The sequence below is a fragment of the Rosettibacter sp. KY25 genome, assembly GCF_057554405.1.
In genome coordinates, this window is sequence record NZ_BAAJAO010000015.1 from 1 (window position 1) to 52,500 (window position 52,500).

General features: G+C 30.6%; 50 protein-coding genes (1 of these 50 only partly in view). 34 read left to right on the top strand and 16 right to left on the bottom strand.

The annotated features are described in order from the left end of the window. Positions 1 to 704: SDR family oxidoreductase (locus AC27L2_RS09725; protein ID WP_487211574.1), on the top strand; the 704-nt coding region annotated here is incomplete at its 5' end. A 40-nt stretch (positions 705 to 744) separates the two neighbouring features. Here AC27L2_RS09725 and gatB read toward each other — a convergent pair. Beyond that, the gene (gene gatB, locus AC27L2_RS09730; RefSeq protein WP_487211575.1) at positions 745 to 2,190 is read right to left on the bottom strand and encodes an Asp-tRNA(Asn)/Glu-tRNA(Gln) amidotransferase subunit GatB; all 1,446 of its coding nucleotides are present in this window, start codon (positions 2,188 to 2,190) and stop codon (positions 745 to 747) included. 144 nt (positions 2,191 to 2,334) lie between these two features. Here gatB and bshB1 point away from each other — a divergent pair, with 144 nt between their 5' ends. The 5 genes from bshB1 (at position 2,335) to AC27L2_RS09755 (ending at position 6,123) form a co-directional block, all read left to right on the top strand. Further along, positions 2,335 to 3,066, top strand: coding sequence for a bacillithiol biosynthesis deacetylase BshB1 (bshB1, locus tag AC27L2_RS09735; RefSeq protein ID WP_487211576.1), 732 nt, complete (start codon positions 2,335 to 2,337; stop codon positions 3,064 to 3,066). After that, positions 3,063 to 3,920 (top strand): NAD(P)-dependent oxidoreductase, encoded by an 858-nt coding sequence (locus AC27L2_RS09740; RefSeq protein ID WP_487211577.1) that lies wholly within the window; start codon positions 3,063 to 3,065, stop codon positions 3,918 to 3,920. Before bshB1 ends, AC27L2_RS09740 begins: the two co-directional genes overlap by 4 nt. Positions 3,921 to 3,925: 5 nt before the next feature. After that, positions 3,926 to 5,395 (top strand): SLC13 family permease, encoded by a 1,470-nt coding sequence (locus tag AC27L2_RS09745; protein WP_487211578.1) that lies wholly within the window; start codon positions 3,926 to 3,928, stop codon positions 5,393 to 5,395. Positions 5,396 to 5,458: 63 nt separating this feature from the next. After that, complete coding sequence (locus tag AC27L2_RS09750) at positions 5,459 to 5,845, top strand: DUF302 domain-containing protein (RefSeq protein ID WP_487211579.1); 387 nt, start codon at positions 5,459 to 5,461, stop codon at positions 5,843 to 5,845. 74 nt (positions 5,846 to 5,919) lie between these two features. Further along, a complete protein-coding gene (locus AC27L2_RS09755) occupies positions 5,920 to 6,123 on the top strand; it encodes a CDGSH iron-sulfur domain-containing protein (protein ID WP_487211580.1) in 204 nt (67 codons plus the stop codon). Between the two features lie 67 nt (positions 6,124 to 6,190). On the opposite strand, the gene AC27L2_RS09760 is transcribed toward AC27L2_RS09755, so the two are convergent. From AC27L2_RS09760 to AC27L2_RS09780, 5 genes are read right to left on the bottom strand one after another with little or no spacing between them, the layout of a single operon-like run. Continuing rightward, positions 6,191 to 6,484, bottom strand: coding sequence for a PG0541 family transporter-associated protein (locus tag AC27L2_RS09760; protein ID WP_487211581.1), 294 nt, complete (start codon positions 6,482 to 6,484; stop codon positions 6,191 to 6,193). A 9-nt stretch (positions 6,485 to 6,493) separates the two neighbouring features. Beyond that, entirely contained in the window at positions 6,494 to 9,607 is a 3,114-nt protein-coding gene (locus AC27L2_RS09765) for an efflux RND transporter permease subunit (RefSeq protein ID WP_487211582.1), read from the bottom strand. Between the two features lie 12 nt (positions 9,608 to 9,619). Next, a complete protein-coding gene (locus tag AC27L2_RS09770) occupies positions 9,620 to 10,654 on the bottom strand; it encodes an efflux RND transporter periplasmic adaptor subunit (protein ID WP_487211583.1) in 1,035 nt (344 codons plus the stop codon). 29 nt (positions 10,655 to 10,683) lie between these two features. Continuing rightward, the gene (locus tag AC27L2_RS09775; RefSeq protein WP_487211584.1) at positions 10,684 to 12,012 is read right to left on the bottom strand and encodes a TolC family protein; all 1,329 of its coding nucleotides are present in this window, start codon (positions 12,010 to 12,012) and stop codon (positions 10,684 to 10,686) included. A gap of 17 nt (positions 12,013 to 12,029) precedes the next feature. After that, a complete protein-coding gene (locus tag AC27L2_RS09780; protein ID WP_487211585.1) occupies positions 12,030 to 12,644 on the bottom strand; it encodes a TetR/AcrR family transcriptional regulator in 615 nt (204 codons plus the stop codon). A gap of 174 nt (positions 12,645 to 12,818) precedes the next feature. On the opposite strand from AC27L2_RS09780, the gene AC27L2_RS09785 reads away from it, so the two are divergent. Both AC27L2_RS09785 and AC27L2_RS09790 read left to right on the top strand, forming a co-directional pair. After that, positions 12,819 to 13,823, top strand: a complete 1,005-nt coding sequence (locus AC27L2_RS09785) for a J domain-containing protein (protein ID WP_487211586.1) — start codon at positions 12,819 to 12,821, stop codon at positions 13,821 to 13,823. A gap of 109 nt (positions 13,824 to 13,932) precedes the next feature. Then, positions 13,933 to 15,462 (top strand): alpha-N-arabinofuranosidase, encoded by a 1,530-nt coding sequence (locus AC27L2_RS09790; RefSeq protein WP_487211587.1) that lies wholly within the window; start codon positions 13,933 to 13,935, stop codon positions 15,460 to 15,462. Positions 15,463 to 15,467: 5 nt separating this feature from the next. Here AC27L2_RS09790 and AC27L2_RS09795 read toward each other — a convergent pair whose 3' ends face one another. Then, positions 15,468 to 16,931 carry a RecQ family ATP-dependent DNA helicase gene (locus AC27L2_RS09795; protein WP_487211588.1) on the bottom strand — a complete coding sequence of 488 codons (1,464 nt, stop codon included), beginning with the start codon at positions 16,929 to 16,931 and terminating at the stop codon, positions 15,468 to 15,470. An 81-nt stretch (positions 16,932 to 17,012) separates the two neighbouring features. Here AC27L2_RS09795 and AC27L2_RS09800 point away from each other — a divergent pair, with 81 nt between their 5' ends. The 20 genes from AC27L2_RS09800 (at position 17,013) to lptB (ending at position 37,340) form a co-directional block, all read left to right on the top strand. Next, entirely contained in the window at positions 17,013 to 18,185 is a 1,173-nt protein-coding gene (locus AC27L2_RS09800; RefSeq protein WP_487211589.1) for a class I SAM-dependent rRNA methyltransferase, read from the top strand. A 122-nt stretch (positions 18,186 to 18,307) separates the two neighbouring features. Beyond that, positions 18,308 to 19,291 (top strand): AAA family ATPase, encoded by a 984-nt coding sequence (locus tag AC27L2_RS09805; RefSeq protein ID WP_487211590.1) that lies wholly within the window; start codon positions 18,308 to 18,310, stop codon positions 19,289 to 19,291. Between the two features lie 20 nt (positions 19,292 to 19,311). Beyond that, complete coding sequence (locus AC27L2_RS09810; protein WP_487211591.1) at positions 19,312 to 20,205, top strand: DUF58 domain-containing protein; 894 nt, start codon at positions 19,312 to 19,314, stop codon at positions 20,203 to 20,205. Between the two features lie 27 nt (positions 20,206 to 20,232). Further along, positions 20,233 to 21,192 carry a hypothetical protein gene (locus AC27L2_RS09815; RefSeq protein ID WP_487211592.1) on the top strand — a complete coding sequence of 320 codons (960 nt, stop codon included), beginning with the start codon at positions 20,233 to 20,235 and terminating at the stop codon, positions 21,190 to 21,192. Then, complete coding sequence (locus tag AC27L2_RS09820) at positions 21,185 to 22,180, top strand: vWA domain-containing protein (RefSeq protein ID WP_487211593.1); 996 nt, start codon at positions 21,185 to 21,187, stop codon at positions 22,178 to 22,180. Before AC27L2_RS09815 ends, AC27L2_RS09820 begins: the two co-directional genes overlap by 8 nt. Positions 22,181 to 22,199: 19 nt before the next feature. Beyond that, the gene (locus AC27L2_RS09825; RefSeq protein ID WP_487211594.1) at positions 22,200 to 23,243 is read left to right on the top strand and encodes a VWA domain-containing protein; all 1,044 of its coding nucleotides are present in this window, start codon (positions 22,200 to 22,202) and stop codon (positions 23,241 to 23,243) included. After that, positions 23,240 to 23,941: a tetratricopeptide repeat protein gene (locus AC27L2_RS09830; RefSeq protein ID WP_487211595.1), complete on the top strand. Its 702-nt coding sequence runs from the start codon at positions 23,240 to 23,242 to the stop codon at positions 23,939 to 23,941. Before AC27L2_RS09825 ends, AC27L2_RS09830 begins: the two co-directional genes overlap by 4 nt. Positions 23,942 to 23,982: 41 nt before the next feature. After that, positions 23,983 to 26,595: a BatD family protein gene (locus tag AC27L2_RS09835; protein ID WP_487211596.1), complete on the top strand. Its 2,613-nt coding sequence runs from the start codon at positions 23,983 to 23,985 to the stop codon at positions 26,593 to 26,595. Positions 26,596 to 26,597: 2 nt separating this feature from the next. Then, complete coding sequence (locus AC27L2_RS09840) at positions 26,598 to 27,704, top strand: M48 family metallopeptidase (protein WP_487211597.1); 1,107 nt, start codon at positions 26,598 to 26,600, stop codon at positions 27,702 to 27,704. A 105-nt stretch (positions 27,705 to 27,809) separates the two neighbouring features. Next, entirely contained in the window at positions 27,810 to 29,075 is a 1,266-nt protein-coding gene (locus AC27L2_RS09845; protein WP_487211598.1) for a VWA domain-containing protein, read from the top strand. A gap of 11 nt (positions 29,076 to 29,086) precedes the next feature. After that, on the top strand, positions 29,087 to 29,377 hold the full coding sequence (gatC, locus tag AC27L2_RS09850; protein ID WP_487211599.1) for an Asp-tRNA(Asn)/Glu-tRNA(Gln) amidotransferase subunit GatC: 291 nt from the start codon (positions 29,087 to 29,089) through the stop codon (positions 29,375 to 29,377). A 3-nt stretch (positions 29,378 to 29,380) separates the two neighbouring features. Further along, positions 29,381 to 30,151 carry a 3-deoxy-manno-octulosonate cytidylyltransferase gene (kdsB, locus tag AC27L2_RS09855; protein WP_487211636.1) on the top strand — a complete coding sequence of 257 codons (771 nt, stop codon included), beginning with the start codon at positions 29,381 to 29,383 and terminating at the stop codon, positions 30,149 to 30,151. Positions 30,152 to 30,249: 98 nt separating this feature from the next. Continuing rightward, positions 30,250 to 31,350 carry a heparan-alpha-glucosaminide N-acetyltransferase domain-containing protein gene (locus tag AC27L2_RS09860; protein WP_487211600.1) on the top strand — a complete coding sequence of 367 codons (1,101 nt, stop codon included), beginning with the start codon at positions 30,250 to 30,252 and terminating at the stop codon, positions 31,348 to 31,350. A 13-nt stretch (positions 31,351 to 31,363) separates the two neighbouring features. Next, a complete protein-coding gene (gene ruvB, locus AC27L2_RS09865; protein WP_487211601.1) occupies positions 31,364 to 32,395 on the top strand; it encodes a Holliday junction branch migration DNA helicase RuvB in 1,032 nt (343 codons plus the stop codon). Between the two features lie 5 nt (positions 32,396 to 32,400). Further along, positions 32,401 to 33,225, top strand: coding sequence for a 3-deoxy-8-phosphooctulonate synthase (gene kdsA, locus AC27L2_RS09870; protein ID WP_487211602.1), 825 nt, complete (start codon positions 32,401 to 32,403; stop codon positions 33,223 to 33,225). Further along, a complete protein-coding gene (locus AC27L2_RS09875; RefSeq protein ID WP_487211603.1) occupies positions 33,191 to 33,691 on the top strand; it encodes an HAD hydrolase family protein in 501 nt (166 codons plus the stop codon). Before kdsA ends, AC27L2_RS09875 begins: the two co-directional genes overlap by 35 nt. Positions 33,692 to 33,708: 17 nt before the next feature. Then, positions 33,709 to 34,686: a KpsF/GutQ family sugar-phosphate isomerase gene (locus AC27L2_RS09880; RefSeq protein ID WP_487211604.1), complete on the top strand. Its 978-nt coding sequence runs from the start codon at positions 33,709 to 33,711 to the stop codon at positions 34,684 to 34,686. A gap of 8 nt (positions 34,687 to 34,694) precedes the next feature. Continuing rightward, positions 34,695 to 35,225, top strand: coding sequence for an LPS export ABC transporter periplasmic protein LptC (gene lptC / locus AC27L2_RS09885; RefSeq protein WP_487211605.1), 531 nt, complete (start codon positions 34,695 to 34,697; stop codon positions 35,223 to 35,225). Beyond that, positions 35,222 to 36,607 carry an OstA-like protein gene (locus AC27L2_RS09890; RefSeq protein ID WP_487211606.1) on the top strand — a complete coding sequence of 462 codons (1,386 nt, stop codon included), beginning with the start codon at positions 35,222 to 35,224 and terminating at the stop codon, positions 36,605 to 36,607. The genes lptC and AC27L2_RS09890 overlap by 4 nt, the downstream gene beginning before the upstream one ends. Then, positions 36,597 to 37,340 (top strand): LPS export ABC transporter ATP-binding protein, encoded by a 744-nt coding sequence (gene lptB, locus AC27L2_RS09895; protein ID WP_487211607.1) that lies wholly within the window; start codon positions 36,597 to 36,599, stop codon positions 37,338 to 37,340. The genes AC27L2_RS09890 and lptB overlap by 11 nt, the downstream gene beginning before the upstream one ends. Here lptB and AC27L2_RS09900 read toward each other — a convergent pair. From AC27L2_RS09900 to AC27L2_RS09930, 7 genes are all read right to left on the bottom strand, one after another. Further along, complete coding sequence (locus tag AC27L2_RS09900; protein ID WP_487211608.1) at positions 37,337 to 37,516, bottom strand: hypothetical protein; 180 nt, start codon at positions 37,514 to 37,516, stop codon at positions 37,337 to 37,339. The genes lptB and AC27L2_RS09900 overlap by 4 nt on opposite strands. A gap of 46 nt (positions 37,517 to 37,562) precedes the next feature. Continuing rightward, on the bottom strand, positions 37,563 to 39,146 hold the full coding sequence (locus AC27L2_RS09905; RefSeq protein ID WP_487211609.1) for an acetaldehyde dehydrogenase (acetylating): 1,584 nt from the start codon (positions 39,144 to 39,146) through the stop codon (positions 37,563 to 37,565). A gap of 117 nt (positions 39,147 to 39,263) precedes the next feature. Continuing rightward, positions 39,264 to 40,013, bottom strand: coding sequence for a LytR/AlgR family response regulator transcription factor (locus AC27L2_RS09910; RefSeq protein ID WP_487211610.1), 750 nt, complete (start codon positions 40,011 to 40,013; stop codon positions 39,264 to 39,266). 2 nt (positions 40,014 to 40,015) lie between these two features. Next, a complete protein-coding gene (locus AC27L2_RS09915; RefSeq protein WP_487211611.1) occupies positions 40,016 to 41,062 on the bottom strand; it encodes a sensor histidine kinase in 1,047 nt (348 codons plus the stop codon). A gap of 6 nt (positions 41,063 to 41,068) precedes the next feature. Further along, positions 41,069 to 41,800, bottom strand: a complete 732-nt coding sequence (locus AC27L2_RS09920) for a LiaF transmembrane domain-containing protein (protein ID WP_487211612.1) — start codon at positions 41,798 to 41,800, stop codon at positions 41,069 to 41,071. A gap of 8 nt (positions 41,801 to 41,808) precedes the next feature. Further along, on the bottom strand, positions 41,809 to 42,519 hold the full coding sequence (locus AC27L2_RS09925) for a LiaF transmembrane domain-containing protein (RefSeq protein ID WP_487211613.1): 711 nt from the start codon (positions 42,517 to 42,519) through the stop codon (positions 41,809 to 41,811). A gap of 95 nt (positions 42,520 to 42,614) precedes the next feature. Further along, a complete protein-coding gene (locus AC27L2_RS09930) occupies positions 42,615 to 43,901 on the bottom strand; it encodes a DNA recombination protein RmuC (RefSeq protein WP_487211614.1) in 1,287 nt (428 codons plus the stop codon). Between the two features lie 116 nt (positions 43,902 to 44,017). Here AC27L2_RS09930 and AC27L2_RS09935 point away from each other — a divergent pair, with 116 nt between their 5' ends. From AC27L2_RS09935 to AC27L2_RS09960, 6 genes are all read left to right on the top strand, one after another. After that, complete coding sequence (locus tag AC27L2_RS09935; protein ID WP_487211615.1) at positions 44,018 to 46,486, top strand: penicillin acylase family protein; 2,469 nt, start codon at positions 44,018 to 44,020, stop codon at positions 46,484 to 46,486. Positions 46,487 to 46,539: 53 nt separating this feature from the next. Beyond that, positions 46,540 to 47,493 carry a methylenetetrahydrofolate reductase gene (locus tag AC27L2_RS09940; protein ID WP_487211616.1) on the top strand — a complete coding sequence of 318 codons (954 nt, stop codon included), beginning with the start codon at positions 46,540 to 46,542 and terminating at the stop codon, positions 47,491 to 47,493. 1 nt (position 47,494) lies between these two features. Then, positions 47,495 to 48,520 (top strand): Gfo/Idh/MocA family protein, encoded by a 1,026-nt coding sequence (locus AC27L2_RS09945; protein WP_487211617.1) that lies wholly within the window; start codon positions 47,495 to 47,497, stop codon positions 48,518 to 48,520. Positions 48,521 to 48,651: 131 nt separating this feature from the next. After that, positions 48,652 to 49,656, top strand: coding sequence for a D-alanine--D-alanine ligase family protein (locus tag AC27L2_RS09950; RefSeq protein ID WP_487211618.1), 1,005 nt, complete (start codon positions 48,652 to 48,654; stop codon positions 49,654 to 49,656). Then, the gene (locus AC27L2_RS09955; protein WP_487211619.1) at positions 49,653 to 49,940 is read left to right on the top strand and encodes an FtsB family cell division protein; all 288 of its coding nucleotides are present in this window, start codon (positions 49,653 to 49,655) and stop codon (positions 49,938 to 49,940) included. The genes AC27L2_RS09950 and AC27L2_RS09955 overlap by 4 nt, the downstream gene beginning before the upstream one ends. Position 49,941: 1 nt before the next feature. Beyond that, on the top strand, positions 49,942 to 51,237 hold the full coding sequence (locus tag AC27L2_RS09960; RefSeq protein WP_487211620.1) for a replication-associated recombination protein A: 1,296 nt from the start codon (positions 49,942 to 49,944) through the stop codon (positions 51,235 to 51,237). Here AC27L2_RS09960 and dprA read toward each other — a convergent pair. Continuing rightward, positions 51,234 to 52,355, bottom strand: coding sequence for a DNA-processing protein DprA (gene dprA, locus AC27L2_RS09965; protein ID WP_487211621.1), 1,122 nt, complete (start codon positions 52,353 to 52,355; stop codon positions 51,234 to 51,236). The genes AC27L2_RS09960 and dprA overlap by 4 nt on opposite strands. A gap of 6 nt (positions 52,356 to 52,361) precedes the next feature. Further along, positions 52,362 to 52,500, bottom strand: the end of a protein-coding gene (locus AC27L2_RS09970) for a EutN/CcmL family microcompartment protein (protein ID WP_487211622.1). 143 nt of this gene lie beyond the right edge of the window; the window shows 139 of its 282 coding nt (coding positions 144–282); the start codon falls outside the window, past its right edge; its stop codon occupies positions 52,362 to 52,364.

The following is a 52,500-nucleotide window of genomic DNA, read 5'->3' on the forward strand; positions in this document are numbered from 1 at the left end:
CGGATGTTGTTATTCATACAGCTGCTGTTTCAAATGCAGAAAGAGCAGAACAATACCCTACATCTTATGTTTATGAAGTGAATGTGAATGCAACAAAAAAGATTGCAGAAATATGTGATAGTATAAAATCAAAATTAATTTATATTTCGACTGACCTTGTTTATGCAGGCTATCGTGGTTCTTTGTTAAAAGAAGATTCTAAATTAATTCCAATTTCTCTTTATGCAGAAACAAAATTGATGGGCGAAGTCAAGATTCAGGAAACTTTTGATAATTATATAATTTTGCGGCAAGCTTTATTGATTGGTTTTGGATTAAACCATTCAAGAAATTTTTTCCACTTTATGTATGAAAATCTCAAATTAAATAAACAAATAAAATTATTTACAAACCAATATCGTTCTCCACTTGAATTAAATGATGCTGCACGAATGATAGCAGAATTAGTTGAGAAAGAAGTAAAAATCGAAATTGTAAATTTTGGTGGAGCAGAAAGATTATCTCGCTATGATTTAGGTTTATTACTTTGTGAAGAAGCAGGCTTTGATAAAAATTTATTAGTTCCTGTTACAATGGAAGAAGAAAATTATCCTTACATTGTTCACGATGTATCGATGAATATTGATAAATTACTTTCATTAGGGATTGAACCTGAGAATTTAAGAAAAGCAATTAGAGAATTAATAAAAAATAATTTCAAATAAGCAAAGAAAATTTTTGAATAATTTTTCCTGAATTTACTTTTTATTTCTTTAACTCTTCCAATTTTTTCTTAAGCAGTTCATTTACAATTTGTGGATTGGCTTTACCTTTAGTTTCACGCATGATTTGCCCAACAAAGAAAGCCCAAACTTTATCTTTTCCACTTAAATATTCTTCAACCTGTTTTTGATTTTGTGATAAGATTTTATCAATCACATTTTCAATTTCGGATGTATCTGTAATCTGAATTAAATTCTTTTCTTTAACAATTTCTTCAGGGTCTTTATTTGATTTTAACATCTCAGGGAAAACTTCTTTTGCAATTTTTCCGCTAATTACATTTTTATTTATTAGTTCTATTAATTTGCCAAGATTTTCTGCACTCACAGGAAATTCATTTATAGAAATTTTTTCTTCATTAATTACTTTTAATACTTCAGTCATTACCCAATTGCTTGCAGCTTTATAATCATTTGTAACAGTTAAAATTCTTTCATAGTAATCTGCAAGTTCTCTTGAAGATGTAAGTATCTCAGCATCATATTTAGGAAGATTGTATTGATTAATAAATCTTTCTTTTTTAGCATCAGGTAATTCAGGCATTTTAGATAGTATTTCATCTTTCCATTCGTTTGTTACAACTACTGGCATTAAGTCAGGTTCGGGGAAGTAACGATAATCGTGTGCTTCTTCTTTGCTTCGCATTGGATAAGCAATGTTTGCATCAGCATCCCATAATAATGTTTGTTGAACTACTTCTTTCCCATCTTCGAGCAAATCAATTTGTCTTTCAATTTCATATTCAAGTGCTCTTTCAACATTACGGAAAGAGTTCATGTTTTTTACTTCTGTTTTTGTCCCAAATTTTGTTTCACCTTTTAATCTCACCGAAACATTTGCATCGCATCTTAATGAACCTTCTTCCATGTTACCATCGCAAATGTTAAGGTAAGTAAGTATTTGTTTTAATTTGGTTAGATATAAATATGCTTCTTCAGGAGTTCTTATATCAGGTTCGCTTACAATTTCTAACAAAGGTGTGCCGGTTCTATTCAAATCGATCAAAGTATCAAAGCCCTGGTCATGAATTGATTTTCCAGCATCTTCTTCCATATGAATTCTTGTTATCCCAATTTTCTTTTTTGTGCCGTCTTTCAATTCTATTGTGATAAATCCATGTTCACAGATTGGTTCTTCATACTGAGATATTTGAAAATTTTTTGGAAGGTCAGGATAAAAATAATGTTTCCTTGCAAATATTGATTTTTCATTGATTCTGCAGTTTGTAGCAAGTCCCATCAATACAGCAAATTCTACAACTTTTTTGTTCAGGACTGGAAGAACACCGGGATGTCCAAGGCAAACTGGACAAACATTAGTATTTGGAGCAGCACCAAATTTTGTTGAGCAGCCGCAGAATATTTTTGAATCTGTTAATAATTGTGCATGAACTTCTAATCCAATAACAGCTTCGTATTTGGGATTCATATCAAATCTTTAATTTTATTTTTGCGAATATAATTATTTCTATTAAGAATTTTTTTGCATAATTCGAAAAAGAAATTTTTTTCAAGAATTTACTTTCTAAAAAATTATATTCATATTATAAATTAAATTTTATAAGAGGAGTGAATGAAGCTTGATATACTAATATTTGCAGCACATCCCGACGATGCTGAACTTTCAATGGGCGGAACAATTGCTAAATTAATAAACGGAGGCTTAAAAGTTGGGATTGTAGATTTAACAAAAGGGGAACTTGGCACCAGAGGTTCTGCAGAAATCAGAATGAAAGAAGCTCAAAAAGCCTCTGAAATTCTTAAAATTAATCACAGAGAAAATCTTGGTTTTAAGGATGGCTCAATCAAAGTGAAAGAAGAATATTTAATAAAAGTAATATCTAAAATCAGAAAATATCAGCCAGAAATAATTTTTGCACCATATTTTAATGACCGTCATCCCGACCATGTCGGCTGCGGATTTTTGATTAAAGAAGCAATGTTTTTTTCAGGACTTCCTAAAATTGTTACTGAGGACAATGAACAAATTCAAAGTCCATATAGACCTAAAAAATTATTTTACTATATACAAACTTATGAGACTAAGCCCTCGTTTATTATTGATATAAGTGATACATTTGAATTGAAGATGCAAGCAATTAAAGCTTATGAATCACAATTCCATAACCCAAACAGCAACGAACCTGAAACTTTTATTAGTCAACCAAATTTTTTAAAATACATTGAAGCAAGAGCAAAAGTATATGGTTTCAAAATCGGAAAAGATTATGGTGAACCATTCTTTTGCGAAGAAGAAATTGAATATGATTTAATTAGTTTAATCAAGAACGGAGAAAAAAAATGAAAATAGCTTTTCTTGGAACAGGATTAATGGGCGAACCAATGGCATTTCGCTTATTAAAAGCCAATTATTCTTTACATGTGTTCAATCGTACAATTTCAAAAACAGAAAGATTAAAAAAACATCAGGCGAAAGTTTTTACTTCGCCAGAAGAAGCTGTTAAAGAACCTCCTGTTATTATTACGATGTTAACAGATTATAATGCAATTACAGAAGTATTATTTAAGAATAAAAATAATTTTAAAGGCAAAACTCTAATTCAAATGAGCACGATTTCTCCACATGAAAGTTTATTGCTGAAAGAAAGATTTGAAAATGCAGGTGGAGTTTATATAGAAGCTCCTGTTTTGGGAAGTACTCAACAAGCAGAAGCTGGCGAATTAATTGTAATGGTTGGATGTGATTCGGAAAATTTTAGTCAAGTTAAAAAGATTCTGAAAAATTTTGGTTCAACTGTTCTGCATGTTGGAGAGCCTGGTAAGGCATCTGCATTAAAATTAGCATTAAATCAATTAATTCCATCATTACTCTCAGCATTTGGTATGTCGTTGGCTTATGTATTAAGTAAAGGAATTGATGTGAATATCTTTATGGAAATATTAAGAAAGAGTGCACTCTATGCACCTACATTCGACAAAAAATTACCAAATATGTTAAAACGCGATTTTGATAAAGCAAATTTCCCACTCAAGCACATGTTAAAAGATGTTAATTTGATTTATCAGGAATTTCAAAACAGCGGCATTAATACAGAGATTGTTGAAAGTGTCAGAAAAATATTGATTAATTCAATGGATGCAAATTTATCGGATAAAGATTATTCGGCACTTTATAATATTATTCATCCTTCAAAATAATTTAGATGAAGAAAAAAATTATAATAAAATTATTTTGGATAATTCTAAGCATATTAATTTCTCTAACAGCTTATTTAATTTTTGATTTTGGTGATGAATATAAAAATGCCGAAATAGTTGCATCAATCGCAATACTCATGTCAATCCTTTGGGTAACAGAAGCAATCCCGCTTTCTGTTACTTCACTTATTCCTTTGATACTTTTCCCATTAACAGGAGCAATTTCCTCAAAAGATACTTCACAGGCTTATATTAATTCTACAATCTTTCTTTTCCTTGGCGGATTTATAATTGCCATTGCTATGGAACGTTGGCAGCTTCACAAGAGAATTGCATTAAATGTAATTAACTTAGTTGGAAATTCTTCATCCAAAATAATTTTTGGTTTTATGATTTCATCAGCATTTATTTCAATGTGGATTTCTAACACTGCAACTGCAGTAATGCTTTTGCCAATTGGACTTGCAATTATTAATAAATTAAGTGAAGAACTTGGAGAAGAAAATATTTCTCGCTTTGCAATTGCATTAATGCTTGGAATTGCTTACTCCTGCTCTATTGGTGGTATTGCTACACCAATTGGGACCCCGCCGAATTTAGTTTTTCAAAGAATTTATAAAATTAATTTTCCGAATAATCCGGAAATTTATTTTGGCGAATGGATGAAATTTGCAGTACCAATTGCCTTTGTAATGATTTTGTTTGTCTGGTTTTTTTTAACAAAAATTTTATATAAAAATGATTCTCTTGTTATTAATGACATTGTTGTTAAAAATGAAAAAAATAAATTAGGAAGAATTAGTTACGAAGAAAAAGTGGTTCTTATTGTTTTCATAATTACTTCTTTGTTGTGGATTTTCAGAGCAGAACTTGACCTTGGTGTAATGAAAATTCCTGGCTGGTCAAAAATATTTCCAAAAGCAGATTTTATTGATGATGGAACAGTCGCAATTGCAATGGCTTTGGTTTTATTTATGATTCCTGTTAAGAATAAAAACAGCAACTATAATTTTATTCTTGACCATACTGCAATAAATAAAATTCCTTGGGATATAATTTTATTGTTTGGTGGAGGTTTTGCTCTTGCAGAAGGTTTTGTTGACAGCAAATTGTCAAATTTAATTGGGCATCAATTCGCAATGCTTAAAAATGTCAATGTTGTTTTATTGATAGCTTCTGTGTGTTTTGTATTAACTTTTTTGACAGAACTTACTTCAAACACTGCAACTGCACAAATTTTATTGCCAATACTTGCATCTTTGTCAATTGAACTTCAGATAAATCCACTATTGCTTATGATTCCGGCAACAATCTCCTCTTCATTTGCATTTATGCTGCCTGTAGCAACACCTCCAAATGCAATTGTTTTTAGCAGCAGAAGATTAAAAATTATTGATATGGCAAAGACTGGATTTCTGATTAATTTATATGGAATAATTGTAGTAACATTTTTTGTTTGGTTATTTTTTGCTTGATAAAATTATGAAACCTATAACATGTCATATCATCATATCAAAGTAAAAATAGGAGGGAATACAATGGCATATTATAATTCAAAAATTGTCAATTATACTTTCGAAGAAGCAATTTCAAAATTATTAGAAGAATTGACTAAAGAAGGATTTGGAGTTTTAACGCAAATTGATGTTCAGGAAACTCTAAAGAAAAAATTAAATGTAGATTTTAGAAGATATAAAATATTTGGTGCATGCAACCCGCCTTTAGCTTACAAGGCTTTATCAAAAGAAGAAAACATTGGAGTTCTTCTACCTTGTAACATTATTGTTCAAGAAAAAGAAAGCGGAGAAGTTCAAGTCAGCACTGTTAATCCAATGGAATCAATGCAGGCAGTAGGTAATAGAGAATTGGAAGAAGTTGCAAGTGAAGTTTCAGCAAAACTCAAAAGAGTACTTGAAAGCTTATAAATTTATTTTTTTTGAAAGATTCTAATAATAAAATTGGAATGAACTAATAAATTTATAAGAAAGGAGGAAATAATATGAAAATAAAAGCTGCAGAAAATGGTCCATACTTAATTGAAGTAAATGAAGCAAAAGTCATTAGAAACGGGAAAGAAGAAGTTCTTTCACAAAAAACAATTGCACTATGCAGATGCGGGCAATCTTCCAACAAACCTTTTTGCGACGGCACTCATAAAAAATGTGAATTCAAAGGGGAAGTTGTAGAAATAGAAGTAAAATAAATTTATGGGGCTGACCGATAATATTAATTCATCATTATCATAATTATCAGCCAGCCCCAATTTTTTATCATATCATTTTTTCAATATTCCACACAAATGCATGAATACCCTGTTCTTCTGCATCTTTATTTATTTCTTCTACTTTTTTAAGTAATGGCTCAACCAAATCGTCTTTAATTATTGTTAATACAACTGCATTTTGGCTGGGCCAAATGTGAGTTCCTAAATGTGGTTCACCTTTTACACTTCCTTGTCCATGAACATTTAAGAACCGCGTGTATCCTCTGATATTCAAACTCTGAAGAGCTTCATCAACTTCTTCAGTAATTCCATGATTATAAACTATCATTACAGCTTTCATTTTATCTCCTTAATCAATTTCTTTTTTCTGTTTGATTTTTGTTTCAAAAATTGAATAGAGAACAGGCACGATTATAAGCGTTATAACAGTAGAAAAGAATAAGCCGCCAATAGTTGAGATTCCAAGAGGCTGCCATGTTTCTGAACCTTCACCTTTACTGATTGCAAGCGGAATTAATCCAAGCAGTGTTGTTAATGCTGTCATTAGCACGGGACGTAATCTGTTTCTGCCAGCATGAATAATTGCATCTCTAAGTTCATATCCTCGAGCTCTTGTAATATTTGTGTAATCAACAAGCACAATTGCATTCTTTACAACAATTCCAATAAGCATGATACTTCCTAAGAAAGCAATTACGCTGAATGGAGTATTTGTTATAAATAATGCAATGAAAACACCCGAGAATGAGAAAGGAACTGAGAACATAATTATAAATGGGTCAAGCAACGATTCAAATTGTGATGCCATAACCATGTAAACCAAAATTATACTTAGAATCAATAAGAGTGATAAATCTTTAAATGTATCTGATTGCTGTTCAATTTGTCCTGCATATTCAATCGATACATTTGGAGGAAGCTGTAATTTGTTAACATAATTTTGAATGTCTTTTGTAACTTCACCAAGTGAACGACCTTCAACATCAGATAATACTGCAACTACTCGTTCCTGTTCTTTTCTATGAATTTCTGGAGGTGAATATTGCTGAGTAACACTTCCAATATCTTTTAATCTTACAGTTGTTCCAGCCATAGTTTTTATTGGAAGATTTTCAATATCTGCTAATGAATTTTTCTTCTCAGGCGGCAGACTTATGAAAATGTCGTATTCATCTCCAAGTTCACGGTATTTTGTTGGTGTAAGTCCATAGTAATAATTTCTTAAAGTAGAAGCAACCAAAGCTGTATTAAGTCCATTGAGTGCCATTTTGTCTCTTTGAAGTGTAATTTGAAGTTCCGGTCTTGGATCTCCAATGTCGATTCTTACATCACGAGTTCCTTCAACTTTGGTCATATATTCTTTGATTCGAGTTGCTAATTGATAAGTATCATCTAAGTTTGGGCCAATAATATCAACTTCAATAGGAGCGCTTGAACCGCCAGTTAACATTGCCATGGAACCACTTGTATTAATTGTAAAGCTCTTGATGCCTGGAATTACTTCAAGTTTTTTACGGAGTTCGTCAGCCATTTCAAAAATTGTTCTCTTACGTTGACTTTTTGGAACAGTTCTTACCTGAATTGAAGAAATGTTTGCAGCTTCTCTTTGTCCAAATAATATTGCTGAAAAGCCCTGATCATTCACACCTGAACGACCTGATATGAATACAATTTCAGGAAAATCTTTTCGAATTATATCTTCTACTTTTTTGACATATTCAACAGTTTCTTCCAATCTAATTCCTGGCTGCAATTCTAATGTTAACTGAAAGTTTCCTGAATCAGAACGAGGGAAAAATTCTGTTCCAACAATTGGAATTAATGCTAATGAACCAACAAAAATAAAAATTGCTCCTACTATTACTGTCTTCTTGTGGTCTAATGCCCAATTTAATACACCTTTATAAAAGTCATCAATTTTGTCAAGAAAGTTTGCAAGTGATGAATCAATCTTTTTGAGATAAAGATTTTGAATTGGCTTTTCTTCCTTCTTTGATTTTAAAAGTTTAGCAGATAACATGGGGATTAATGTTAATGCTGCTAAAAGTGAAACAAGAATCATTACAGTAACCAAAAAACCCAATTGATTAAATAATATTCCTGCAATACCAGAAATAAATACTAATGGGAAAAATACAGCAACAATTGTAAATGTTGATGCTGTAACAGCCAATCCAACTTCTGATGAACCAAAAATTGCAGCTTCTCTTGGTCTTGCACCTCGTTCTACATGGTGAGTAATATTTTCAAGAATAACAATTGCATCGTCAACTACCATACCTACTGCAATTGAGAGTGAAGAAAGAGAAATGATATTGATAGTATTTCCAGTAAAATAGAGATAGATAAAAGCGCCAATTAAAGAAACAGGCAAAGTCAATAAAATAATTAATGTAGCACGCCATTTTCTTAAGAATAAAAGAATAACAATTGATACAAAGACTGCACCAAGTAGAACTGCTTCTGCAAGATTGTTGATTGAATTTACAATATATTCAGATGTATCAACAATTACATCAATCTTAACATCAGAAGGGAGATTCTTTTTTATTTGTTCTATTTTAGCTTTTACATTTCTTGCAACTTCTACAGTATTTGCGCCAGATTGTTTTTGCACAATGATTTGTAAACCACGACCGCCGTTTAGTCTAACATTAATTGTTCTATCTTTTAAACTATCTTTAACATTTGCAACGTCTTTTAAGTAAACAATTCTTCCGCCTTGTTGACTAACCACCAAATTTTTTATTTCGTTGATATCAGAAAATTCTCCTGGAACTCTTAAGTTATATTCCATATTTCCCATTTTGATTGTTCCAGAAGGAAGATTGATATTTTCTGATTGAAGTGCTTGACCAATTTGTTGAATGGAAATGTTATAAGCTTCTAATCTCTTGGGGTCAACTTGAACTAAGATTTGTCTAATTGGTCCGCCAAAAGCTTGAACAGTTCCTACTCCATTGACTCTTTTTAATGGGTCTACAATTTCCTGCTCAGCAAGTTTATTTAAGCCAATGTAACTTTCATCTGCAGTAACAGCAAGAAATACAACAGGAAAAATGTTTGTGCTGAATTTGAATATGAATGGGTCAAGTGCATCTTCTGGCAAGTTTCTTTTTGTAAATTCAAGAGCAGAACGAATATCATTAGAAGCTTCATCTAAGTTTGTTCCATATTCAAATTCTAAAACAACAACAGAAATGTTGTCAATAGAAGTAGACCTGATTTTTTTCAAATTAGTAATAGAACTTAAACCACTCTCAATTTTTTTTGTAACATTTATTTCAACGTCCTGAGCACTTGCACCAGGATATTGTGTAAGAACACTAATCATTGGTGGTTCAATTTCTGGCAATAAATCTATAGGCAATCTTTGAAAGGATACAAGTCCAATTATAATGATTGCCACAAACAACATTATAGTTGTTATAGGTCTTCGAACAGATATTTCTGGTAATTTCATTGCAAATCTCCTTTACTCTGCTTTTGCTTTTATTTCAACTTGATTTCCGTTTTTCAAAACACCTTGACCATTAGTAACTAAATAATCTCCTTCAGATAAACCACTTGTAATTTCAACTACGCTGTCAAATTCTTTTCCGATTGTTACATCAACTCTTTTGGCAATATTGTTTTTAATAATAAAAGCATAATGAGCAGAAGTGCCAATTTGTTTAAGAATAGCAGCTCTGTTCACAAGTATTCCATCCGTTTTGCCTAATAAAATTTTTGCACGAACAAACATACCTGGTCTTAATTTCTCTTGAGGATTTGGAATTTTAACTTCAACTTCAAAAGTTCTTGTTAATGCATTAATGGTTGGATTAATTCTGCTAATATTTCCTTTGAAAATTTCATTTGGGAAAATATCAGATTGTATTTCAACAGTTTGACCAATTTTAATATCCTTAAAATTATTTTCACTTACATTCAGCAATAATTTTAATGGATTAATTTGCATTAATGTTACAATTGTTGGAGCTCCACCTGTAGGTGCAAGTAAAAATACTTCACCATCATTTAATTTTTTTGCAGTAATTATTCCTGAGAAGGGGGCTCTAAATTGTGTGTTTGTTAAAAGGAGATTATAATTTTTTTCTGCAGTTTCATAAGCAGCTTTAATCTGGTCATACTGTGATTGAGAAATGGAACCGGTTTCATAAAGCGGTTTCATGCGTTCATAATTATCTTTAGCAATTTGATATTGAATTTTTGCTTGAGCAAGTTGAGTATCATCCATTTCAAAAAGTAAATCACCTTCTTTAACTCTCGAACCTTCTTCAACATAAATTTTTTGAATTCTTCCAGAAGTTTGAGCTCCAAGATTTGCTTCTTTCCACGCATTCAAAGTTCCAACAAGTTTAATATCTCTGTCGATGCTTGATTTTTTTACAACAGTAACTTCAACTGGAATTACTTTTTGAGTTTCATTATTAATTTCTTTCTTTGAACATCCTGATAAGATTATTAAAGAAATAAAAATGACCGATGTGATTTTTGTAATGTTCATTTATTTATCTCCTGATTTTTATTCTAAACTTAATTTTTACCAAGCACTGTATTTAATTCTGCTTCTGCTACTTTAAGGTCATAAATTGCTTGGAGTCTGTTAATTCTTGCTTGACGAAGTGCAAGTTCTGCATCATTAACTTCTAATTGAGTAGCAAGCCCGTTTTCAAGTCTTCTTTTTGCAATGTTATAACCTTCTTCTGCCTGTTTTACAGTTTTTGTTTGACCTTCAATTCTCTTTAATGCCTGTTGTAATCTGTAAAGAATACTTAATGCTTGAGTTTTGATTGCTTCGGTTAAATTTCTTTTTTGTTCTTTAGCTTGACTTAAACTAATTTCTGCTTGACTTACTCTTGATTGTGTTTTAAATCCATTGAAAACAGGAAGTTGAATTTGGAGTCCGACTACAAAAGTTTTAACCCATCTATATTCAGAAAAATTAAAATCATTTGCTTGAGTTTGATATTGATAACTTCCAAATCCTGCTAAAGTTGGCAGGTAAGAAGATTTCTCAAGAGAAACCATTTTTTCATAAAGTTTAACTTGCTGTTCAAGAATTGAAAGCTGCGGATTAGTTTTTATGAGTTCATTGATAATTTCATCTTCTGATGGCAGCTGATAAGGTTCTTCAAAATTAAGTTCACCAACAACTTCAATTTCTTCACTTGCATCTAATCCAATTGCTACTTTCAAGGCTTCGAGTGATAGCTTATAATTATTTTCCATTTGAAGAACAGTCGGTTTTAAATTTTCTACTTGAACTTCTGCTCTAAGAACATCATAGTCTGAAAGTGTTCCTGCTTTATTAAGTCTTTTAATATTTTCAAAATTATCCTCTGCATTTTTCAAACTTAATTCCATAAGATTTTTCATTTCTCTGGAAAGCAATACAGCAAGGAATGATTTTTTGACATTTCCAATTATCTGAACTTTTGTATTTCGATAGCTTTCTGTTGATAAGTCCAATGAGTTTGAAGCAACACCAATGCTTTCATAAAGCGACCATGCGAACAATGGAACAGAAAGTGAAGCCGAACCATTGTAAGAATTATCCGAACCAATTTCCAAAATGCCGGGTTTATTTCCTGGACTGAATGGTGTTCCAGGCGGCAAAAAGATTACGGGTTTTTTGATGTAACGCTGATATTGTGCACTTAAGTCGAGCTTTGGATATAATCCGCTTAATGCTTCGCGCAGTTTTTCTTTTGATTTTTCAACTTCCATTTGAGCTACTTTTATATCACTGTTTTTGTCAAGTGCAAATTCAATAGCTCTGTTAAGGTCTAATACTATTTTCTCTCTTGGTTGAGCAGAGAGAATTATAGTAAAAGAGAAGAGAAATAAAATTAACTTTTTCACTTATATACCTCCGGATTTTATTTTATTAATAAACCCTCAAATATTAATTTGACTGCAAAAATCATATCGTCGTGAGCTTTTGAGAAATCAATTTGTTGGTCAACAGTAAATGAAGCAAAATAATATTCACGATGACGAAGCGCCTCAGAAATTGTAAGTAATAAACATGCTATTCGTTCTGTATCACATTTTTTTATTTCTTTTTTCTTGATTGCTTCATTTAAAACCTTTGATAAAATCTCAATCTCTTTTTGATTGATTTCCTTAATAAGTTTATAAATTTTATTCTTGATTTCATAAAATACATTTAGGGTAACATCTTGAAGTTTCATTACCGAAGTGACATACTCGAATTTTTTATTTTCATAATTGATTATTTTTTCTAAGATGGTATTTCCACTGCTTAGTGCATCATTAATTAATGAAAAATACTTATCACGTTCATTGTTGATTACATCTTCAAGCAAAGCTTCTTTGCTTTGATAATAATAATATAGAGAAGATTTTTTCATGCCAAGTGCATTTGCAATGTCGTCAAGTGTGGTCTTGGCATAACCGTTCTTAGCAAGAATTTGTCTTGCCGTATTGAGTATTAAATCTTTTTTTGATTGAATAGATTCATTATCTATCATAGTATTTATCAAACTTTTTAATAGAATGTTCGAAACTTATAAAAAATTATTTTTAGCCGCAAAAAATTCTTATTAAGAAAATATTAATTTGTTTTTGTTATGAACGATAATTAATTAGCAATAAAAATTTTTAACCATAATCATCATAAAAACGTATTTACTATGAATTACAGAATGAATATAGCTAAAATGAGAAGTGCAGCTGATTACCTGTTTGAACATGGGAAATATGAAGATGCTTATTATGTTTATGACGAAATTTATAACAGAATATGGACAGCAATTGGATTTGTTTATAATGGGATATCAAATTTTTCTCAGCAGTACTTAACAAGTTATAAATCTAATTATGAATTAAGAACTCAATTTTTTAATCATGCAGCTGAAACAGTTTTTAAAAAATGGTTTAATTTAGACATTGACCAAACATTAAATGAATTTATCTTTACAACTCACGGACATCTTCAATGCATAAGTTATTCTCCAGAAATTAATTCTACTTTATCTTCTGAAGCGGTTCTAAATGAATATTTGATTCTTCACACATTGATACTTGAAATCGGGAATGACTGGATTAATTCTATTTTGAAGATTGCTACTCCTGTATTTGAAGAACAATTACTCAAAAAAATTAGACCCGCCAACAAATTAGATACCGTTAAAAAATTACTTATTGAAAATGCAGAAAAAATTAAAAATACAGATTGGTTCAATGTGAATGTCTATTTCCTCGATTATCTATTCAATGTTGGAGATAACAGTTCAGAATTGTTTACTTCCGTTCATAAAATTGTTGGATTTTACTATCGTCAAAAAACTCATCGAAAATCAACTGATGACAAAGATAATAAGCAAAAGTATACTCAATATGAACAATATGAAAAATACGAGAAATACGAACGATACGAGAGATATGAAAAGAGAACTGTTAAGGATGAAGATGAATTTGATCCAACAACTGCTACTGAATATGAAAAAGCAAAATATTATGGGAAAATTCTCGGCTTAAGCGGCAGAGTTACTAAATCTCAAATTAGAAAGAAATATCTTGAACTAATTGCTAAATATCATCCTGATAGAGTTAGTGATTTAGGTGAAGAATTGAAAATTCTTGCCGAGAAAAAAACTAAGCAGCTTAATGCTGCTTATGAATGGATGAAGAAAAAATATAATCTTTAGTTTAACACCCCTTAAAGCATTCCACAATTTTTATTGGTTTGAAATATTTTTGATTTTATATTTATGATGTTTCCAAAAATTATTTCTTTTCATTAATAACAGGTGGGCTATGAAAAAGTTATTAATCGTTTTCTTTATTGCAACATCATTAATCTTTTCACAAAACAGAATTGTTATTAATGCTGATTTAGGAAAAGATACAATCAGCCGAAATATTTATGGACATTTCTCGGAGCACCTGGGCAGATGCATTTATGATGGAATTTATGTTGGTGATACTAATAAGATAATTCCCAATACCAGAGGAATTCGCAACGACATTATAGCTGCATTGAAAAAAATGAAAGTGCCTGTTTTAAGATGGCCTGGCGGATGTTTTGCAGATACTTATCACTGGAAAGATGGAATTGGTCCAAAATCAAAAAGACCTACAATTGTTAACATGTGGTGGGGCGGTGTAACAGAGAACAATAGTTTTGGCACTCATGAATTTATGGATTTGTGTGAATTATTAGGTGCTGAACCTTATATTTCAGCAAATGTAGGAAGTGGAACACCTCAAGAATTGGCTGAGTGGGTTCAATACATGAATTTTGATGGAATAAGTCCAATGACAACTTTACGAAAAGAGAATGGAAGAGATAAACCATGGAATGTTAAATATTGGGGAATAGGAAATGAAACATGGGGATGCGGTGGACATATGCGTCCTGAATATTATGCAGATTTGTATCGTCAATATGCAACTTATATGACTGGTTACTCCAGAACTAAACTTTTTAGAATTGCTTCAGGTGCACCAAGTGATGATTATAATTGGACTGAAGTATTACTGAAAAATATTCCACGCCATCTTATTGAAGGTGTTAGTTTACATCATTATTCTGTAATTGATTGGAACAAGAAAGGTTCTGCAACTGATTTCACAGAAGAACAATACTTTCAAACAATGCAGCAAGCTCTGAGAATGGATGAGCTGATTAGAAGACATGTAAATATTATGGATAAATATGATCCACAAAAGAAAATTGCACTTGTTGTTGATGAATGGGGTGGCTGGTATGATGTTGAACCCGGAACAAATCCAGCTTTCCTATATCAACAAAATACAATGAGAGATGCAATTTTAGCTGGTGCAACCTTAAATATTTTTAACAATCATTGTGACAGAGTTAAAATGGCAAATCTGGCACAAATTGTTAATGTTCTTCAGGCAGTAATTTTAACTGATAAAGAAAAAATTATTTTGACTCCTACTTATCATGTTATGGAAATGTATAATGTTCATCATGATGCATTAATGCTGCCGGTTAATGTCACAAGCAATAAATATACTGTTAATAATCAAAGTCTTGATGCAATTTCTTGTTCTGCATCTAAAGATAAGAACGGACTCATTCATATTTCTTTGGTTAATGTTGATATAAAAAATGAACAAAAAGTTACTATCGATTTAAGAGGAACAAAAGTATCTTCTGTTAAAGGAAGAATACTTACCTCAGAAAAAGTTCAGGACCATAATACATTTGAACAACCGGATAAAGTATCACCAAAAGTTTTTAATGATGCACAGCTGAGTAATAATATATTGAATGTTAAATTGCCGCCTTGTTCAGTTGTAGTGCTTGAATTAAAATAATATCATCATTCTTTTTTATCAAAAAAATTGTTCTTTGTACATATATCACAGTTTCCACAGGGAGGTTCACCGGGGAAACCAAAATAATCTGAGATAAAAATTCTTCTGCATTTTTCAGTTCGGAAGTAATTGACTACAGAAAGAAGTTTTTTATTATCATTCAGAAGTTTTGATTTCAAGTAATTTACATCTTCAAGTTGCGGTGGCAATTCATCTATGACTCTTAGATTTTTTTCCTCGAGTGAACCTTCTGTTACTCCATATCTTTCAAGAATTCCTAATGCTGTTTCAACTCTAAAATCATTTTTATCTTTATAACTCAGTTGCTCTCTTATGAAATCAATTCCGTATGAATTCACTTCATCAATTCGAGTTATTAAAAGATTGTATAATCTTTCGTAATAATCTGCATCTGGATTTGCCCATTTGATAAATTCCATCTGAGTATACAAATCATTTTGATTGTAAATGAGAAGACAAAGAGAATCTTTGCCATCTCTTCCAGCTCTTCCAATTTCCTGATAATATGATTCAATTGATGACGGAACTTCTGCATGAATTACAAAGCGAATATCTGGTTTATCAATGCCCATTCCAAAAGCATTTGTTGCAAGTATTAATTTTTGACTGCCTGTTAAAAAATCTCTTTGTTTTTGTTTGCGCTCCTTAGGTGTTAATTTACCATGATAAATTTCGTGACCAAAACCTTTATCCTTTAATATTTGTGAATATCTTTCAAGTGTTTTTATCAATGTGAAATATATAATTCCAGAACCTTTATATTTTTTTAATACTTTTATAATAATTTCTATACTTTCTTTTTCATCATATACCTCAACTGCTTCAAGACGAAGATTTGGTCTTTGAATTCCTTCATGAAAAATTTTTATTTCGTTTTTATTAATACCAAGTTTTGATATAATATCATTTTGAACATCTAAAGTTGCTGTTGCTGTAAGTGCAATTGTTAAAGGATTTTTTATGATTTTTCGGAACTCACCAATTCTTGAATAATCGGGACGAAAATCGTGTCCCCATTCTGAAATACAATGGGCTTCATCAACGGCAAGCAAAGAAATGTTTGCTTTTTGAATAGCATCTATAAATTCTTTTTTCTTAAATCTCTCAGGAGTAACATAAAGTAATTTTATTTCTCCTTTCAAAAATTTATTAAGTCTTTCTGCCCTTTGTTCACTGCTTATAGTTGAATTAATAAAATCAGCAGGAATATTTTTTTTCTTTAATGCATCAACCTGGTCCTGCATCAAAGCTATCAATGGACTTATAACAAGAGTACCGCCATCAAATATCATTGCAGGCAGCTGATAGCATAATGATTTTCCTCCACCTGTAGGCATAATCAGAAGACAATGACCTTTTTCATTAACCAATCTGTTGATAACATCTTTCTGCATTCCTCGGAATGATTCAAAACCAAAATATTGCTTAAGATATTTTTCTAAATTCATTTTTTAATTATTTATTTTTAGTGTTCAGAAAATTAAGAAAGTTTTGCTTAAGTAATTAATTATCAGAGCAAGAAAAACAAAATGGCAGAAGTAATACTTAAAAAGAATGAGGATAAAAGAATTAAGCAGGGTCATCTCTGGATTTTTAGCAATGAGATTCAAAGCGTTGAAGGTAATCCTGAAAATGGTGATTTAGTTAAAGTATATGATTCTCAAAAAAATTTTTTAGCTCAGGGATTTTATAACAAAAATTCATTGATATCTGTAAGAATTATATCAAGAGAAAAAGAAATTGATATTAAACAACTATTTAAACAAAGATTAATATCTGCATATAATTTTAGAAAAATAGTTTATCCTAACCGTGAATCTTTTAGAATGGTTTTTAGCGAAAGTGATTTTATGCCAGGATTAATAATTGATAAATATAACGACACATATGTTTTACAAATTTATTCTGTTGGTATGGAGAAGAATATTGAAGCTGTAATAGAAGTTCTTCAAAATGAATTTTCAGCAAAAAATATTTTTACAAAGAATGAAGAATACTTTCGTCAGCTTGAAGGTTTGAAAGCAGAGGATAAAATTTATGTAGGAGAAATTCCAACAGAAATTATTTCTGATGGTGAAGTTAAATATAAAATCGATTTTATCACCTCTCACAAAACCGGTTTTTATTTTGACCAATGTGATAATCGAATTTTTACAGGTAAATTATGCAGAGATAAAAATATTCTTGATTGTTTTTGTAATGCAGGGGGATTTGGATTAAATGCAGCAAAATGTGGAGCAAAATCAGTTACATTTGTTGATTCATCAAAAAAAGAAATAGAGAATGCGAAGTTTAATTTTCAGTTAAACAATTTTTCGTGTGAGAATGAATTTGTAGTTTCTGATGTATTTGATTATTTAGAAGAATGTATAAATCAAAATAAAAAATATGATGTAGTAATAATTGACCCGCCGGCTTTTGCAAAAAATAAAAAGAGTTTACCTACTGCATTAAAAGGATATGAAAAATTAAATCGACTTGCGATGAATGTATTAAAAGACGATGGACTTTTATTTACATCTTCATGTTCTCATCATTTGAAAGAGGATATGTTTATTGAGGTGATTAATAAGGCAGCTCAAAAAGCGGATAAGAAAATTCAACTTTTTTATTTTAACAATGCATCATTAGACCATCCAATTCTGCCCTCAATGGAAGAAACAGTTTATTTGAAATTTGCTGGAGTGAGAGTATGTAAATAAACATATTCTGGGATCGCAATTTTGTATATTTGTTTCTCGAAATTAATATTTATTTCAAAGAAACTTTTATAAAATCCCTTTTGTAAAAGCAAACAGTTTTTCAAACTATAGAGGAGAGCAAATTGGATATTGCAGCACTAAACGAAAAAATTCGTCGTGAAAGTGAGTTCATTGACATTCTTTTTAATGAAATAAGCAAAGTCATTGTAGGACAAAAGCAAATGCTGGAACGCCTTGTAATTGGACTCCTAAGCAATGGCCATATATTACTTGAAGGTGTTCCGGGTCTTGCAAAAACTTTAGCTATTAAGTCACTTGCAGCTTCAATGAAAGCAAAGTTCCAAAGAATTCAATTCACACCTGATTTATTACCCGCAGATTTAATTGGTACTCTTATCTATAACCAAAAAGATGGAAACTTTACAATTAAGAAAGGACCTATTTTTGCTAATTTTATTCTTGCTGATGAAATTAACCGTGCACCTGCAAAAGTTCAAAGTGCTTTACTCGAAGCAATGCAGGAAAGACAAGTTACAATCAGCGATACAACTTTTAAATTGGAAGAACCATTTTTAGTTCTTGCTACTCAAAATCCAATTGAACAGGAAGGAACTTATCCACTCCCCGAAGCTCAGGTTGACCGCTTTATGTTGAAAGTTAAAATTACTTATCCTTCACGGGAAGAAGAACTAAAAATAATGAAATTAAATTCTACTGATGGATTGCCTGAACTCAAACCTGTAATTTCTCCAGAAGATATTCTTCGTGCAAGAAAATTGGTTAACGAAATTTATATGGATGAAAAAATTGAAAAATATATACTTGATATTGTGTTTGCTACTCGTAATCCAAAAGAATATGGATTAAATGAATTAACAGATTTAATTAGTTATGGTGCATCACCTCGCGCAACAATTAATCTTGCACTTGGAGCTCGTGCAATGGCATTCATTAGAAGACGCGGCTATGTAATTCCCGAAGATGTTCGTTCAATTTGTGCTGATGTATTAAGACATAGAATTGCAGTTACTTACGAGGCAGAAGCTGAGGATATTACTTCCGAAACAATTATTTCAAAAATATTAAATACAATTGAAGTACCTTAATAAAATTTCTTAAATAATTTATGCTGACAAAAGATTTACTTAAGCAAGTAAAACAAATTGAAATTCGCACAAGAGGATTAGTTAACGAAGTATTTTCTGGAGAGTATCATTCTGTCTTTAAAGGAAGAGGAATGGAATTTTCTGAAGTGCGTGAATATCAAATCGGTGATGATATAAGAACTATTGACTGGAATGTAACTGCTCGTTTTGGACATCCTTATGTAAAGATTTTTGAAGAAGAACGAGAACTTACTGTTATGCTTCTTGTTGATATGAGTGGTTCTTTAATGTTTGGAACAACCGATAAAACTAAACAGCAAATTGCGGCAGAATTGAGTGCTATTCTTGCTTTTTCCGCATTAAAAAATAATGATAAAGTTGGTTTGATTTTATTTACAGACAAAATTGAAAAATTTATTCCACCTAAAAAAGGAAAAACACATGCTCTTAGAATAATTCGAGAAGTTCTTTCAATTGATATCCCTGAGAATACAGAATCATTAAGAAAACAAACTAATTTGCGACAAGCATTAGAATATTTTAATCATGCAATTAAAAAAAGAGCAATAGCTTTTGTAATATCAGATTTTCTTGATGTAGGTTATGAAAAGATATTAAGAATTGTTGGTAAAAAACATGATTTGATTGGAGTAATAATTAAAGACAGACGAGAAAATGAACTTGAAGATTTTGGATTAATCAAATTTGTTGATGCTGAAACTGGTGAATATCGCTACATCGATACTAACGATAAAGATTTTAAAATTAATTTTAACGAAACATTAAAAACCATTGAAGAATATAGAAAATCTATTTTTGTGTCTTCGAGATTGGATTCGATAGAAATTCAAACTGGTAAATCTTATGTAAAACCTCTTGTTGACTTTTTTAGAATGCGTGAAAGAAGATATTAATTTTATCACTTAAAATGATTTAATCCAATGCTAAAAACATTTATAAAAAATATTTTGGTTTTATTTACTTTTATTGCTGCTTATTCAGCTGAGCTTCATGCTCAAAATATTTCTGTGAGTGCTTCAACAGATTCTACTGAATACATTGTTGGAGATTACATAAAGTATAATCTTGAACTTTCATACTCGAAAAATATAAAAGTGTTTTTCCCATCAGTTAAAGACAGCATAAAAAATCTTGAGTTTATTCAAGAATTAAATCCAATTAAGGAAGAAAAAGACAATAAAATAATTGAAAAGCATATTTATATTTTTTCGAGATATGATTCTGCAGTTGTTACTATTCCTTCATACAAAATTTATTATCAAGAAGGGAACGATACTAACAAACAATTTATTGCTGTAAATCCTCTTACAATTACAGTAAAGACATTACATGTGGAACCGCAAAAAGATATTCGTGATGTTAAAGAACCTGTTAAAGTGCCGTTAAATTTGTTGCTTGTTGCTTTATTAATTCTTGTTCTAATTCTAATATTGGTTTCTGCTTATTTCATATATAAATACATTAAGAAAAAGAAAGAAAGCAAAATTGAATTAGTTCCTGAGAAAAAAATTCCACCTCATGAAATTGCATTGAATTCATTAAGAGAACTTGAAGAAAAGAAATTATGGCAGCAGGGATTAATTAAAGAGTATCATTCAGAAATAACAGAAATCATAAGAAAATATTTTGAAGATAGATTTAATTTCCGCGCACTTGAAATGACATCATCAGAAATTTTAGCATGCTTAAGTTATCTTGAAGAAGGTAAGAGCATAGTTGATTTAGCTAATGAATTTTTTAATAATGCTGATATGGTTAAGTTTGCAAAATTTCAGCCAATGCCTATAATAAATGAAGAAATGATGAAACAGGCTTATAAAATTGTAAATGATACTATCCCAAAGGTTGAGCAGCTAAAGGAAGAGGTAAGCAATGTTTGATAATATTGAATTTGCTAACTCATGGGCGTTATACTTTTTACTGCTTTTGCCGTTTATGTATTATTGGTATGTTAAAAAGAATCAACAAATTACACCTTCTGCTGTTTATTCTTCACTGAAATTATTTGAAGCTGTTCCTAAAAGTTTGAAAGAAAAATTAGTTAATGTTCCAATACTATTAAGAATTTTATCGATAGCTTTATTGATTATTGCATTTGCACGCCCGCAAAGTTTTTCATCTGGAGAAAATATTTATACCGAAGGAATTGATATTGCAATGGTTCTTGATATTTCAGGAAGTATGCTCGCAGAAGACTTCAAACCAAATCGTCTTGAAGCTGCAAAAAAAGTAATTGATGAGTTTATTAAAGGCAGAACCTCTGATAGAATTGGACTTGTTATTTTTTCTGGTGAAAGTTTTACTCAATGTCCGTTAACAGTTGATTATTCTGTTTTAAGAAATTTACTTTCTGAAATTTACAGTGGTATGATAGAAGATGGAACTGCAATTGGTAATGCAATTGCAAATGGAGTCAATAGATTGAAGGACAGCCAATCAAAAAGTAAAGTTATGATTCTTTTAACTGACGGTGTTAATAATGCAGGAGAAATCGACCCGATAACTGCAGCGCAGATAGCTCAAAAATTTGGAATAAGAATTTACACAGTTGGTGTTGGTACAATGGGCGAAGCTCCTTATCCATTTCAAACTCCTTTTGGTAAAAGATATCAAATGGTGCCTGTAGAAATTGATGAAAATTTATTGAAACAAATAGCAAACATTACAGGCGGCAAATATTTTAGAGCAACTAACAACAGAAAACTTGTGGAAATATATGATGAGATTGATAAGCTTGAAAAAACAAGAGTGGAAGTAACTTCATATCGACATGCTAAGGAGCTTTATTTTGGATGGGCATTAAGTGGATTAATTTTGTTGTTCGTAGAATTCGGTTTATCAAAATTTTATTTGAGAAAATTACCTTAATTAAAAATGAGGAATTGAATTGATAAGATTTGCTCACATAGAATTTCTTTATGCATTAATAATTATTCCTTTCTTAATTGTCATTTATATTTATCTTCAAAAAAATCATAATAATATTTTAGAAAGATTTGCCGACAGCAAACTTCATAATATTTTATTTCCGTTGAGAAGTAATGCTAAGTCTAATCTTAAATTTGCATTATATACTTTTTCATTGATGCTGATTTTAATTGCTCTTGCTAATCCTCAGGTAGGAACTAAAATTGAAGAAGTAAAACAAATTGGGATTGATGTTTACATTTTACTTGATGTTTCAAAAAGTATGCTTGCTGAAGATATAAAACCAAGCAGACTCGAAAAAGCCAAATATGAAATTTCAAAATTAATTCAGAGACTCAAAGGTGATAGAATAGGTTTAATTGTTTTTGCCGGCGAAGCTTATGTTCAAATACCATTGACTTCAGATTACTCAGCAGCAAATTTGTTCTTAAATGCAGTTGATGTAAATTCTGTTCCACAGCCAGGCACTGCAATTGGCCCTGCAATAGAATTAGCATTGAAATCATTCAAATATGATGATGGCACAAAAAAAGCAATTGTTATTATTACTGATGGCGAAGACCATCAAGGAAATTTAGAAAGCGTTCTTGATGAAGCAAATTCAAAAGATGTTGCTATTTATGCAATTGGATTTGGTTCACCTGCTGGAGTTCCAATCCCAATTTATAATGAAACAGGTGTGCAGATTGGTTATAAAAAGGATAATCAAGGAAATATAGTTTTGACAAAACTGAACGAAGATATTCTTAAACAAATCACTTCAAAATGTAATGGCAAATATTATCGCGGAACAAACACAGAAGATGAACTCGAAGCAATTTATAACGACCTTGCTAAAATTGAACAAAGTGAATATGGTTCAAAAAGAATTACAGAATATGAAGATAGATTTTATTATTTCATATTTCCAGCAATATTGCTGCTAGTTATTGATTTCTTTATTTCATCAAACAAATCTCCATGGCTTGCAAGGATTGAAAAATTGAGAGGTGAAACGAAATGAAATTTGTTGCCATATTATTTTTGATTTTTTCTACAACAATATTTGCTCAAAGTTATAGAAGTCTTATCAACGATGGGGTTGATTTATACAAAAAAGGAAAATTTGCCGATGCAGAAGTAAATTTCAAAAAAGGCTTGGAGAAAAAATCAGATTTGTTTCAAGGACATTTTAATCTTGGTGATGCTTATTACAAGCAGGGCAGATATGATGAAGCAATTCAATCTTATAAAAATGCACTTTCATTCACGGAGGATAAATTTAATAAAGCCAAAGTTTTTCATAACATTGGAAATGCTTTGCTAAAATCTCAAAAGTATCAGGAAAGTATTGAAGCTTATAAAAATGCGTTGAAGCTAAATCCTGATGATGAAGAAACAAAGTATAATCTTTCTTATGCCTTGAATATGTTAAAACAAAAACAAAATCAAAACAAAAACCAAAACCAAAAGAATCAGGATAAGAATCAAAATAAACAGAATGAGGATAAGAAGGATAATCAGAATAAAAATAATCAAGATAATAAAAACCAACAGAATAAAGAGCAAGATAAACAGAATCAACAGCAGCAACAGAAAAATCAAATAACAAAAGAAGATGCTCAAAGAATTCTTGAAGCATTGAAAAACAATGAGCAGGATTTACAAAAGAAACTCAGAAAAATAAAAGGCAGAGCAGTGGTAGTTGACAAAGACTGGTAAAATGAAAAATTAATCTTGGTTAATATCTGGAGATATGTTTTATGAAAGATTATAAAAAATTTATTTTGATATTAATTTTATTTATAACAGGATTATTTATTAATTCTTTTGCACAGGATTTTAATGCAACAGTTGATAAAACTACTGTTGGTCAGTACGAACATTTTCAGGTCTATTTTACATTTAATGGTTCTGATATCAATGGAGTAAGCAATTTTCGACCACCATCTTTTCAAGGTTTTAAAGTATTAAGCGGACCAAATCAATCCACAAGCATGCAAATTATAAATAATAAAGTCTCAGGCTCACTTACATTTTCCTATATATTAATGCCAACAAGTATTGGAGAATTTACAATTGGTTCGGCTTTAGTTGAATATAATGGAAAAACTTATAGAACAGCTCCTTTGAAAATAACTGTAGTTAAAGGGACACCTCAACAGCAAAAAGAAAGTAGTGGAATAAGTTCAGATGAGTTATCAAAAAATGTCTTTATTGTTGCAGAAGCAAGTAAAACTCGCGCATATCTTGGTGAACAAATTACAGTTACCTATAAACTTTACACCAAATTGAATATTGCATCACCACAAATAACTAAGTTGCCGCAGTATCAAGGATTCTGGGCAGAAGAAATTGAACCATCACAAACAATTTCTTTTGATATTGAGATGTATAAAGGGGAAAGATATCGCGTTGCTACTATTAAACGTGTTGCTCTTTTTCCAACTAAAACTGGAACATTAAATGTTACTCCATTTGAACTGAACATTCCTGTAATTGTAAAAAGAAAAAGAACAAGCAATGATATCTTCGATGAATTTTTTAATGATTCATTTTTTGGGAATACACAAACAATCGAATATCTGGCTAAATCAAACACATTAAAAATTGAAGTCGAACCATTGCCGTCTACAAATGTTCCAGCTTCATTTAATGGGGCTGTTGGCAATTTTAATTTTAAAGTCGAAGTTGATAAAAACAAAGTAAAAACAAATGAAAGCATCACACTTAGAATGACTGTTTCAGGATCAGGCAATATCAAATTATTAAAACTTCCCGAAGTTCAACTGCCAGCTGGATTTGAAAAATATGAACCAAAAATTTATGACAATGTTAATAAAGGGTCTATAATATCGGGACAAAAAATTGTAGAATATTTGATTGTTCCGCGAACACCTGGTGAAAAAGAAATTCCACCAATTGAATTTTCATATTTTAATCCAGCTGCAAGAAAATATGTGACATTAACTTCTCCTGCTTTTAAGATAAATGTTATGAAAGGCGAAGGACAGTATGAACCAATTGCAGGAAATTTTTCTAAAGAAGATATAAAATTACTTAGTGAGGATATTCGTTACATTAAAACTTCTGATTATAAATTCGAGAAGAAAAAGGAAAGAGCATTGCTTCAATCTTGGTTCTGGATTTCGATGACACTTCCATTAATTGCACTTTTAGCAGCAATTGGAATAAGAAAAAAACAAGAAAAACTTTACAGCAATGTTCAGCTGTTGAAATATCAAAAAGCTGAAAAAGCTGCCAAAAAGCGTTTGAAAATTGCAAAACAGGCTCTCGATAAAAATAATCTCTCAGAATTTTATTCTGAATTATCGCTGGCTTTGTATGGTTATCTTGAAGATAAGCTAAGTTTACAAAAATCAGAGTTTACAATTGAAAAAGCTCTCGAAATACTTTCTCAAAAAAATATCCCCGAAGATTTAATTGCAAGAATAAAAAATGTTTCAGATAAATGTGAGTTTGTTCGCTTTGCACCTTCGGGATTGAATTCTGCATCTGCAGGTGAAATTTATGAAGAAGCTGTAAATATCATTGTTAATCTTGATGCAAGTCTTGAAGCTAATAAATCATTTAGTAAAAAATTAACTGGCAGAATGAATTTGTTCTCAATAATAATTTTTGTGATAATATTAATGCTTAGCAATAATTTATATTCTCAGTCACCAGAGCAATTAATGAATTTGGGAAATAAATATTATCAAGAACAGAAGTATGAAGAAGCAGTGCAAACATATCAAAAAATTATTGCTCAAGGTTATGAAAGTGCAGCTCTTTATTATAACATTGGAAATTCATACTTCCGTTTAGATAAGCTTGGTTATGCAATTTTATATTATGAAAAAGCACTTAAGTTAGCTCCAGGTGATGAAGATATTTCATACAATTTAAAAGTTGCAAATGCACGAACTGTTGATCGAATTACTGAATTGCCAAAATTATTCATAGTTCAGTGGTGGGAAATATTGATAACATCATTATCATTGAATGGATGGGCTGTAGTTACTGTAATATTTTATCTTTTGCTTATAATATCAATTGGAGTCTACTTTTTGTCAAGAAAAATAAATCTTCATAGAATTGCATTTAATACCGGGGTAATCTCAATTATTTTTTTTCTTGTTTCTCTGATAATTTTAATTGCTCGATATAATCATGAAAAATCAACAAACTATGGTATTTTGCTTGAACCAGCATACTCTGTAAAAGTGGCTCCTGATGAGAAGAGCAATGATGCATTTTTAATTCATGAAGGAATCAAATTTGTTGTTGAAGATAATGTAAATAATTGGTCAAAAATTCGATTGTCTGATGGCAAAGTGGGCTGGATTCCTGATGATAAGTTTGGAAGAATTTAATCATGATTTTTTCTGAAATGAACGAAGCTAAAAAATATAACAACACTAAACTCGCGATAGGAATATTCAAAGGAATTGCTTCATTTATTTTGATGTTTCTTTTTGTACTTTTTGGATATAGTAATAAACTTGAGAAATTATTAGAACACTATATTTCAAATGATTATTTAAGATTGATTTCATTTACTGTGATTTTAGGAATTGCATCTTCAATTCTTTTTTTCCCGCTAAATTATTATTCAGAATTTTATATTGAACATAAATACAACTTATCGAATCAATCCTTTGGCAAATGGATTTGGGAAAATCTTAAAGAAACATTAGTTGGTGCTGCAATTGGACTTCCTTTATTAATTATATTTTATTTCATATTGAAGACTTATAATAATTACTGGTGGCTACCATTCGGAATTATAATGTTTTTCTTTTCTGTATTGCTTGCTCAAATTGTTCCAATATTGATATTACCATTGTTTTATAAAATTACACCTGTTGAAAATGAAGATTTGAAAAATAGAATTATTGAACTTGGTAAAGCAGCAAATTTGAAAGTTGAAAATGTATTTAAATTTGATATGAGCAAAAATACCAAAAAAGGAAATGCTGCTTTTACAGGTTTAGGTAAAACAAAAAGAATTTTACTTGGTGATACATTATTAAATAATTTTTCTAATGATGAAATCGAAACAGTCATTGCCCATGAAATGGGACATTATAAGAAGAAGCATATTGTAAAGAATATAATTTTAGGCACCGTATTCAGCTTTTTGACTTTTTATTTGATTGCCAAACTTTACGAAGCAACAATAAACTTCTTTGGCTTTAATTCAATTTTAGAAATTTCTGCTCTTCCTGTTTTAGTTCTTTGGGGAAGCATTATTGGTTTAGTACTTACTCCATTATCAAATTACATTTCTCGTAAATTTGAATATGAAGCTGATGAATATGCTGTAACTGCCACAAACAAAAAAGAAGTTTTTATTAATACTCTAATAAAACTTACAGAACAAAATCTTGGTGATAAGGAACCCCATCCACTGATTGAATGGTTTTTTTACAGTCATCCTTCAATTAAAAATAGAATAGCTGCATTAAATAAGATTAATTAATATTTGTCCTTCCTTTAATAATAATTAAATATGCAATGTAAAAACATTTTATAAATCGATTTTATAATTATATTTGCAAAGAAAATTGATTATAAATTTGGGATAATGATTTCGACAGTTAAAAAATATTCTTTCTTGTTTATATTGATACTTGTGCAATGTACTTTTGATAGTAATCCGCCAACTCAAACTGAATCAGAAACATCAACAAGCAAAACTGTGCCAAGCAATCCTAAACCTGCAGATAAATCTATTGACCAGCCGCTTATTGTAAATTTGCAATGGGAGTATTCAGGTTCACAAAAATTTGATGTGTATCTCGATAAAAAAAATCCTCCTCAAATATTAATTGCAAGTGATATTACATCGAAATCACTTGTTGTAACTAATTTAGAATATCAAACAACATATTACTGGAGAGTTATTGCAAAGAATGATGATGGGAGTAAAATAGAAGGACCTGTCTGGAGTTTTACAACTTTAACTCAAACTTATCCTACTATTAATGGTTTTGCACTAAATCTTTATAAAATTCAAACAGAACTCCCATGTTATGTTCATGTTATGTTTCAGGTAATTGATTTGAATGGCAAGGGAATAGACTATTTAACTCAAAATGATTTTGAAATTTTAGAAGATGGAGAACCAATTTCACAATCTGAATCACAAATAGAAATTAAAAAAAGGGAAGCTGTTCCTTATAAATTAAAAACAGTAATAATGCTTGATAACAGCACAAGTCTTCAAAATAACATTGAAGAAATCAGAAATGCAGCCAAATCATTTATTGAAAAAATAGTTTCGCAGCAGGAAATTTCTATTTATCAATTTTCTGATAAACCTGAGATATTGAGTGATTTTACAAATAATTCTGATTCTTTAATCAATGCAATTAATCGTTACAAATTAGGTTATCCAACAACAAATCTTTATGGTGCAGTAATTAAAGGAGCTTCTTTGTGGCAGGATTCATTTTCAATTGATGGAATTGTTCAAGGAATGATGATTGTATTTACAGATGGTAAAGACACACAAGGTTCAAGCACATTGGCAGAAGCATTAAATGCAGTTCACAATAAAATTGTTTTTACAATTGGACTTGGGAGCGAAATTCAACCTGATGTTCTTGAAGCAATCGGAACTGCAGGTTATTATTCAATTACTGATATAAATGAATTAAAAGCTCAATTTGATAATATCCAGCATTCAATAGTTAGTTATGCAAATAGTTTTTATTTATTAACTTATAAAAGTCCAAAACGAGGAAATAATATTCACTCATTAACGATAAGAATAAAAAATAATCCATATAATGGAGAACGCTCAGAAATTAGAGGAACATTTAACAGCAACAATTTTTATTCATTTTAAGAGGTGAAAATATGGCAGTTACCAAACAAGATGTTGAATACATAGCAAAGTTAGCAAGATTAAGATTCAATGATGAAGAACTCGAAAATTTTACTCATGAGTTAAATGAAATCTTAAATTATGTTGAAAAACTTAATGAGCTTCATACTGAAAATGTTGAACCACTTTCACACCCCATCGAAAATTTTAATGTATTTCGAGAAGATAAACTTGAACCTTCAATTGACAGAGAAGAAGCTTTAAGGAATGCTCCATCAAGCACAGAAGAATTTTTTAGAGTTCCAAAAGTAATTAGTAAGTAATTAATTATGATTGTAGGAATCATACCTGCTCGCTTTGCATCAACGAGATTAATGGGTAAACCTCTTGCTGATATTGGTGGAAAGCCAATGATTCAGCATACATGGGAGAATGCAAGAAAATCTAAATTGCTTGATAAAGTTGTTGTTGCAGTTGATGACGAAAAAGTTTTTCAGGTTGTGCAAAGTTTTGGTGCAGAAGTTTATATGACACCTCAAAATGTTGCCTCTGGCTCAGACAGAATTGCACTTGTTGCTCAAGAACTTCCTGAAGCTAATATAATTGTAAATATTCAGGGAGATGAACCATTTATTAACGGCAGAATGATTGACGAAGCAATTGAACCGCTTTTATTTGATAAGAAAGTCAATGTTTCTACACTCGTCAAAAGAATTACAAGTGTTGAAGAAATGAAATCTCCCTCTGTTGTAAAAGTAGTTTTCGATTATAACAATTATGCTCTCTATTTTTCCCGCTCACCAATACCTTATGTTAGAGATGCTAAAACTAATCTTGAAAAAATTGAAACTGGAGAAATTTATAAACACATTGGTCTTTATGTTTTTAGAAAAGAAACTCTGCTTAAGTTTACATCACTTCGGCAGACTGATTTAGAACGAATTGAAAAATTAGAACAACTTCGATTACTTGAACATGGCATTAAAATTAAAGTTGTTGTAACTGAATTTGACAGCCTTTCAATTGACACTCCAAAAGACCTTGAACTTGCCAGAAAATTTTATGAAAGGTTTTCTAAATCCAACAAGATGAGATAATTGATTTTGGTAGTTTATTAATGTATGTATCTGTAAGTATTTTATAAAGTTGTTTACTTTATTTATTTTTAATAATTGAATTAATAAATTATAATCAAATGAACAGTATATCTCCCAAAAGAATAATTTTTATTGATATGATGCGTGCATTTGCAGTGCTCATGATGGTTCAGGGGCATACTATTGATGCTTTCCTTGCAAATGAATACCGCACTTTTGATTCAATTCTCTATAGCATCTGGTTTACCATTCGAGGTTTTACTGCACCTATTTTTATGTTTTCATCAGGAACTGTATTTACTTATTTACTTCGTTTGCAAAAAGTTCCTTTTTATGAAAATCCACGCGTTGCAAAAGGTTTAAGAAGATTTCTTACATTAGTTCTCATTGGATATTTATTGCGATACCCAACATATACTTTTTTTAATTTTAGTTTTGTTACAAAAGCACAATGGTTAACTTTTTTTACAGTTGACGCTTTACATCTGATAGGATTTGGATTATTATTTATAATTATTCTTTCATACATTGCTGAAAAAATTAAAGCTAATGATTATCTGATTTTTTCTTTAGGTGCGTTTTTCTTTTTTGCAATGTTCAACATTACTGAACAGATTAACTGGTTAAATTATCTTCCGCTTCCTTTTGCTGCATATTTCTTTCACAAAACTGGTTCTTTATTCCCATTATTCCCATGGGCTGGTTATGTAATTAGCGGTGCTGTGTTGGGCAGTTACCTTGCTCATAATCCAGAAATATTTACCACAAAAGAATTTAGCAGAAAATTATTTTTAACAGGTCTTGGATTTTTAATTCTCTCATGGATTATTGAGCTAAATGAAAAAATATTTTTTGGTGGGAAAGCATTGGTAACAGATAATTTTTATGTGATAACCATGAGACTTGGCTGGGTATTAATATTAAACAGCTTAATGTCCTACCTTGCCCTGAAATTAAAAACCATACCTGATTTAGTAAAATGGGTTGGCAGACATACACTTGTTGTTTATGCTGTTCATGTAATAATTTTATACGGCAGTGCATGGATCCCAGGTTTAAACTTAATTTTTGCAAATAAGTTGAGCCTCGAAATTTCTATACTTGCAGCAATGCTGATGATTGGATTAATGGTATTAATGGTTATTGGTATTGAAAAGTTTAAGAGTTATAGAAAAAATAAATTGGTTTTAGAAACTTAGGAAAAAAGGAAAATTGAAAAGACGGTCGGCAAATTTAAATCCTTTGGTTACAGAAGAAGAAAAAAAGATTGAACAATCACTTCGTCCCAAAACTTTTGATGAATTTACGGGACAAACAAAAATTGTTGATAACTTAAAAGTTTTTATCGGTGCTGCAAAAAAGAGAAATGAAAGTTTAGACCATGTTTTATTAACTGGTCCTCCAGGTTTAGGCAAAACTACACTTGCACACATTATTGCCAACGAACTTGGTGTAAAAATTAAAGTTACATCTGGACCTGTTCTTGAAAAACCAGGCGACCTTGCTGGAATTCTGACAAATCTGGAAGAAAAGTCTGTATTGTTTATTGATGAAATTCATAGGCTAAGTCCTGTTGTTGAAGAATATTTATATTCAGCAATGGAAGATTTTAAGCTGGATATAATGATTGACAGCGGTCCAAATGCAAGAACAGTTCAAATTAAACTTCCTAAATACACTTTGATTGGTGCCACTACCCGAGCAGGATTATTAACTGCTCCATTGAGAGATAGATTTGGCATTAAGGCTCGTCTCGATTATTATGAAAGTGATTTGATAAAAAAAATTATTCATCGTTCTGCAAAACTGCTTAATATAAAAATTGATGATGAAGCAGCAGAAGAAATTTCAAAACGTTCACGAGGTACACCAAGAATTGCAAATAGATTATTGAGAAGAACAAGAGATTTTGCTGATTATGAAGATAAAAATATAATTGATATTGAGGTTGCAAAAAAAGCTCTCAATGCACTCGAAGTTGATGAGTACGGACTTGATGAAATGGATAAAGAAATAATTCTTACAATTATTGAAAAATTTAATGGCGGACCAGTTGGATTAAACACAATTTCTGTTGCTGTCAATGAAGATGCAGGAACAATTGAAGAAGTTTATGAGCCGTTTTTAATTCAGCAGGGTTTTATTCAACGAACACCACGCGGAAGAGAAGCAACAGAATTAGCTTATCTTCGCTTCAACAAAAAGAAAAAAATAAGCAATCATCCAGATTTATTTGAGAAATAAAATTTATGGTTGAGATTAATAACATAAAGATTGATAACAATCTTCCTTTAATTCTAATTGCAGGTCCATGTGTGATTGAAAATGAATACATCACTCTTCATACTGCAGAAAAGATTAAGAAAATTACTGAAGAATTAAGTATTCCATATATCTTTAAATCAAGTTACAAGAAAGCAAATCGAACAAGCATAAAATCTTTTACAGGTCTTGAATTTAAACAATCACTCAAGATTTTAGAAAAAGTTAAAGATGAATTTTCTTTGACAATTTTAACTGATGTTCATTCAGAAAATGAAATTGCAATTGTTTCAGAAATTGTAGATGTAATTCAAATACCAGCATTTTTGTGCAGACAAACAGAATTACTGCTTGCCGCTGGTAAAACAGGCAAAGCTGTTAATGTTAAGAAGGGTCAATTTTTAGCTCCTGATGATATGAAATATGTTGCAGATAAAATTGAATCTACTGGTAACAAAAAAATTTTATTGACAGAAAGAGGAACATCTTTTGGTTATCACAATCTTGTAGTTGATATGAGAAGTCTTGAAATAATGAAACAGTTTGGTTATCCTGTTATAATGGATGCAACACATTCAGTTCAAATTCCAAGTCAGGGTGGTGTTAGCGGTGGTGAAAGAAAATATATCCCAACATTAGCAAAGGCAGCTACTGCTGTGGGGATTGCGGGACTTTTCCTCGAAGTTCATCCTGAACCCGAAAAAGCTTTGAGCGATGCTGCAAGCCAGCTTCCTCTAAGTGATTTAAGTAATCTTCTTTCAATTATAAAAAGAATTGATGAACTTACTAAAAATGCAAAAAGAAATACTTGATAAACTAAAAGAGATTCGGCTTATCATTTTTGATTTGGAAGGTGTGCTTCTCACCCAGTCAGAAATTAATGAACTTATTATTGATAATCTTACTAATTCAATTGCAAATGCAGTAAAAGAATTCAAAGAAAGAAATGTGAATTTTGCAATAATAACAGCTCGACAGCATGATGAATTAATTGAAAGTTTAGAAGAAATTCCTGATTGCTATGTTTTAAGTTCTTCTATTGATAAAGTTTCTTCTGCAGAAAAAATTTTGAAAACTAAAAAGCTGAATTGCAATAATGTTTTTTTTATCGGCGATGGAATACTTGATATTCCACTGTTAAGAAAATGTGGTTTATCTGCTGCACCAAAATCAGCAAAACGAGAAGTAAAAAGAGTAGTTGATTTTATAATTAATGGAACTAACTCAAATGAGATTTTTCAAGAAATATTAAAATTATTTGATAAAATAAAATCATAAATAAAACATTAAAAAAAATGTCTGAAGACCAAATAATAGCCAAAGGGAAAGAAGTAATCTTAATAGAAGGTAATGCAATTCTGAATTTAGTAAACAGCATTGATGGAGAATTTGTTAAAGCAGTAAAAGAAATTTATAATTCAAAAGGCAGAGTTGTTTTTACTGGGATGGGGAAATCAGGATTAATAGCAAGAAAAATTGTTGCTACACTTAATTCAACTGGAACAGCAGCTATATTCATGCACCCAACTGATGCACTTCATGGTGATTTAGGCATGGTTCGCAAAGATGATATTGTGATAATAATTTCTAAAAGCGGAAATACTGAAGAACTGCTGAGGTTGATTCCAATGTTCAAACGAATTAATGTAACATTAATTGGAATGCTTGGGTCAATGGATTCTAAACTTGCAAAAGAATGTGATATAGTTCTAAACATTAATGTGAAAGAAGAAGCCTGCCCTTATGATCTTGCACCAACTGCATCAACAACTGCAGCTTTAGTTATGGGAGATGCTATTGCTATGGTTTTACTTGAAATGAGAGGCTTTACAGAAGAAGATTTTGCAATGCTTCACCCTGGAGGAAGTCTTGGCAAAAGATTGTCCCTTCGCATTGAAGAAATAATGATTAAAGGTAAAGATATTCCAATTGTTAAAGAAAATACTTCATTGAAAGATACTATTTATGAAATATCATCAAAAAGATTAGGCACTACATGCGTTGTTAACAATGAAGGAATTTTAACTGGAATAATTACTGATGGTGATTTAAGAAGACTGCTTGAAAAGACTCTTGATATAAAAAATTTATCTGCTGGTGATGTAATGACAAGAAAACCAAAGACAATTACAAAGGATAAACTTGCTTCTTTCGCAATTCAGCAAATGGAAAATTATAAAATAACTTCTTTGATAGTTGTTGATGAAAATTATAGACCGGAAGGAATTATCCATCTTCATGACCTTGTTAAATTAGGACTACAATCCAGATGAAAAAATTTATGTTTCTCATTGCATTCATTTCTTTTGTTTCATGTTCCGAAGAAAAAGTAAAACCCAAAATAGAAGAAAGCACAATTCAAGGTGAAATCCCAATTCATGAAAGCTGGAACTCAAAAGTTATTTTTAGCCGGGAAGGCAAGCTGAAAGCAATACTTTATACACATCATCTTAAAAAATATGAGCTTCAGAAAATAACTTTTCTTGAAGGTGTTAAAGTTGATTTTTATAATAATGCTCAGCAAAAAACTACAACACTTACATCTAAATACGGCAAGGTTGATGATTCAACTATGGATATGTATGCTATAGACAGTGTTGTTGCAGTTAACGATAGCGGAACAGTGCTTAAGACAAATGAGTTGATGTGGAGAAACAAAGACCAAAAAATTCTTACAGATAAATTTGTTTCAATAAAATCAAAAGAAGAAATTATTGAAGGATATGGTTTTGAATCAGACCAGCATTTAAACAATTATGTAATTTATAATATTACTTATTCTGCTGTTTTAACTAAAGAAGAGAAAAAGTGAAAATCAACTTTATCATATTAATTCTTTTTCTTTTTACAAATCTTTTTGCACAAGAAGATAATGTTATTCGTGTTTTGGGGGATAGTCTTGTTGGCAAAAAAATTAATGGTGAATCAATCCGCGAAGTTCATGGTAATGTTGTGATGATGCAGGGAGCAGTTAAAATAACCTGCGCTAAAGCAATTCATAATATAACAAGAAATGAAGCTGAACTGCTTGGGAATGTAATTGTAACTCAGGATAGCATTACAATTTACACTGACATTGGTTTTTATAATGGGAATACTAAAACTGCTTATTCAAAAAGTGGTGTAACTTATTTTGATGGACATGTTCACTTAAAAGCAAAAAATGGCTTCTATTATTTTGATGAAAAAAAAGCTTTTTTCTACGAGAATGTAAAATTGAACGATTCAGTTTCGGTTCTTACTTCCGATACATTAACTTATTTTGACAATGAAGATAAAGCTATTGCTGTTGGTAATGTGGTTGTTCGCGATACTTCTGCAATGATTTATGCAGATTCATTAATTCATTATAGAAATGAAAGAATCACTTATGCATTCAAAAATATTAGAATTATTGACCCAGCAAATCAGCTTTTAATTTATGGAAATAAACTTGAAGATTATCACGATAAAAATTTTTCAAGAATCACCGGCAATCCGTTATTAATAAAAATCGATACAACAAATTCTAAACTCGATACTCTGATAATTGCTGCAAGGATTATGGAAGCATATGGAGATAGTTCAAAAAGATTAATAGCAAAAGATTCAGTAAAGATTGTTCGCGGTGAATTTGCTTCAATAAATAATTATTCTATTTACTATCAAACTTCGCAGCATCTTTATACACATAAGAATGAAGATGATAAACTTCCACCAGTATTGTGGAACGAGAATACACAATTTATTGCTGACACAGTTAATATTTTTTTGAAAGACAATCGTCTTGAAAAAATGAATATGAATTCGAATGCATTAATTATTTCATCAAATGATAAATATGAATTTCGTTATGACCAGATTTCTGGCAATAATATTAATTTGCTTTTTGGAGAAAATGGTTTAGAAAGAACAGAAGTAAATGGAAACGTGCTGAGTATTTATTATCTTTACGAGGATGGAGAACCAAATGGTCTGGTGAAGTCGAGCGCAGAGAAATCAGTAATTTTATTTAATGGTAAAAATGTTGTAAAAGTTATGTATTATGGAAATCCAAATAATGAATATCATCCTGAAAATTTAATTATTGGGAAAGAGAAAGATTTTACTCTGCCAAATTTTTTACTAATACAACAAAGACCAAAAAAAGAAGAATTATTGACTGGCAAAGAAAAATTATTAAAACAACTTTTTGAAGTTATAAATGGGAAATGAATTAATACTTAAAAGCGAAAATCTTAAAAAAATTTATAAGAAAAGAACTGTTGTCAATGATGTTTCAATTTCTGTGCAGCAGGGAGAAGTAGTTGGACTTTTAGGACCAAACGGAGCCGGGAAAACAACTACATTTTATATGATTGTAGGCATGATAAAGCCAAATGGCGGAAGAGTTTTTTTAGACAATATTGAAATAACAAACGAACCAATGTATAAGCGTGCTAAAAGAGGAATTGGTTATTTGCCTCAGGAAGCTTCAATTTTTCGCGGTCTTACAGTAGAAGATAATATCATGGCTATTCTTCAAATGCTCGATATTTCACAACAGGAACGAAAGGAAAGACTTGAAAAATTACTAAATGAACTTGGAATTCATCATGTTAGAAAAACACTTGGCTTTCAATTAAGCGGCGGAGAAAGAAGAAGAACTGAAATAGCACGTGCGCTGGCAACCAATCCAAAATTTATTTTGCTTGATGAACCTTTTGCCGGAATTGACCCAATTGCAGTGGAAGATATTATGAATATTGTAGCAAATCTTAAACATAAAGGAATTGGAATTTTGATAACCGACCACAATGTTCACGAAACTTTGAGTATAGTAGACCGTGCATACATTTTAATTAATGGCAAAATATTTAAAGAAGGTTCTGCTCACGACCTTGCCGAGGACAGTGATGTGAGAAAATTATACCTTGGAGAAAAATTCAAACTCGATAGATATTCCTAATCACTAAAAATTAAAAAAGAAATACCTGCAACTATGATACAATAAAGAATTATCAACAAAATTTTTTTAATGGTTCTTCTTACTTGTAATTTCTTTTGATATCTCCAAGTTGTTGATACGTCTCTTTTATAATCGCCTTTTTCGATTGACCAGTTATTGAAAATGTTTTTCTCCATAAAGAGTAATAAAATTACCTTGCAAAGGTTTTATCATTAATTTTTTTTACAACTTAAATTCCTTTATAATTTTTTGAACTTCTTCTTCTGTGATTCCGCTTCCTAAATTTTGTGATTCTGATTTTCTGCTTACATTGCTAAGAGGATTTACCTGTGGATTGCCTGCTCGAGCTCTTAATCTTTCTTCAATCATTTTTGTAAAACTACCTGGAGAACTTTCTTCGGTTTTTCTTGAAGTAAATTGCGGTAAATCAAAAGAGTTTACAGCTGTTCCTTCATTAACAGCTTTGATTTCAAAAGCTAATGTTTTGATGTTCATTAAATGTGTGGCAGTTACATTTTCTGAAACAATTGAACCACCCCATGTGCCTGGTCCTAATGTCATAGAAGGAATTAGTCCAGTAGTATATCCAACAGCTCCAACAGAAGAAGGAGTATTTACCACAATTCTAAATGCAGGTTTTTCAAGAGCAAATTTCATAATAATTTCTTTATCATTAGAATGAATAGCTAATGTGTGGCCAATTCCACCAAATTCAAGCAGTTCAATGCAGCGATGACATCCTTCAAGCCAACCATCAACTGTGTAAAAAGCAAGTATTGGAGAAAGCTTTTCAATTGATAATGGTTCTTCTTTTCCTACTTTTTGGCATTCTGCAATCAAGACTGTTGTATTATCTGGAACAGAGAATCCAGCATGCTCTGCAATCCATCTAGCGGGTTTACCAACGATATCCGGATTTAATTTTGATCCCTTTGCAACTCTTTCTTCTAATTTCTTCTTTTCTTCTGGATTTAAAAAATAACATCCTAACTTTTTAGCTTCTTCAATTACTTTTTCTTTGATGGGTCTATCGACAATCATTGCTTGTTCTGAAGAACAAAGAACGCCATTATCGAAAGTAGTTCCATAAACAATATCAGCAACAGCTTTTTTTATATTTGCAGTTCTTTCAATGAATGCAGGAACATTGCCTGGACCAACACCATAAGCTGGTTTGCCAGAACTATAAGCTGCCTGAACCATTGGTGTGCTTCCAGTTGCCAGAATAACAGAAATATTTTTGTCTTTCATCAATGCTTCGGTTCCTTCGAGTGTAGGAATTGTCATGCATTGTATTAAACCTTTCGGTGCGCCAGCTTTCTCTGCTGCATCAGATAAAACTTTCAGTGCTTCTATTGTGCAATTAATTGCTTTTGGATGCGGACTTGCAACAATTCCATTTCTGCATTTTAATGAAATAAGAGCTTTGAACATTGCAGTTGATGTGGGATTTGTTGATGGAATCAATGCTGCAACAACTCCCATTGGTTCTGCTATCTTTATAATTTTTCCATTCTTTTGAATATCAATTACACCAACAGTTTTCAGATTTTTTATTGATTCATAAACATCTCGTGTTGCAAATTGATTCTTGATAATTTTATCAGAAACTTTTCCAAAACCTGTTTCTTCATGTGCTAATCTTGCAAGTCTTTCAGCCTCTCTGAATCCGGCTTCAGCCATTGCCTTGATAATTTTATCTACCTGTTCTTGATTAAAATGCTTGAATTCGAGTTGTGCTTCTTTAGCTTGAGCGGCTAAGTTGCGGGCTTCCTGAATTGATTGAAGGTCCTTGTCAAAGTTCATTGTGTTCTCAAAATTTTTAACTAAAAATAAAGAGAACCACTGCAAACTTCAATTTGAAAAAGTAGGTTTGAACAAATCTTATCTTGAATGGATTAGTGCTAGGATAGTTTAAAAATTTCAATTAAACAGCTCTTTAATTTTTTGATAACCACTTTTGCTTATGGGAAGATGAGTTCCATCTATTAAAATTATGTTGTGTGAATCTTTTTCAAATAAATCAATTTGTTTTATACTCGATATTTTTACAATGTAAGAACGATGTATTCTTATGAAATTTTTTGGGTCTAAATTTTCTTCGTAGAATCTCATTGTCTTTTCCTTTAAGAAATTTCCTTTTTCAGTATGAAGCATTACATAATCGTCCTGTGCTTCGATGTATTTTATTTCATCTACTGGAATGATTGTAATTTTTTGGTTTTGTTTAACTACAATCCTTTCGAGATATTCTTTCCTTTCATCTAATGTTCTCGAAAGTGATTCTAATTTCTTACTTGAATGTTCTTTATTCTTCAACATATCAAGAGCTTTCTTCAGTGCATCGTCAAATCTTTCTTCTGAAAATGGTTTTAAGAGATAATCAATAGCACTTACTTCAAAAGCTTTGATAGCGTAGTTGTCATATGCTGTTGTGAAAATGATAATAGGCGGCTCGTCCAATAGCTCAAGCATTTCGAAACCAGAAATTTTTGGCATTTGAATATCAAGAAAAATTATATCTGGTTTAAGCTCATTAATTTGCTTGAGTGCTTCAAACCCATTCGAACATTCAGCAGCAATTTGAATATCATTATATTTTTCTAAATATTTTTTGATGATGTCTCTTGCTAATTTTTCGTCGTCAATTATTATTGTTTTTATTTTCTTCATAATTAAACCGGTATGTAAATGTTTACTCTAAATATGTTATTTAATTTTTCTGTTTTCAAAAGATTATCTTGATTATAAATTAACTTTAATCTGTTTTGAATATTTTTTAATCCAATCCCTTCGCCTTTTTTAGGAACAGAATCAGGGTCAAAATTATTTTCAACAGTAATTCTAATATATTCACTTACTTTTGCACACCTGAGTTTTATTGTAACTTTTTCCAGTGATTCATAAACGCCATGTTTAATTGCATTTTCGAAAAGTGGCTGCAAAATCATACTTGGAATTTCTGTATTCTTGCATTCCTGCTCAACTTCTTCAATAAAATCGAATTTGTCACCAAATCGAATTTTTTCAATATCAAGATAAAGTTTTGAGTAACTGATTTCTTCTGATAATTTATTTTTTTGATGTTCATTTTTTGAAAGTGTATTTCTTAAAAATGTTGATAGCTTGATTGTCATCTCTTGTGCTTTAGTTGGATTTGTAATTGTTAATGCACTTATTGAATTAAGGCAGTTAAAAATAAAATGCGGATTAATTTGATATTTGAGCGATTTAAGTTCTGCCTCTTTAACTAATGTCTTAAGTTCAGCTTCCTTTAATAATTTTTCTTGAAAATTATTGTAATAAATTATCACATAATCAATTGCAACAAGTATAGAATAATACATTATGCCAATGATAAATCGCCATAGAAGTGATTTGTTCAAAAAAACAAGATATGATTTATCATCAATCAAAATATTTTTTGAAACATAATAACCAGCAAGCAGCCAAACTCCCGATGTTATTGCAGCAGAGGCAATATGATTAATAAAAATTTTTGAAATCGAATATATATCAAGAGAATTATAATTTACTGTGTACCAGACACTCAATCCAAGAAATAAATAAAGCAGATTGAAAATTAAACTGTCAATTAAAGCTGAATAAAAATTTATTGATAAAAACCAATTAAGAATTATTGTATGCAATAAAAAAATTGAAAACCAAATTATAAGATAAATTAACAGAAGTCGTTTGTTTTTAATGAATGGATTAATCATAAAAAATTACACACTTTTAATTTCACCACCGCCAAAAAATATTGTGCCTTTTATAATTAATAATCCTTCTTCATGTTGTAATGAATTATCAAAAAGGTATTGCTTTGTATCTAATCCTCCAAATATTGTTGTTACATTTGTAATAACTTTCCAATTTTTTGGTATTAAAATGGAAAAGCCGCCGAAAAGACATGTTACATCAAGAATAATTTCTTCAGGTGATAAATTAGAATCAGCAAGATTTATATTTACAGCAGAAGCTATAATAGTTAATCTTCCTCCTTTAAAATTTTTTGTTACTATCTTTTTGTTGCAATGAGTTAAAATGCAGGTTTCATCTATATATTCACTATTTATTTCTTGAAATCGTTCTGAAGCCAAATCATGTTCATTAAATTTTTTTTGATGAATATGTTTACTTTCATTTCTTCTAAGTATGAAGTAAAAACCAATAATGATTATAATCAAAGGGAATATGTCACGAAATGTAAAATGAAAAAATGGTTTGAAGATGTGATTAAGTAATCCGTATAGACCAATTACCAAGAAAATCATTCCGGGTGTACTATTTCTTGATTTTGTTAAAAGTATAATCCCAATAATTATAAAAATTGTGTGCCATGAAAATATTAAATGTCGAAAGCCAAAATAAAAGAAGCCAAGATTATCAATTAATAATAAAGTTCCAATTATTATAAAAATTAATCCAAGCCATAATCTTGAATTTTGATGTTCCATGTTTTCCTCTAAAATGTGTTTTTAATTTCTCCACCTCCAAATAAAACAAAGCCTCGAATTAAAAGACTTTTTCCTTCTTCATATTTTATGTTAGGAGTTTTTATTCTTTTATCGCCAAAACCTCCAAAGACAGGTAATACATCTATTTCAATTTTCCAATTCGATGGAACAATTAAAGTTGAGCCTCCAAATATTGCTGTTAATTCGAGAACATTTTCACCCTCGGCAAGTTTGCAGTCAGATAAGTTAATTTCAGAACCTCCGAAAATTGAAATTATGCTACCGCCACGAAAATTATCTGTATGTAAAACTTTTGTGCTTCCGCCAAATATTGATATTTCTTCTAGAAATTCTTTTCCTTTGTTTGCTTTTTCTTCAGATAATTCACTGCTTATGAATGAACTTTTATATTCATGAGTTTTCCAGTAATGCCTTGTATATTCTTTTCTCCGAAGTATGATAAATAAACCAATGATTACAAAAATAAGGGGCCATAATTCAGGGATTAAACTAAAAAGTCCAATGGCTATTAATATGCTTCCTGCAATTTTATTTTTAGAAAGTGTTATTAAAAGTATTCCAAGAAAAATGAAAAAGTATTCCCATGTAAGAAAATCTTCTGGGATTATTTCTATTCCATAATTATTAAGAATAAATAGAATACCAATGATGATAAGAATTATACCAATTAAAATTCTTGTTCTTAAATAATATGCCATAACATCTCCAAAATTTTCAGAGGAAAGTTAGGAAGTAAAATATAATTCATAAATAAAAAATCGGTGAAGAGCAGAATTGTATCGGTAAATAAATTTTATTCAAGCAATTTAATTTGTTCATTGGGCGGAAGAACCTGAACATCTTTTAATTGTCTTTCAATTTTACGTGTCGATTTTGTTGCTTCTTCAATTTTGTTTGATGCTTCCTGCAATTTCTTTTGAGTTGCTTCGAGCACATCACCAAATTTCCCAAATTCAGTTTTGACAGAACTTAAAATTTTCCATACCTCACTTGACCTTTTTTCTATGGCAAGAGTTCTGAATCCCATTTGTAAGCTGTTTAAAATTGCTGCAAGATTTGTTGGTCCTGCAATTGTAACACGATATTCTCTTTGAATAAATTCTGCGAGACCAGGTCTTCTTAAAACTTCTGCATACAAACCTTCAATTGGTAAAAACATTATAGCAAAGTCTGTAGTATTCGGCGGGTCAAGATATTTTTCTGCAATTTTTTTTGCTTCGGATTTTATTCTAACTTCGATGCCTTTAGCTGCATCGTTGATAGCATCAATATCAGCTGCATCCTGTGCATCAAGCAATCTTTGGTAATCTTCAATTGGAAATTTTGCATCAATTGGAAGCCAGACAATTTCTGTTTTTGATGAATCTCGCCCAGGAAGTTTTATTGCAAATTCAACTTTGTCATTGCTTCCTTTTTTTGTGATGACATTTTTCTCATATTGTTCTCGTGTGAGTATTTGTTCAATTAAATTTTCGAGTTGAATTTCTCCCCATGTGCCTCTTGTTCTTACATTTGTCAAAACATTTTTCAAATCGCCTACACCTCTTGCAAGTTCCTGCATATCACCTAAACCTTTGTATACCTGTTCCAATCTTTCACTTACAAGTTTGAATGATTCTCCGAGTCTTCTTTCAAGTGTAGCATGAAGTTTTTCGTCAACCGTTTGACGCATTTCCTCAAGTTTTTTGGAATTATTTTCTTGTATTTCTTTTAATTGATTTTCAACACGCATCTGGAGATTATCAAATTTTTGTTCATTAGACTGAGTTAATTTTGAAAGCTGGTCGGCAAAAATATCTAATTGTGCTTTTTGCATTTTTGCAATTTCATAAAGCCTGTTTGAAAGCAATTCCCCAAAATTATTTATCGAATTACTTAATTCTTCTCTTTGTGATTTTAATGATTTGGAAATTTCTTCACGATTTCTAAAAAGCTCATCCCGAAAAGCTCTGTCAATTCTTTCGAACTCTGTTTTAATATCTGTTTGATTGAAAGCAGCTGTCTTTTTATTGATTGAATGAACAATGAACAATATAATTACCATAATTATGATTATACTTACAAAAGCAATTTCTATCATTATCTCTCCAGATGTAAATGATTTAACAAAAGCAAAATATAAAATAAATTGAAATCTTGTTAACTCATCTTTGAATATTTTTATAAATTTAGATTTGTAAACAAAAGAAATTAAATATGAAGAACTGGAAAAAAATTATAATAGGTGTATCTGCTTCTTTGATTGTCTTAATCATTTTTCTTTTTATTGTTTCGTCTTTTATGCTTAAAAAATCATTGCCAGAATATAATGGTGAAAAAATTATTAGAGGGATAACATCAACAATTACAATTTATCGAGATTCATTTGCAGTTCCCATGATAATAGCTGAAAATGATGAAGATGCAGCTTTTGCACTTGGTTATCTGCATGCACAGGAAAGATTATTTCAAATGGATTTGGCAAGACGAGCTGGAGAAGGAAGATTAAGTGAAGTATTTGGGAAAAAGACTTTAGCATTTGATAAAATGTTTAGGACAATTGGGATTTATAAAAATGTTATTCATGGTTACCAGCATTTAAATCCTCTTGCAAAAAAAATTCTAAATGCTTACACAAAAGGAGTAAATGAATTTATAAAAGAAGCAAAAGGGAAATATCCAATCGAATTTGATGTATTGGGATATGACCCATATCCCTGGAAACCAGAACATAGTTTGGTTATAGCTAAATTGATGGCATGGGAATTAAATTTAAGTTGGTGGTCTGATGTTACATTTTCAAATATTGTTCAAAAACTTGGGGCTGAAAAAGCAAAAGAATTAATTCCAGATTATCCGCAAAATGCACCAACGATAATACCAGAATCAATTGAAAAATTTGCACAAATATCAAACGATTTTCTGGAAACAGATAAAAAGTTCAGAGAATTTTTTGGCTTTTATGGAACTCATATAGGTTCAAACAGCTGGGTAGTCAATGGTAAAATGTCTGCTTCTGGTAAACCTATAATTGCAAATGATCCACATCTTGCATTTTCTGCTCCAGGCAAATGGTATTTTGTAATAATTAGAAGTAAAGATTTAAATGTCGAAGGATTCACATTGCCGGGGTTACCATCAGTTGTAATTGGCAAAAATCAAAATATTGCATGGACAATGACAAATGTTATGGCAGACGATGCAGATTTCTATGTAGAAAAAATTGATTCAACCGGAACAAAATATTTTCTTGATGGACAGTGGAAAAATTTAATTTTAGAAAAAGATTCATTTGCAGTAAAAGATTCTTCTTATTACACATTAGAAATTAAAAGAACTCATCGTGGACCAATAATTTCTGATGTTCATCCTTACAATGTTTTTTATCCGAAAGAAGGAAAAGTTTTTTCAAACTTAAGCATGCGATGGACAGCATTAGAATTTAATGATGAACTTTATGCATCAATATTAATTAACAAATCAAAAGATTGGAATGATTTCAAAGAAGCATTAAGATATTTCACAGCTCCAGGCCAAAATTTTATTTATGCAGATAAATATGGAAACATCGGTTATATTTGTGCAGCAAAACTACCATTACGAAATTCAGTTAGTCCAACTTTAATTTATGATGGAACTCTTAGTGCAAATGATTGGAAAGGTTATGTGCCTTATGAAGAAATGCCAAAACTTTTTAATCCATCTCAAAATTTTATTGCCTCTGCAAATAATAAAACAGCAAGAAATTTCAAGTATCATATATCAAATATCTGGGAGCCATCTTCAAGAATTGAGAGAATCACAGAGTTGCTGAATTCAAAGTCTGTTCATTCAATGAATGATTTTAAAAATTATCAGCTTGATTTTATTTCTCCATATGCAAGAAAAATTACAAAACATATTCTTGATGCTTTTAAAAATGTAAAAGTAACAGAAAAGAATTTGAAAACATCTCTCGAACTTTTTAATAACTGGAATTATGAATTTAGTGAAAAAAGTCAGGTGCCTGCGATATATTCTGCTTTTCTTCATTACCTCATAAAAAATATTTTTGAAGATGAATTAGGAAAAGATTTAATTAAAGAGTATGTTTTTCTGGCAAATGTTCCATACAGAAAATTGATTGAATTGCTCGATAGCGATAATTCCTCATTGTTTGATAATATTAATACACAACAAGTAGAATCAAAAAATGAAATTATTAGAAAAAGTCTTGTTGATGCATTAATATACCTTGAGAAAAAATATGGAAAGGACATTTCAAAATGGCAGTGGGGTAAAATTCATAAAGTAACTTTTAAACATACATTTCATGGGATTGCTAATTTTATTGATGATTTAATTGATATTGGTCCATTCCCAATAGGCGGAGATGGTACAACAATATTCAACACCGAGTATTCTTTTACAGCTTTATTTGAAGATAATGATTATGAATTAAAGGTTCTTAAGGAAGAACCATTTGCTAATAATCTTGGACCATCAATGAGATATATCTTTGATTTTGGAAATCCAAATTACATTGAGTTCATTATGCCAACAGGACAATCAGGAAATTTTATGAGCAAACATTACAGCGATATGACTCAAATGTGGTTGAAAGGAAAATATCTTAAAATTGCATTGGATGAAAATTTGTTCAAGAGAACTGCACCTTATAAATTAATTTTAAAACCACATGAATAAGTAACTTTTATTTAACAAAATGTTAAATTTAGAAATCAAAAAGTGATTTTTTTATGAAAGTAACAGAACATTTAGCAAAAGCAAACGAAACATTAATCAGTTTTGAAATAATACCTCCCAAGAGAGGAGGAGATATAAAAGAATTATTAAAAGTTCTGGATGATATTATAAAGTATAATCCTCCTTTTATTGATATTACAAGTCATCCAGCTGAAGTAGTTTATGAAGAAACACCTGGCGGCGAAATGAAGATGAGAGTGAAAAGAAAACGCCCAGGTACACTTGGAATTTGTGCTCTTGTCCAAAATAAATATAATGTTGATGCAGTCCCTCATGTTTTATGTACAGGATTTACTAAAGAGGAAACTGAAGATTTTTTAATTGAACTACATTATTTGCAGATTGATAATGTTCTTGCAGTTAGAGGTGATGATAGTGGTTTCAAAAAACCAGTTAGATATGGAAGAAGTGTAAATGAGTATGCAATTGATTTGGTAAAACAAATTCAGGACCTTAATCAAGGAAAATATCTTGAAGATGGTTTGCTTGATGCAGAACCAATGGATTTTTGTATCGGAGTCAGTGGTTATCCGCAAAAGCATTATGAAGCTCCAAATCTTATAACTGACATCCGTTATACCAAAGCTAAAGTTGATGCAGGTGCTTCTTACATTGTAACACAAATGTTTTTTGATAACAAAGATTATTTTAATTATGTCGATTTATGCAGAAAAGAAGGAATTAATGTTCCTATTATTCCAGGTCTAAAAATTATTACTTCAAAAGCACATGCTCATACATTACCAAAAAATTTTTTTATTGATATTCCAGCTGAATTGGTTGAAGAACTCGATAAAGCAAAACCAGAACATGCACTTGAAATTGGTGTAAACTGGGCATATAAACAAGTTGAAGAATTACTGAATAGAAAAGTTCCTGCTATTCATTTTTACATTATGCAAAATTCAAAACCAATAAATATGCTAATGAAAAAATTGGGTTACTAAAATGATATTACCTGCAGCAAAAAATTTAACTATCAAAGTAACAATACCCAAAAGATTAAAATGGGGAATAGCAGGTTGCAGCAGTTTTGCAGAAAATACTTTTCTTCCTGCTTTTCAAAATATTAAAAGAAGCAAACTTGTATCTGTTTTCAGCCATGATATTAATCGAGCACAATTTATTGCAAATAAATTTGGTGCTCCATATGTTTTTGATAATTATGATGAATTTCTAAAAAGTGATATTGAAGCTCTTTACATTTCGAGCAAAAATTCAGACCATTACTGGCAAGTATTAAAAGCAGCCGAAGCAGGTAAAAATATTTTATGTGAAAGACCAATAGCATTGAATTCACAGCAGGCAAAAGAAATGGTTGAAGCCTGTAAAAAAAATAATGTTATTTTAATTGTTGACCATCTTCATCGTTTCCATCCTCTTATTATCAAAACAAAAGAACTTATCGAAAAAAATATTCTCGGGAAAATTATTTCCATTTATGTCACTTACAATATTGATTTTCCCCCAACAGATAATTTTCGATTCAAAAAAAGCTTAAGCGGTGGTGGTGTTCTTAGAGACCTTGGTTCTCAAATGATAGATTTACTCAGATATTTCGGAGGTGAAGTTTCTGAAGTTAAAGGTTTTATTGATAATGTAATTTATAAAAGTGAAGTTGAAGATTTTGCTTCTGCAATACTTAAGTTTCAAAACGGTGGTTACGGTATTTTCAATGTTTCTTATGATACTAAAGAACCAGTAATCAGAGCAGACATTTTGGGTTATAATGGTTCAATAATTCTTGAAAGTAAAGTAGACAAAAAAAATTTCTCAACGAAATTGACAATTGCTCTTCATGGCGAATCTAAAAAAGTATTTAGAAAAAAAATTAATAAAGTTACTTTTATGATTCGTTCTGCTCAAAAAACATTTCTTAAGAAACAAACTCCACTTGTTTCTGGAGAAGATGCACTCCAAAATATGTATATAATTGAAGAAATCGAAAGACAATGTTACTCTCAAGAAAATTAGTAGTATATAGATGTTATGTTAAATTTTTTGCATGAATGAAAAATTATAAGCTGTATGCAAATATTGAATGCATATTTAATTATGAAAAAATGAATAGAGTTAATCCACAAATTCATTGCTAATTAATAACCATGAATAATTCTAACCTTACAGTCGCATTACTTTTAGGTGGGGTTTCACCAGAAAGGGAAGTTTCAAAAGCTACAGGTAAATCGATACTTCAGGCGCTACGACAATTAAATTACGAAGTAAAAATAATTGACCCGGCATACGGGCTTAATCAGCCTGAAGATGAAAATAAATTTTTTGAAAGTGAAAATTATTCTGCGCTTTCCCCACGAAATTATATTGAAATAATTAATTCCTCTATCTTTGATGATGTTGATGTTGCATTTATCGCACTTCACGGGAAATGGGGAGAAGATGGTACTTTGCAATCACTTCTTGAAATGCGAGGAATTAAATATACTGGTTCCAAAATTCTTGCAAGCTCTTTATCGATGGATAAATGTATGTCGAAAATTATGTTTCAACATTATGATGTAAGTACTCCTAAATGGTTTGTAGTAAGAAAGAATGAAGAAGATTTCGATTTAATAAAAGAAAAAATTAAAAAGTTTTTTGGTTATCCTTGTGTGGTTAAACCTAATGACCAAGGTTCAACAATTGGACTTACAATTTGTCGTGGTGATTCCGAGGTTAAAACATCAATTGAATTAGCTCGCCAATATTCTGATAAAGTTCTTATTGAAGAATATATTTCAGGACGAGAAGTTACTGTAGGAATACTAGGACAACAACCTTTGCCAGTTTTAGAAATAAAACCAAAATCTGGTTTTTATGATTATACATCTAAGTATACAACTGGCATGACAGAATATGAAGTTCCTGCTGATATACCTAAAAATGTAGCAGAACATCTTCAACATCAAGCATTGCTTGCTTTTAATTCTATTGGATGTGAAAGTTATGCAAGAATTGATTTTCGATTAACGAAGGATTATCGAACATATTGTCTTGAAGTAAATACATTACCCGGAATGACAAGTACGAGTTTACTGCCAAAAATGGCAAAAGCTGCAGGTATAAGTTTTGAGGAATTGATTCAAAGAATAATTAATTATGCTCTTAAATGAAATTCGATAAAAGAAAAATTTATAACATTGTTTTTTTTTCGCTTTTGATGTTGGCATTCATTTATTTATTATTTAATGAAAATGGAATTTTAAAGTATATCAAAGCTAAAAATGAAATTAAAAAGCTTGAACAGGAAATTAACAATGCAGAAATGAAATTGCATTTGCTTCAACTTGAAATTGATTCGCTGAAAACCAGCAAAGAAAAAATTGAAAAAGTTGCTCGTGAAAAATATCACATGTTAAAACCTAGCGAGAAAGTTTTAAAAGTAGAAGAATATTAAATTGACAAAGAAAATAGACATACCAAAAATTCCTCTTGCTGAAAGAATTAGACCCAAAAATCTTGATGAGTTTCAGGGACAAAGTCATATTGTTGGACCAGGCAAACCGCTTAGAATAATGATTGAGAATGATACATTAAGCTCAATAATTTTATGGGGTCCTCCAGGTACAGGAAAAACTACACTTGCTAAGATAATAGCAGAGAACACAAATTCTGATTTTTTTCAATTGAATGCTGTTTCATCTGGTGTGAAAGATTTACGAAATGTAATTGAAAAAGCAAAGGAAAATCTTAATTATAATAAAAGAACTATCTTGTTTATTGATGAAATACATCGTTACAACAAAGCACAACAGGATGCTCTTCTTTCATCAGTCGAAACTGGAGAAATTATTTTAATTGGAGCAACAACAGAAAATCCCTCTTTCGAAATTATATCTGCATTAAGATCTCGTGTTAGAATTTTTATTCTAAATGAACTTACAAAAAATGATTTGCAGAATATTTTGAATCGTGCACTTATCAAAGATGAATTTCTTAAATCACTTAAAATAAAAATTGAAGACCCTGATTATTTGATTTTCATTTCTGGTGGTGATGCAAGAATAATGCTGAATATTTTAGAAGCATCTGTAATTCAGGAAATAAACAATGATGAAATAATTATCACACAAAAAGTAATTCAAAATGTTTTACAAAAGAAAAATATTATCTATGATAAAAGTGGGGAAGAGCATTATAACTTAATTTCAGCATTCATAAAAAGTATTCGCGCCTCAGACCCAGATGCTGCAGTTTATTGGCTTGCACGTATGCTTGAAGGTGGCGAAGACCCATTATTTATTGCTCGCAGAATGGTTATTCTGGCTTCTGAAGATATTGGTAATGCAATGCCAAATGCACTTGTGCTTGCAGAAGCCACATTCAGTGCATGTGAAAAAATTGGTATGCCTGAAGCAAGAATTATTCTTGCTCAATGTGCTACTTATTTGGCTTCGGCTCCTAAAAGCAATGCATCTTACCTTGCTATTGATAATGCAATTCATGATGTAAATTCACTTCCTCAATATCCAGTCCCATTTCATTTAAGAAATGCACCTACAAATTTAATGAAAGAAGCTGGCTACGGTGTTGGTTATAAATATCCTCACAATTATGAAAATCATTTTGTGCAAGAAAATTATTTACCTGATGAAATAAAAAATAAACAATATTACTTTCCAACAGAAAACGGAATGGAAAAGACAATTAAAGAAAGATTGAAAAATTTCTGGAAGAATAGAAAAAAATATTAATTGGCAAGCATAAACATTTTTCCAGGTAGTTGTTTGATTAAACCTTTGAATTCAAGTGTAAGTAGATTAACTAAACAATCTGAAGTTGACATTGAAGTTAGAGCAGCAATTTCATCAATATGTTTGGCTTCAGGTCCCAGTACCTGTAATAGTTTTTCTTCGAATAATGTTAAATCTACAGTTGGTTTTGGAATATTTTTACCTATTTCAGGTTTTAATTTTAATTTGAGTTCAAGCAGTATATCTTCAGCATTTGTAATTAATTTTGCTTCGCCCCGTTGTATTAGCGTATTTGGACCTTCTGATTGCTTTACGTTAATGTTGCCAGGAATAGCAAAAACCTCACGATTTTGATCAATTGCATATGCCGCTGTTTGCATTGCACCTCCATTTAATTTTGTTTCAACAACAAGCGTCCCTAAACTTAATCCTGAAATAATTCTATTTCTTCTTGGAAAATTTTGAGCATCAGGTTTAGTCCCAAGCTCATATTCTGAAATTACTAAACCCTTCTCGGCAATTTCATAAAATAATTTATAATTCTCAGGTGGGTATATTACATCTAAACCAGAACCAATAACAGCAATAGTTCTTGAATTGCAGTTTAATGCGGTTCTATGTGCTATAGAATCTATTCCTCTTGCTAGACCACTGACAATTGTTATATTCTTTTCACATAAGTCTTTCACAATTTTTTCAGTTTGGATTTTACCGTAATTAGTAGGTTGTCTTGTGCCTACAACAGCTAATGAATATTTATCTTGTTCAGCAAAATTTCCTAATGCGTAAAGAATTAAAGGTGGATAATAAATTTTTTTTAGAATATCAGGATAATCATTATCCCAGTAAGTAATAATTTTTGCATTTAATTTAGAAAGCTTATTTAGTTCTTCTTCGACTTTAATTGATATTTCTTGCAATTGTGATTTTGCTTTTAGTAATCTCTGAGATAAATTTTTGTTTATTCCATCAACTTTAAGAAGAGAAATGAAGTCGGCTTCAAAAATGTTTTCAAAGGAATGAAAATGATTTAATAAAGAAAAAATTTTATAAGGTCCAATCCCCTCAATGTTTAGTAATGATTTTATAAAGACTAGCTTTTTGAAATAGTCTTCCACTTTTGACTATATATCATTGTTGATTTCAATATTATCTACAATTGCAACAATCATTGTATTTACTGGTGCATTTGAATGCCCAAGTATTTGTTGAATTGCATCGCCCTCTTGAGCAACAAGAACTGTATCACCAATTCCTGCATCA

Coding starts and splice junctions, on each gene's coding strand:
- AC27L2_RS09755 (WP_487211580.1), top strand. CDS start 5,920: ATGAAAATAAAAGCTGCAGAAAATGGTCCATACTTAATTGAAGTAAAT.
- AC27L2_RS09835 (WP_487211596.1), top strand. CDS start 23,983: ATGAAAGATTATAAAAAATTTATTTTGATATTAATTTTATTTATAACA.
- AC27L2_RS09925 (WP_487211613.1), bottom strand. CDS start 42,519: ATGGCATATTATTTAAGAACAAGAATTTTAATTGGTATAATTCTTATC.
- AC27L2_RS09770 (WP_487211583.1), bottom strand. CDS start 10,654: ATGAACATTACAAAAATCACATCGGTCATTTTTATTTCTTTAATAATC.
- AC27L2_RS09780 (WP_487211585.1), bottom strand. CDS start 12,644: ATGATAGATAATGAATCTATTCAATCAAAAAAAGATTTAATACTCAAT.
- kdsA (WP_487211602.1), top strand. CDS start 32,401: ATGGTTGAGATTAATAACATAAAGATTGATAACAATCTTCCTTTAATT.
- AC27L2_RS09810 (WP_487211591.1), top strand. CDS start 19,312: ATGCTGACAAAAGATTTACTTAAGCAAGTAAAACAAATTGAAATTCGC.
- lptB (WP_487211607.1), top strand. CDS start 36,597: ATGGGAAATGAATTAATACTTAAAAGCGAAAATCTTAAAAAAATTTAT.
- AC27L2_RS09845 (WP_487211598.1), top strand. CDS start 27,810: ATGATTTCGACAGTTAAAAAATATTCTTTCTTGTTTATATTGATACTT.
- AC27L2_RS09955 (WP_487211619.1), top strand. CDS start 49,653: ATGAAATTCGATAAAAGAAAAATTTATAACATTGTTTTTTTTTCGCTT.
- AC27L2_RS09905 (WP_487211609.1), bottom strand. CDS start 39,146: ATGAACTTTGACAAGGACCTTCAATCAATTCAGGAAGCCCGCAACTTA.
- AC27L2_RS09800 (WP_487211589.1), top strand. CDS start 17,013: ATGGCAGAAGTAATACTTAAAAAGAATGAGGATAAAAGAATTAAGCAG.
- AC27L2_RS09900 (WP_487211608.1), bottom strand. CDS start 37,516: ATGGAGAAAAACATTTTCAATAACTGGTCAATCGAAAAAGGCGATTAT.
- AC27L2_RS09765 (WP_487211582.1), bottom strand. CDS start 9,607: ATGAAATTACCAGAAATATCTGTTCGAAGACCTATAACAACTATAATG.
- AC27L2_RS09795 (WP_487211588.1), bottom strand. CDS start 16,931: ATGAATTTAGAAAAATATCTTAAGCAATATTTTGGTTTTGAATCATTC.
- AC27L2_RS09860 (WP_487211600.1), top strand. CDS start 30,250: ATGAACAGTATATCTCCCAAAAGAATAATTTTTATTGATATGATGCGT.
- AC27L2_RS09950 (WP_487211618.1), top strand. CDS start 48,652: ATGAATAATTCTAACCTTACAGTCGCATTACTTTTAGGTGGGGTTTCA.
- AC27L2_RS09820 (WP_487211593.1), top strand. CDS start 21,185: ATGTTTGATAATATTGAATTTGCTAACTCATGGGCGTTATACTTTTTA.
- AC27L2_RS09880 (WP_487211604.1), top strand. CDS start 33,709: ATGTCTGAAGACCAAATAATAGCCAAAGGGAAAGAAGTAATCTTAATA.
- AC27L2_RS09840 (WP_487211597.1), top strand. CDS start 26,598: ATGATTTTTTCTGAAATGAACGAAGCTAAAAAATATAACAACACTAAA.
- AC27L2_RS09760 (WP_487211581.1), bottom strand. CDS start 6,484: ATGAAAGCTGTAATGATAGTTTATAATCATGGAATTACTGAAGAAGTT.
- AC27L2_RS09915 (WP_487211611.1), bottom strand. CDS start 41,062: ATGATTAATCCATTCATTAAAAACAAACGACTTCTGTTAATTTATCTT.
- AC27L2_RS09785 (WP_487211586.1), top strand. CDS start 12,819: ATGAATATAGCTAAAATGAGAAGTGCAGCTGATTACCTGTTTGAACAT.
- AC27L2_RS09920 (WP_487211612.1), bottom strand. CDS start 41,800: ATGGAACATCAAAATTCAAGATTATGGCTTGGATTAATTTTTATAATA.
- AC27L2_RS09910 (WP_487211610.1), bottom strand. CDS start 40,013: ATGAAGAAAATAAAAACAATAATAATTGACGACGAAAAATTAGCAAGA.
- AC27L2_RS09815 (WP_487211592.1), top strand. CDS start 20,233: ATGCTAAAAACATTTATAAAAAATATTTTGGTTTTATTTACTTTTATT.
- AC27L2_RS09830 (WP_487211595.1), top strand. CDS start 23,240: ATGAAATTTGTTGCCATATTATTTTTGATTTTTTCTACAACAATATTT.
- AC27L2_RS09945 (WP_487211617.1), top strand. CDS start 47,495: ATGATATTACCTGCAGCAAAAAATTTAACTATCAAAGTAACAATACCC.
- AC27L2_RS09935 (WP_487211615.1), top strand. CDS start 44,018: ATGAAGAACTGGAAAAAAATTATAATAGGTGTATCTGCTTCTTTGATT.
- bshB1 (WP_487211576.1), top strand. CDS start 2,335: ATGAAGCTTGATATACTAATATTTGCAGCACATCCCGACGATGCTGAA.
- AC27L2_RS09745 (WP_487211578.1), top strand. CDS start 3,926: ATGAAGAAAAAAATTATAATAAAATTATTTTGGATAATTCTAAGCATA.
- AC27L2_RS09740 (WP_487211577.1), top strand. CDS start 3,063: ATGAAAATAGCTTTTCTTGGAACAGGATTAATGGGCGAACCAATGGCA.
- AC27L2_RS09875 (WP_487211603.1), top strand. CDS start 33,191: ATGAACTTACTAAAAATGCAAAAAGAAATACTTGATAAACTAAAAGAG.
- AC27L2_RS09750 (WP_487211579.1), top strand. CDS start 5,459: ATGGCATATTATAATTCAAAAATTGTCAATTATACTTTCGAAGAAGCA.
- AC27L2_RS09940 (WP_487211616.1), top strand. CDS start 46,540: ATGAAAGTAACAGAACATTTAGCAAAAGCAAACGAAACATTAATCAGT.
- lptC (WP_487211605.1), top strand. CDS start 34,695: ATGTTTCTCATTGCATTCATTTCTTTTGTTTCATGTTCCGAAGAAAAA.
- gatC (WP_487211599.1), top strand. CDS start 29,087: ATGGCAGTTACCAAACAAGATGTTGAATACATAGCAAAGTTAGCAAGA.
- AC27L2_RS09930 (WP_487211614.1), bottom strand. CDS start 43,901: ATGATAGAAATTGCTTTTGTAAGTATAATCATAATTATGGTAATTATA.
- AC27L2_RS09790 (WP_487211587.1), top strand. CDS start 13,933: ATGAAAAAGTTATTAATCGTTTTCTTTATTGCAACATCATTAATCTTT.
- gatB (WP_487211575.1), bottom strand. CDS start 2,190: ATGAATCCCAAATACGAAGCTGTTATTGGATTAGAAGTTCATGCACAA.